Origin of the sequence: Hydrogenophaga sp. T2, assembly GCF_049843535.1 — a bacterium.
In the GTDB taxonomy this organism is placed as follows: Bacteria; Pseudomonadota; Gammaproteobacteria; order Burkholderiales; family Burkholderiaceae_C; genus Hydrogenophaga; species Hydrogenophaga crocea.
In genome coordinates this window covers 274887-331168 of the sequence record NZ_JBBHZJ010000004.1, presented here as the reverse complement: position 1 = coordinate 331168, position 56282 = coordinate 274887, and the positions used below count along the sequence as shown (strand labels likewise).

48 protein-coding genes and 1 tRNA gene (2 of these 49 cut by a window edge) are annotated in these 56282 nt (G+C 70.0%); 30 read left to right on the top strand and 19 right to left on the bottom strand.

Annotated elements, in window-relative coordinates:
- The 6 genes from WDZ95_RS11780 to WDZ95_RS11755 all read left to right on the top strand — a co-directional run.
- Nucleotides 1-487, top strand: the 3' portion of a protein-coding gene (locus WDZ95_RS11780) for a citryl-CoA lyase (RefSeq protein WP_425778601.1). It extends 332 nt beyond the left edge of the window; only the last 487 of its 819 coding nucleotides appear in the window; its start codon lies beyond the left edge, outside the window; the stop codon is at nt 485-487.
- Between the two features lie 13 nt (nt 488-500).
- Nucleotides 501-1643, top strand: a complete 1143-nt coding sequence (locus tag WDZ95_RS11775) for a CaiB/BaiF CoA transferase family protein (RefSeq protein WP_425778600.1) — start codon at nt 501-503, stop codon at nt 1641-1643.
- 26 nt (nt 1644-1669) lie between these two features.
- On the top strand, nt 1670-2653 hold the full coding sequence (locus WDZ95_RS11770) for a Bug family tripartite tricarboxylate transporter substrate binding protein (RefSeq protein WP_425778598.1): 984 nt from the start codon (nt 1670-1672) through the stop codon (nt 2651-2653).
- Between the two features lie 85 nt (nt 2654-2738).
- Nucleotides 2739-3824: a C4-dicarboxylate TRAP transporter substrate-binding protein gene (locus WDZ95_RS11765; protein ID WP_287468172.1), complete on the top strand. Its 1086-nt coding sequence runs from the start codon at nt 2739-2741 to the stop codon at nt 3822-3824.
- A 145-nt stretch (nt 3825-3969) separates the two neighbouring features.
- Complete coding sequence (locus tag WDZ95_RS11760) at nt 3970-4449, top strand: CesT family type III secretion system chaperone (RefSeq protein ID WP_425778596.1); 480 nt, start codon at nt 3970-3972, stop codon at nt 4447-4449.
- A gap of 12 nt (nt 4450-4461) precedes the next feature.
- Nucleotides 4462-6603: a hypothetical protein gene (locus tag WDZ95_RS11755; protein ID WP_425778594.1), complete on the top strand. Its 2142-nt coding sequence runs from the start codon at nt 4462-4464 to the stop codon at nt 6601-6603.
- 1 nt (nt 6604) lies between these two features.
- Here WDZ95_RS11755 and WDZ95_RS11750 read toward each other — a convergent pair whose 3' ends face one another.
- Nucleotides 6605-7243: a hypothetical protein gene (locus WDZ95_RS11750; RefSeq protein ID WP_425778592.1), complete on the bottom strand. Its 639-nt coding sequence runs from the start codon at nt 7241-7243 to the stop codon at nt 6605-6607.
- 173 nt (nt 7244-7416) lie between these two features.
- Between WDZ95_RS11750 and WDZ95_RS11745 the strand changes: the two genes are divergently transcribed.
- Nucleotides 7417-9402, top strand: coding sequence for a hypothetical protein (locus WDZ95_RS11745; RefSeq protein ID WP_425778590.1), 1986 nt, complete (start codon nt 7417-7419; stop codon nt 9400-9402).
- Between the two features lie 9 nt (nt 9403-9411).
- Here the strand turns inward: WDZ95_RS11745 and WDZ95_RS11740 are convergent, their stop codons facing one another.
- Both WDZ95_RS11740 and WDZ95_RS11735 read right to left on the bottom strand, forming a co-directional pair.
- Nucleotides 9412-9987: a c-type cytochrome gene (locus WDZ95_RS11740; RefSeq protein WP_425778588.1), complete on the bottom strand. Its 576-nt coding sequence runs from the start codon at nt 9985-9987 to the stop codon at nt 9412-9414.
- Nucleotides 9987-11240 (bottom strand): PQQ-dependent sugar dehydrogenase, encoded by a 1254-nt coding sequence (locus WDZ95_RS11735; RefSeq protein ID WP_425778586.1) that lies wholly within the window; start codon nt 11238-11240, stop codon nt 9987-9989. The genes WDZ95_RS11740 and WDZ95_RS11735 overlap by 1 nt, the downstream gene beginning before the upstream one ends.
- 151 nt (nt 11241-11391) lie before the next feature.
- On the opposite strand from WDZ95_RS11735, the gene WDZ95_RS11730 reads away from it, so the two are divergent.
- Complete coding sequence (locus WDZ95_RS11730) at nt 11392-12006, top strand: LysE family translocator (protein ID WP_166225418.1); 615 nt, start codon at nt 11392-11394, stop codon at nt 12004-12006.
- A gap of 7 nt (nt 12007-12013) precedes the next feature.
- Here WDZ95_RS11730 and WDZ95_RS11725 read toward each other — a convergent pair whose 3' ends face one another.
- Nucleotides 12014-13186, bottom strand: coding sequence for a HupE/UreJ family protein (locus WDZ95_RS11725; RefSeq protein ID WP_425778584.1), 1173 nt, complete (start codon nt 13184-13186; stop codon nt 12014-12016).
- Between the two features lie 23 nt (nt 13187-13209).
- Nucleotides 13210-14376: a hypothetical protein gene (locus tag WDZ95_RS11720; RefSeq protein WP_425778582.1), complete on the bottom strand. Its 1167-nt coding sequence runs from the start codon at nt 14374-14376 to the stop codon at nt 13210-13212.
- Between the two features lie 157 nt (nt 14377-14533).
- Between WDZ95_RS11720 and WDZ95_RS11715 the strand changes: the two genes are divergently transcribed.
- Both WDZ95_RS11715 and WDZ95_RS11710 read left to right on the top strand, forming a co-directional pair.
- Nucleotides 14534-14683: a hypothetical protein gene (locus tag WDZ95_RS11715; RefSeq protein ID WP_166225426.1), complete on the top strand. Its 150-nt coding sequence runs from the start codon at nt 14534-14536 to the stop codon at nt 14681-14683.
- A gap of 82 nt (nt 14684-14765) precedes the next feature.
- Nucleotides 14766-15758, top strand: a complete 993-nt coding sequence (locus WDZ95_RS11710) for an SdiA-regulated domain-containing protein (RefSeq protein WP_425778580.1) — start codon at nt 14766-14768, stop codon at nt 15756-15758.
- A 12-nt stretch (nt 15759-15770) separates the two neighbouring features.
- On the opposite strand, the gene WDZ95_RS11705 is transcribed toward WDZ95_RS11710, so the two are convergent.
- From WDZ95_RS11705 to WDZ95_RS11695, 3 genes are all read right to left on the bottom strand, one after another.
- Nucleotides 15771-16208, bottom strand: a complete 438-nt coding sequence (locus WDZ95_RS11705) for a YciI family protein (RefSeq protein WP_425778578.1) — start codon at nt 16206-16208, stop codon at nt 15771-15773.
- Nucleotides 16209-16279: 71 nt separating this feature from the next.
- Nucleotides 16280-17476: a hypothetical protein gene (locus WDZ95_RS11700; protein ID WP_425778576.1), complete on the bottom strand. Its 1197-nt coding sequence runs from the start codon at nt 17474-17476 to the stop codon at nt 16280-16282.
- 108 nt (nt 17477-17584) lie between these two features.
- On the bottom strand, nt 17585-18766 hold the full coding sequence (locus WDZ95_RS11695) for a hypothetical protein (RefSeq protein ID WP_425778574.1): 1182 nt from the start codon (nt 18764-18766) through the stop codon (nt 17585-17587).
- Between the two features lie 160 nt (nt 18767-18926).
- Here WDZ95_RS11695 and WDZ95_RS11690 point away from each other — a divergent pair, with 160 nt between their 5' ends.
- The 6 genes from WDZ95_RS11690 to WDZ95_RS11665 are packed head-to-tail and all read left to right on the top strand — an operon-like array spanning nt 18927 to nt 24822.
- On the top strand, nt 18927-20567 hold the full coding sequence (locus tag WDZ95_RS11690; RefSeq protein ID WP_166225441.1) for an acyl-CoA synthetase: 1641 nt from the start codon (nt 18927-18929) through the stop codon (nt 20565-20567).
- Between the two features lie 20 nt (nt 20568-20587).
- The gene (locus tag WDZ95_RS11685; protein ID WP_425778572.1) at nt 20588-21394 is read left to right on the top strand and encodes an enoyl-CoA hydratase; all 807 of its coding nucleotides are present in this window, start codon (nt 20588-20590) and stop codon (nt 21392-21394) included.
- 7 nt (nt 21395-21401) lie between these two features.
- Nucleotides 21402-22397 carry an NADPH:quinone reductase gene (locus WDZ95_RS11680; RefSeq protein ID WP_425778570.1) on the top strand — a complete coding sequence of 332 codons (996 nt, stop codon included), beginning with the start codon at nt 21402-21404 and terminating at the stop codon, nt 22395-22397.
- Nucleotides 22398-22410: 13 nt separating this feature from the next.
- The gene (locus WDZ95_RS11675; RefSeq protein ID WP_425778568.1) at nt 22411-22872 is read left to right on the top strand and encodes a CoA-binding protein; all 462 of its coding nucleotides are present in this window, start codon (nt 22411-22413) and stop codon (nt 22870-22872) included.
- 18 nt (nt 22873-22890) lie between these two features.
- Nucleotides 22891-24168 carry an O-acetylhomoserine aminocarboxypropyltransferase/cysteine synthase family protein gene (locus tag WDZ95_RS11670; RefSeq protein ID WP_425778566.1) on the top strand — a complete coding sequence of 426 codons (1278 nt, stop codon included), beginning with the start codon at nt 22891-22893 and terminating at the stop codon, nt 24166-24168.
- A 15-nt stretch (nt 24169-24183) separates the two neighbouring features.
- The gene (locus WDZ95_RS11665) at nt 24184-24822 is read left to right on the top strand and encodes a YdeI/OmpD-associated family protein (RefSeq protein ID WP_425778564.1); all 639 of its coding nucleotides are present in this window, start codon (nt 24184-24186) and stop codon (nt 24820-24822) included.
- A 466-nt stretch (nt 24823-25288) separates the two neighbouring features.
- Here WDZ95_RS11665 and WDZ95_RS11660 read toward each other — a convergent pair whose 3' ends face one another.
- From WDZ95_RS11660 to WDZ95_RS11640, 5 genes are all read right to left on the bottom strand, one after another.
- Nucleotides 25289-26242 carry a hypothetical protein gene (locus WDZ95_RS11660; RefSeq protein ID WP_425778562.1) on the bottom strand — a complete coding sequence of 318 codons (954 nt, stop codon included), beginning with the start codon at nt 26240-26242 and terminating at the stop codon, nt 25289-25291.
- A 95-nt stretch (nt 26243-26337) separates the two neighbouring features.
- Complete coding sequence (locus WDZ95_RS11655) at nt 26338-28053, bottom strand: AIPR family protein (RefSeq protein ID WP_425778560.1); 1716 nt, start codon at nt 28051-28053, stop codon at nt 26338-26340.
- Nucleotides 28054-28165: 112 nt separating this feature from the next.
- A complete protein-coding gene (locus WDZ95_RS11650; RefSeq protein WP_425778558.1) occupies nt 28166-28450 on the bottom strand; it encodes a PIN domain-containing protein in 285 nt (94 codons plus the stop codon).
- Nucleotides 28451-28552: 102 nt separating this feature from the next.
- The gene (locus tag WDZ95_RS11645; protein WP_425778556.1) at nt 28553-28969 is read right to left on the bottom strand and encodes an ACT domain-containing protein; all 417 of its coding nucleotides are present in this window, start codon (nt 28967-28969) and stop codon (nt 28553-28555) included.
- Nucleotides 28970-29018: 49 nt separating this feature from the next.
- On the bottom strand, nt 29019-30236 hold the full coding sequence (locus WDZ95_RS11640) for a hypothetical protein (RefSeq protein WP_425778554.1): 1218 nt from the start codon (nt 30234-30236) through the stop codon (nt 29019-29021).
- Nucleotides 30237-30344: 108 nt separating this feature from the next.
- Between WDZ95_RS11640 and WDZ95_RS11635 the strand changes: the two genes are divergently transcribed.
- On the top strand, nt 30345-31553 hold the full coding sequence (locus tag WDZ95_RS11635; RefSeq protein WP_425778552.1) for a multidrug effflux MFS transporter: 1209 nt from the start codon (nt 30345-30347) through the stop codon (nt 31551-31553).
- On the opposite strand, the gene WDZ95_RS11630 is transcribed toward WDZ95_RS11635, so the two are convergent.
- Nucleotides 31507-32199, bottom strand: coding sequence for an SOS response-associated peptidase (locus WDZ95_RS11630; RefSeq protein WP_425778550.1), 693 nt, complete (start codon nt 32197-32199; stop codon nt 31507-31509). The two genes, WDZ95_RS11635 and WDZ95_RS11630, sit on opposite strands and share 47 nt — an antisense overlap.
- 174 nt (nt 32200-32373) lie before the next feature.
- Between WDZ95_RS11630 and WDZ95_RS11625 the strand changes: the two genes are divergently transcribed.
- Nucleotides 32374-32745, top strand: a complete 372-nt coding sequence (locus WDZ95_RS11625) for a hypothetical protein (RefSeq protein ID WP_425778548.1) — start codon at nt 32374-32376, stop codon at nt 32743-32745.
- Between the two features lie 19 nt (nt 32746-32764).
- Here the strand turns inward: WDZ95_RS11625 and WDZ95_RS11620 are convergent, their stop codons facing one another.
- The 3 genes from WDZ95_RS11620 to hpnC all read right to left on the bottom strand — a co-directional run bounded on the left by WDZ95_RS11620 (nt 32765) and on the right by hpnC (nt 35534).
- Nucleotides 32765-33640, bottom strand: a complete 876-nt coding sequence (locus tag WDZ95_RS11620; protein ID WP_425778546.1) for a pirin family protein — start codon at nt 33638-33640, stop codon at nt 32765-32767.
- 87 nt (nt 33641-33727) lie between these two features.
- Nucleotides 33728-34483: an SDR family oxidoreductase gene (locus WDZ95_RS11615; protein WP_425778544.1), complete on the bottom strand. Its 756-nt coding sequence runs from the start codon at nt 34481-34483 to the stop codon at nt 33728-33730.
- A gap of 124 nt (nt 34484-34607) precedes the next feature.
- Nucleotides 34608-35534, bottom strand: coding sequence for a squalene synthase HpnC (gene hpnC, locus WDZ95_RS11610; RefSeq protein ID WP_425778542.1), 927 nt, complete (start codon nt 35532-35534; stop codon nt 34608-34610).
- Between the two features lie 54 nt (nt 35535-35588).
- Between hpnC and WDZ95_RS11605 the strand changes: the two genes are divergently transcribed.
- The 5 genes from WDZ95_RS11605 (at nt 35589) to WDZ95_RS11585 (ending at nt 45741) form a co-directional block, all read left to right on the top strand.
- Nucleotides 35589-36698: an efflux RND transporter periplasmic adaptor subunit gene (locus WDZ95_RS11605; protein WP_425778540.1), complete on the top strand. Its 1110-nt coding sequence runs from the start codon at nt 35589-35591 to the stop codon at nt 36696-36698.
- An 8-nt stretch (nt 36699-36706) separates the two neighbouring features.
- Nucleotides 36707-39874 carry an efflux RND transporter permease subunit gene (locus WDZ95_RS11600; RefSeq protein WP_425778538.1) on the top strand — a complete coding sequence of 1056 codons (3168 nt, stop codon included), beginning with the start codon at nt 36707-36709 and terminating at the stop codon, nt 39872-39874.
- Between the two features lie 97 nt (nt 39875-39971).
- Nucleotides 39972-41429 (top strand): efflux transporter outer membrane subunit, encoded by a 1458-nt coding sequence (locus WDZ95_RS11595; protein WP_425778536.1) that lies wholly within the window; start codon nt 39972-39974, stop codon nt 41427-41429.
- Nucleotides 41426-42553, top strand: a complete 1128-nt coding sequence (locus tag WDZ95_RS11590; protein WP_425778534.1) for an efflux RND transporter periplasmic adaptor subunit — start codon at nt 41426-41428, stop codon at nt 42551-42553. Before WDZ95_RS11595 ends, WDZ95_RS11590 begins: the two co-directional genes overlap by 4 nt.
- A 2-nt stretch (nt 42554-42555) precedes the next feature.
- Nucleotides 42556-45741: an efflux RND transporter permease subunit gene (locus tag WDZ95_RS11585; protein ID WP_425778532.1), complete on the top strand. Its 3186-nt coding sequence runs from the start codon at nt 42556-42558 to the stop codon at nt 45739-45741.
- Here the strand turns inward: WDZ95_RS11585 and WDZ95_RS11580 are convergent.
- The gene (locus tag WDZ95_RS11580; protein WP_425778530.1) at nt 45659-46831 is read right to left on the bottom strand and encodes a hypothetical protein; all 1173 of its coding nucleotides are present in this window, start codon (nt 46829-46831) and stop codon (nt 45659-45661) included. The two genes, WDZ95_RS11585 and WDZ95_RS11580, sit on opposite strands and share 83 nt — an antisense overlap.
- 129 nt (nt 46832-46960) lie before the next feature.
- Between WDZ95_RS11580 and WDZ95_RS11575 the strand changes: the two genes are divergently transcribed.
- A complete protein-coding gene (locus tag WDZ95_RS11575; protein WP_166225509.1) occupies nt 46961-47860 on the top strand; it encodes a LysR family transcriptional regulator in 900 nt (299 codons plus the stop codon).
- Here WDZ95_RS11575 and WDZ95_RS11570 read toward each other — a convergent pair.
- On the bottom strand, nt 47829-49148 hold the full coding sequence (locus tag WDZ95_RS11570) for a D-amino acid dehydrogenase (RefSeq protein WP_425778528.1): 1320 nt from the start codon (nt 49146-49148) through the stop codon (nt 47829-47831). The genes WDZ95_RS11575 and WDZ95_RS11570 overlap by 32 nt on opposite strands.
- 163 nt (nt 49149-49311) lie before the next feature.
- Between WDZ95_RS11570 and WDZ95_RS11565 the strand changes: the two genes are divergently transcribed.
- From WDZ95_RS11565 to tig, 6 genes are all read left to right on the top strand, one after another.
- Nucleotides 49312-50661, top strand: coding sequence for an aspartate aminotransferase family protein (locus tag WDZ95_RS11565; protein WP_425778526.1), 1350 nt, complete (start codon nt 49312-49314; stop codon nt 50659-50661).
- Between the two features lie 89 nt (nt 50662-50750).
- Nucleotides 50751-51728, top strand: a complete 978-nt coding sequence (locus WDZ95_RS11560; RefSeq protein ID WP_166225518.1) for a TAXI family TRAP transporter solute-binding subunit — start codon at nt 50751-50753, stop codon at nt 51726-51728.
- Nucleotides 51729-51830: 102 nt separating this feature from the next.
- Nucleotides 51831-54413, top strand: a complete 2583-nt coding sequence (locus WDZ95_RS11555) for a TRAP transporter permease (protein ID WP_425778523.1) — start codon at nt 51831-51833, stop codon at nt 54411-54413.
- Entirely contained in the window at nt 54410-55066 is a 657-nt protein-coding gene (locus WDZ95_RS11550; RefSeq protein WP_425778521.1) for an aspartate/glutamate racemase family protein, read from the top strand. Before WDZ95_RS11555 ends, WDZ95_RS11550 begins: the two co-directional genes overlap by 4 nt.
- 135 nt (nt 55067-55201) lie before the next feature.
- A tRNA-Leu gene (locus WDZ95_RS11545) sits at nt 55202-55288 on the top strand.
- Nucleotides 55289-55352: 64 nt separating this feature from the next.
- A protein-coding gene (gene tig, locus WDZ95_RS11540) for a trigger factor (protein ID WP_166225527.1) crosses the window boundary here: on the top strand, nt 55353-56282 show its 5' portion. 381 nt of this gene lie beyond the right edge of the window; only the first 930 of its 1311 coding nucleotides appear in the window; its start codon is at nt 55353-55355; its stop codon lies beyond the right edge, outside the window.

Sequence of the window (56282 nt, the reverse complement as noted above, 5' to 3'; positions counted from 1 at the left end):
GGGCCGGCTGTTCGACGAGATCGATCGCGCCGCGCCGCAGCACGGCGGTGACCTGCGGGCCGCGGCGCGCGCCGTGGTGGCCGAGTGGCGTTCGCGCGGTCAGGCCGTGCCGGGCTATGGCCACCCCGTGCACAAGGACCGCGACCCGCGCGTGGCCGCGCTGTTCCGCGAATCGCAGCGCGCCGGCGGCGGCCAGCGCTTCGTGCAGATCGCCGAAGCCGTCGAGGCGGTGCTGCCCGAGGTGATCGGCAAGCCGCTCAAGCTCAACGTGTCGGCTGCGATCCCCGCGGTGCTGCTGGGCGTGGGCTTTCCGCTGCGCGCGCTCAAGGGCGTGCCCATGCTCGCGCGCTGCGCGGGCCTGATCGCCCACATGGCCGAAGAGCTCGAACAACCCATCGGCTTCGCGCTGTCCTACCAGGCCACGCGCGAAGAGCGCTACATCGGCGTGGTGCCCGAGGGCTTCGTGCCGGTGCAGAAGATCGACTGAGGAGGACACCGCCATGACCTCCGTACTCAAAGGCCTGCGCGTGGTCGAACACGGCACCTTCATCACCGGCCCCGCGGCCGCCATGGTGCTGGCCGACATGGGCGCCGAGGTGGTGAAGGTGGAACTCCCCGGCACGGGCGATCCGTTCCGCGCCTTCAAGGGCGGGCTCTACAGCCCGCACTACCAGACCTACAACCGCAACAAGCACAGCGTGGCGCTGGACACGCGCAAGCCCGAAGACCGCGCCACCTTCGACCGCCTCATCGAGGGCGCGGACGTCTACATCCAGAACTTCCGCCCGGGCTTTGCCGAGCAGATCCACGCCGGCGAGGCGCGGCTGCGCGGGATGAACCCGCGCCTGATCTACTGCGCCATCAGCGGCTTCGGGCCCGACGGCCCGTCGGCCAGCCGCCCGAGCTACGACACCGTGGCCCAGGCCGCCAGCGGCTTTCTGCGCCTGCTCGTGAACCCCGAGAACCCGCGCGTGGTGGGCCCGGCCATCGCCGACGCCATGACCGGCTACTACGCGGCCTTCGGCATCCTGGGCGCGCTGCACGCGCGCCACGCCAGCGGCGAGGGCCGGCGCGTGGACGTGTCCATGTTCGAGGCCATGACCCACTTCAACCTCGACGCCTTCACCCACCTGTTCTCGGTGGGCGAGGTGATGGGCCCCTACAGCCGGCCCAGCGTGTCGCAGAGCTACGTGCTCGAATGCGCCTGCGGCGGGTGGATCGCGCTGCACATGTCCTCGCCCGAGAAGTTCTGGCAGGGCCTGGCGCTGGCCATGGACAAGCCCGACATCTTCGAGGACGAGCGCTTCTGCGACCGCTTCGCGCGCATCACCCACCAGGACGCGCTGATCGGCGTGCTGCGCGACATCTTCAAGCGCCGCCCGCGCAGCGAGTGGTGCGAACGCCTGCTCGCGCAGGACGTGCCGCACGCGCCCATGTACCGCACCGACGAGGTGCCCGACGACCCGCAGGCCCGGCACCTGCAGCTGTTCGTGGACATGCAGCACCCCACCATGGGCCCCTCGCGCACGGTGCGCTCGCCCATCAGCTTCGACGGCCAGCGCAACCTGCAGGTGACGCCGCCGCCCACGCTGGGCGAGCACAACGCGCTGTACGCGCAAGGCTGGCCCCAAGCCGCACGCTGACCCCCCAAAAAACCGGAGACCACCGCATGACCCGTTCCCTGCCCAACCGCCGAGAAGCCCTGATCACGCTGGGCGCCGCGGCCGGCGCCTTCGCGCTGCCCGCGGCCGCCCAGAGCTACCCCGACCGCCCGGTGCGCGTGGTGGTGCCCTTCGGCCCCGGCACCACCACCGACATCATTGCGCGCATCGTGGGCGAAGGCCTGGGCCGCGAGCTCGGGCAATCGATCGTGGTGGACAACCGCGCGGGCGCGGGCGGCACCGTGGGCTCGGCCCAGGTGGCGCGCGGCGCGGCCGACGGCTACCAGCTCGTGATGGGCACGGTGGGCACGCACGCCATCAACGCCACGCTGTTCAAGAACCTCAGCTACGACCCGCTCAAGGACTTCGCGCCCGTGGCGCTGGTGGGCTACACGCCCACCTTCCTCGTGGTGGCCGGCGACGGGCCGCTCAAGACCCTGGCCGACCTGAAAGCCAAGGCCGCGCAGGGGCAGGGCGCCACCTTCGCCTCGGCGGGCAACGGCACCTCGGGCCACCTCGCGGGCGAACTGCTCAAGAACCGCCTGGGCGGCCAGATGCTGCACGTGCCCTACAAGGAAGGCGGCATGGCCATGAACGACGTGATGACCGGCCGCGCCGACTTCATGTTCTACCACCCGGCCGCGGTGCTGCCGCACATGCAGGCCGGCAAGCTGCGCGCGCTCGGCGTGTCCAGCGCGCAGCGCAGCGCCGCCGCGCGCGACGTGCCCACCATCGCCGAGCAGACCGGCAGCGACTTCGACCTGGTCGCCTGGTTCATGCTGTACGCGCCCGCGGCCACGCCCGCGCCGGTGCTGGCGCGGCTGCGCCAGGCCACCGCCGCCGCGCTCACCAAGGGCGACACCGCGGGCAAGCTGGCCGCGCAGGGCGTGGAACAGCGCCCGCTCGGCCCCGAGGCCATGGACGCCTTCGGCCGCAGCGAAGTGGCCAAGTGGGCCGCGCTGGTGCGGCAGTCGGGCGCCCAGGTGGACTGAGCGCGGCGCCGGCGCGATTTGACAGAGCGATTTGACAGAGCGATTTGACAGAGCGATCGATCCCCAACCACAAACGGAGACAAGCATGCAACGTTCGACTTTCGTCCGCCTCACGGCCATCGCGCTGGCGGCCGCGGCCCTGTCCGGGGCCGCCTCGGCCCAGCAGGTGATCAACCTCACCGTGGCGTCCAGCCATCCCACCACCATCCCGTGGGTCGGCTTCATCAAGGACGTGTTCATGCCCGAGGTGGACAAGCGCCTCGCCGCGGGCGGCAAGTACAAGATCCAGTGGAAAGAGGCCTTTGGCGGGCAGCTCTACAAGGCCAATGCCACGCTCACCAGCGTGGAGCAGGGCATCACCGACATCGGCTGGGTGTTCAGCTACCTCGAGCCCGCCAAGATGCCGCTGTCGCAGCTGAGCGCGCACACGCCGTTCACCACCAGCGACCCGCGCATCGTGCTCGGCGCCATGACCGAGATGATCGAGAAGAACCCGGCCTTCAAGGCCGAGTGGGACAAGTACAACATCGTGTTCCTCGGCGCCACCGGCTCCGACACCTACGACATCTGGACCAAGAACCCGGTGAAGTCGGTGGACGACCTCAAGGGCCGCAAGCTGTCGGCGCCGGGCATCCTGGGCGTGTGGCTGCGCGGCGTGGGCGCCACGCCGGTCGACGGCGCGCTCACCACCTACTACACCGACATCCAGACCGGCGTGAGCGAGGGCGTGGTCTCGCTGGCCACCGGCATCCTGCCGGCCAAGGTCTACGAGGTTGCGCCCTACATCACCAAGGTGAACATGGGCGTGGTGTTCTCGGGCGGTGTGGCCATCAACAAGGACAGCTGGGCCAAGCTGCCGCCCGAGGTGCAGCAGGCCATGCGCGAGGCCGGCGCCGAGTACACCCGCCGCCACGGCGAAGACCTGCTGCAGCGCCACCAGACCGCCATGAACCGCATGGTCGAACTCGGCAAGACGCAGAACCCGCCCGTGACCGTGACGCCCATGTCCGAGGCCGACCGCCGCAAGTGGATCGACAACATGCCCAACCTCGCGGGCGAGTGGGTGAAGAACAACGAGGCCCGCGGCGTGCAGGCCCGCGCGCTGCTCACCCAGTACATGGCCGCGGTCAAGGCGCGTGGCGCCAAGCCCGAGCGCGACTGGGAGAAGTGAGGCCGCGCGGGCGCGGCGATCACCAATCGAACACCTCTGGCACAGGGGTGGGGAAATACCGGAACCGGGTATGCACCCGGATCACTCAAGGGCGGGCCTCTCAGGGCCCGCTTTTTTTTCCCATACCAATTCAGAGGAGCGAACGATGAACGCCTTACCCGACATGGCGCGGCTGTGCCGCGAGGCCAGCCAGGCCCTGGGCCTGGACGATGTGAACGCGCTGGCGCAGGGCCACACGGTCGAGATCGACGGTGTGCTGGTGGCGCTGCACCACGGCGAGGGCCTGAGCTGGCCGGTGGTGGTGGCCGAGATCGGTGCGGTCGCGCCCGACCAGGCGCTCGACGTGTACCGCCGCCTGCTGCAGGTGCAGCTCATGAGCGCCGATCAGGCCGACCTGCGCTTCGGCCTCAACCCGTTCCGCGACACGGTGGTGCTGTCGCAAACGGTGCGTTGGGGGCCGGCCGGGGCGCAGGCGGCGGCGCTCGCGGCCATCGTGAAGGCCACGGCGGCGCAGGCCGGCGAGTGGCGCGACAGCCTGCTCGTGGGCGACGCGCACGAGACGTTCGACGACGCACCCGACGCCGCCCACGGCCCCGACCCGCTGCGCCACGCCCTGCGCGCCTGAGGGGATCGCCCCATGCAACGCACCGGCATTCCGCGCAGCTTCACCCTGCCCATGCGCCCGCGCGAACCCGTGGCCGCGCATGGGCGCAGCCCCTCGCAGCCGAACCGCGCCAGCGTGCTGGCGCAGCACGAACCCGCGGCGATCGATCGCCAGGGCACGGACGATGGCTCGGCCAGCAACGACGACACACTGCCCGTCACGCTGTCGCTCACGCCACCGGAAACACCGCCCGAGACACCCCCCGAGACGCCGCCCCTGAGCCCTCGCGACTCGCGCCGCCGCCCGCCGCGCCAGCGCGCCGGCCCGCCGCCGCCGGGCTATGTGCCGCGTTCGCCGCGCCAGCCCCTGCTGCGCGAACTGGGCCGCCAGATCGAGCCCGTGTACGGGCACTCGGCCCTCGTGCTGCACACCACGCGCGCCCAGGCGACGGCCCCGCCCGACATCGAAGCCGCGCCGCGCCTGTGGCAGCTGGCCTACAACTACTGCACCGGCGCGGGCGTGTACGCGAGCTCGTTCGCCATCGGCTCGCTGGCATCGGCCGCGGTGAGCCCGCTGAACCCGCTGGCGGCGGGTGTGCTGTTCGACCTCGTCGCCCCCTTGCTGCACGGCTCCATGGGCGAGGCCGTGGGCATGATGATCCGCAAGAACCGCGGCGCGGCCTACAGCTCGCCCGACACCGACGCCTGGCGCGCCTGCAGCGACGCGCTGGCCGACTGGCTGCAGGCGCGCTGCGCGGGCGATCGCGCGGGCCTGGAAGACGCCTGCGAACGCTTCAACACCGAGGTGATCCAGCTCTGGCGGCGCTGGGGCCGGCCCGCACACACCGACGCGCTGGGCGACGCGCACACGATCGACCTGCGCGCACAGCTGATCGACCTGCGCACGCCGCTCAAGGCCATGGGCATGGGCTTTCTGGTCGACGAGGTGGCCTTTGCCTGGTTCGCCATTGCCTACGCGGGCGCGGGCCGGGTCGCGGTGGAGTTGCTGCGGCAGGTGGCGCAGGGCGCGCGCGAGTGGGGCCTGCGCGAGGCCTACCGCTTTTCGTTCTACAACTTCCTCAACCACCTCGCCTGGGGCGCGGGCATGGGCGGCTCGTTCACCACGGTCCAGCAGAACGCCATGCGCAGCCTCGTCTACCCCGACGCGGTGCAGCCCGATGGCGGCGTGCACAGCACGCAGGCCCGCGAGCGCAAGGTGGCGGCGCTGCGTGCTCGCATCCAGGTGCTGCGCGACCACCACACCGGGCTCAACCAGGCGGCGACGCGGCGCGCCAACGAACTGGCGCCGCTCTCGCCCGTTCACGACGAAGAACACACGGCCCTGTGCGAGGCCATGAAGCTGATCGAGGCCGCGGTGGCGCGGCGCGAGGCGGAGATTGCGCACCTGCAGCGGCAGGGCGAGCTCAGCCGCCTGAAGCGCGACGACCAGACCTTTCGCGCCAACATGCGCACCCTGTTCTCGCCCCCGCTGCGGCGCAACCAGATGGCGCGCCTGGCGGGCAACGTCGCCTGCCTGATGCCTTATGTGGCGAGCATGGCGGGCCTGGCGGCCACCAATGCGGCCCATGCACACCAGTTGGTGGCCGCGCAGCACGGGGGCCCGGCGGTGACGGCCGAACAGGCGCAGCAGGTCGCGCTGGCCAACACCTTCATGGGCTCGCGGCTGATCGGCTTCTGGTACGGCCGCACGTTTCTGCAGACCGGGTTCAAGTTCGGCCATGGCATCGGTGCGGGTCTGTACCAGCGCTGGCGCGGCACGCCGGCCGACGAGGTGATGCGCATGCCCGCGGTGGCCGAGCCGCCGACCGAGGCCCACACCGGGGCCGACACCGAGGCCGACACCGAGGCCCATCGCTCCGCACAGGCGGTGCAGAGTTCCGTGGTCGAGACCGAGGTGGGGCCGTTCTTCATGCCCGACAGCGAAGGCGACGGGGGCGAAGCCAGCGGTGCGCCCGTGCGCATCAGGACCACGCTCGAGGAGGGGCAGGAAGAACTCGAGCGCAACCTCGCCGACCTGCACCGGCGCCGCGGCCCTCAGCGCACGATCGAGCTGCTCACCGCGCTGAACGCGGTGATCAAGGCCGAGATCGAGGACTCGCGCCGCGGTCGCGACAGCGAGGACAGCGCAAGCGGCGGCGGCGAGGCGCCCGCTTGAGTCAGCGCGCCGCGGCCTGGGCCCCGATCAGGGCGGCGCCCGGCGGCGCGTCGGCCGCGTCGTGCACCAGGCACAGCAGGCGCACGGGCTGCGGGTAGGCCGCGCTGCGCGCCTGCAGCAGGGCCGCGGTCTCGCGCAGGCGATCGGGGGCCAGGCCCACGGCCAGCAGCAGCGTGGGCCGGCGCGGCACGAAACGGCGCAGGGCTTCGGGCGCGTCCCGCAGTTCGCCGCAGTCCCAGGGCTGGCGCGGGTGGCGCGCGCGCCACCACCACAGCTCGTGCCACTTCACCGCGAGCTTCAGGCGCAGGCCGGCCCAGCGCGAGCGCGCGGCGAGGGCGGCGAGCTCGTCGTTGCGGTCGAGGTCGCGCGCGAAGCGCTGGCAGGCGTGCAGCGCGGGCCCGGGCCCGGGCGCCACCAGCGCCGCGCAGCCGAAGCGCAGCGCCACCTCGGGCAGGGCATGGGGCCGCCACCAGGGCGCGCGCCCGCTGCCCAGGCCCGCGTGGCTCCAGCGCTGCAAGGCCTCGCGCAGGCCGGCGGGCTCGGCGCCGGTCGCCGCGGGCGCGGCCGCGATGTCGCGCAGGGCCTGCGTGTCGAAGCGCGCGAACAGCCGTTGGCGCCAGGGCAGGGTGGGGGTGTTCATCGGCGCGATGGTAAGGGCGGGCCTTGATGCCGAAGTGACGGAACCGCGGCCTCGCATCGCCGCACTCAGGCGGTCTTGCTCCCCGACCGAGGAAACGCGCCTTGATTCCCAAATCCCCCCGCAGCGCACCCGCCTCCTTCCAGGGGTCCCCCACCAAGCCACGCCTGCAGCCGGTGAGCAAGACCGACCCGCAGGTGAAGCCGCTTTCGCCCGGGCGGCAAAGCCACGGCCACAGCCGCAGCCACAGCGACAGCGGCCCCACCGGTGCGGGCGAGCCGCCCGGCGAGCAGGCCAGCCTGCTCGGGGCCGAGGCGTCCGACAGCGAGGTGCCCGTCCCCCCTTACCGCCCGGTTCCGTACCGGCCCGGGCTCTCCAAGCTGCTGGTGCTTTCGCGCATCGGCCAGGACGAGGACCTGCCCGACGACGTCCTTCACACGGCGCGGCAGCGCGTGCCGCTGTCCGTGCGCGAGGCGGTCGCGCAGCCGGCCGAGGTCGAGGTGCCCTCGTGGGCGTCGCAGTTCGGCTTCAACTACCTCGCGGGCGCGGGGGTGTTCTCGGCCTCGTTCGCCATCGGCTCGCTGTTGTCGGCACTGATCGCCCCGCACAGCATGGCCGCGGCCTCGGCGGTGTACGGCCTGGTGGCGCCCACGCTGCACGGCACGCTCGGCGAGGCGGTGGGCGGTATGGTGCGCGCCAACTGGGGCGCGGCCTACGGTTCACCCGACAGCGCGGCCTGGCAGACCTACACCGACGCCCTGTCCGACTGGATCGCCGCCGGCATCGGCGGCACCCCCGCCGAGCGCGAAGACGCCTGCGAGCGCATGAACGCCGTGGTGCTGGCCACCTGGGAGCGCCTGGGCCGGCCCGCGCGCATGGACCACCTCGCGGGCGCGGTGCCGGGCGATCTGCGCGATCGCCCCATCGACGCGCTGACCGTGGCCGGCATCGCGGGCCGCAGCTTTCTCGTCGACGACGCGGCCTTTCTCTGGTTCGCCATCGCCTACATGGGCGCGGGCCGCGTGGCGATCGAGATCCTCGAGGCCGTGGCCGCGGGCAGCACGGCCTGGGGCCTGCAACAGGCCTACGCGTTTTCGATGGCCAACTTCGCGAACCACCTGCTCTTCGGCGCCACCGTGGGGGGCTCGCTCACGGCGGTGCAGCAGAACGTCTCGCGCACCCTGTTGCCGGGCGCCACGCGGCCCGACGGCGGCGTGCAGACCCGCCGCGCGCGCGAGGCCAAGATCGCGGCCCGCCAGGCCCGCATCGACGCGCTCGACGACTTCCGGGCCGAGCACCTGCGCCGCCACATCCAGATCCTGGACGCGCTGCCCGTGCTCAGCGAGGCCCAGCACACCCTGCTGATCGCCCTGCAGGAAGGCGACGCCACGATCACGGCCGCGATCGCCGCGCACCGCAAGGCCATCGCCCAGCTCGAGCGCCTGGGCGAAAGCGGCTGGCTCGCGCGCGACCGCAAGACCGTGCGCGACAACCTCGTGGCCATGGCCTCGCCCGGGCGGCGCCTGCACCAGGGCACGCGCGTGGCGGCCAACGTGCTGAGCCTGCTGCCCTACGTCACGCAGATGAAGACGCTGGCCGCGACCAACCTCGCCTATGCGACGGGTGTGCTGTCGCAGGCGCAGGGCGGGCCCGGGGTGTCCGACACCCTCGCGCGGCAGGCGCTGTACGGCAACCTCTTCGCAGGCAGCTGGCTCATCGGCAGCTGGTCGCTGCGCATGCCGCTGCAGTTCGGCCTCAAGCTCGCGGCCGGCGCCACCACGGGCGTGGCGCGGTGGGCGCAGGGGCGCGGCGCGCCGGCCGCCGGTGGTGCGGGCGAGGCCGACGCAGCGGCCGGGCACCCGGACAGGCCGCCGGCCGACATCGGGCTGCCGCCGCTGCCCGAGATCGGCTCGGCGGTCGAGTTCGACGCCGAGGCCGAGCGCAGCACCACCACCCGGCTCGAGTCCGGCTCGGACAGCCGCTCCGCGGAGGACGCCGCCGTCGAGCGCTCGGAGCGCGCGGTGCGCGGCGCGCTCCAGCACCTGGACGAGGCCGTGCGCGGCCTGGGTCAGCGGGCGGCCGAAGACGCCGGCTACGGGGACATGCAGCGTTCGCTGCTGCGCATCAACGATCCCCTGCCGCCGCTGTCCGAAACCGAGTGAGCGCGGCGCTCAGGGCGGCAGTTGCGCGAAGTGGTGCGCCATGGCCTGGAGGTCGGCGTCGCTCAGGCCGCGCAGCGACGCGGCCATGATGGTGTCGCGCCCCGTGGCCTGGCCGTTCAGGAACTGCCGCATCGAGTGCAGCAGGTAGTCCTCGCGCTGGCCGGCCAGGCGCGGCATCTGCTCGCGGCCCGCGTAGTTGGGCAGGTGGCAGCTGGCGCAGCGGTTGCCGTTGGCCACCTGCTCGCCGCGCGCGAACCGCGCGGCGTCGCGCGGGCCCGGCTGCGGCTTGAGCGGCTGGCCCGCGAAGTGTTTCGCCATCGCGGCCAGGTCGGTGTCGCTCACGCCGTCGAGCAGGCCTTTCATGGCGGGCACGTCGCGCAGGCCCTCGCGGATCATCACGAGCTGGTTCTCGATGAACAGCGCGGGCTGGCCCGCGAGCGTGGGCGAGTTGGGCAGCGGCGCGGGCGCGCCGCCGGCGCCGTGGCAGGCCGCGCACGCGGCCAGGCGCTCGCCGAGCGCCTGGGCCGATGCGGGGGTCGACCACGCCGCCAGCAGCGCGGCGCACAGCAGCAGCGCGCGGCGCATCAGCGGGCGTAGCTCACGCGGTAGATCGCGCCGAGCTGTTCGTCCGAGACCAGCAGCGAGCCGTCCTTCATCTGCAGCAGGTAGGCCGGGCGGCCCCAGAAGCTCTGGTCGGCCTCGTTCATGAAGCCGGTCATGAAGGGCACCACCTGGGCGTTCTTGCCGTCGGCCGTGGCCTTCACCATCACCACGTCATAGCCGATCTTCTTCGTGCGGTTCCACGAGCCCTTGCGCGCGTTGAACAGCACGTTGCGGTACTCGGGCGGGAACATGGTGCCGGTGTAGAAGGTCACGCCCATGCTGGCCGCGTGCGGGCCCATCAGCGCCACGGGCGGCTCCACGCCCGCGCAGGCGTTGGCCTTCTTCACGTCGGGGTCGGCCAGCTTGCCTTCGTGGCAGTAGGGGAAGCCGTGGTTGAGGCCGGTGGCGCGCATGCGGTGCAGGGTGTCGTTGGGCGTGTCGTCGCCCAGCCAGTCGCGGCCGTGGTTGCTGAACCAGAGCTCCTTGGTCTGCGGGTGCCAGTCGAAGCCCACGCTGTTGCGCACGCCCGTGGCCACCACCTCCATGCCCGAGCCGTCGGGGTTGTAGCGGCGGATCTGCGCGTACTCGTTGCTCGGCAGTTCGCAGATGTTGCAGGGCGCGCCGAAGGGCACGTAGAGCTTGCCGTCGGGGCCGAAGGCGATGTACTTCCAGTTGTGGTGCTGTTCCTTGGGCAGCTTGAAGGCGGCCGTCATGTCCACCGGCTGGGCGTTGGGGTTGGTGGCGATGCCGTCGAAGCGCAGCACCTTGTCGATCGCCATCACGTAGAGCGAGCCGTTGCGGTAGGCCACGCCCGCGGGCTGGTTGAGCTTGTCGACCACGGTGCGCACGCTGCGCGCGCTGCCGTTGTCGCTGACCTCGTAGACGCGGCCGATGCCGCGCGTGCCCACGTAGTACTTGCCGTTGTCGCCGGCCGCGATGGCGCGTCCGCCGGGCAGGCCGGTGGCCCAGATCTCCACCTTGAAGCCCGGCGGCAGCTTGATCCGGTCGATCGGGATCTGCTCGGCCGGGGTCACGGTCATCTTGCCGGCCAGCGGCGCGAGGTTGGAGTTGGCCATGCTCGCGGGCATGCCTTGCTGCCAGGCCGGTGCGGCAGCGGCGGGGGCCGCGGGGGCGGCCGGGGCCGCGGCGGTGGGGGCCTTTTGCTGGGCGCAGCCCACGAGCGCGAGCGCCACGGCGGCGGCCAGCACGCCCGGGCGGGCGAGGGTCTTGATCATGCGGGGTCTCCTGAAGATTCGAGTTGTTCGCAGGCAGGCCAATGGTTGGCATGCCTACGAAATGCTGGCGACAATCGGGGCCACCCGCATCGCGGCAAACCCTCATCGGGCCCGGGCTTTCCCCTATCGGTGCGATAGCGAGCAACCCCCCATGGACTTCCACACCTGGCTCATCTACCTCGTCGCCGCGCTCGGCCTGTCGCTGTCGCCCGGCCCCAATGGCCTGCTGGCGCTCACGCACGGCGCGCTGCACGGTCAGCGGCTCACGCGCTTCACCATCGCGGGCGGGGCGCTGGGCTTCGTGGTGCTGATCGCGCTGTCCATGTTCGGCATCGGCGCGCTGCTGCAGGCCTCGCTGGGCTGGCTGGCGGTGCTCAAGTGGGTGGGCGGCGCCTACCTGGTGTGGCTGGGCATCCAGGTGTGGCGCTCGCCGCCGCTGGGCGACACGCTCGCGGCCTCGGCGGGCGGGCCGGTGCGCGCCGGCGTGCTGTTCCGCCAGGGCTTTCTGTCGGCCGTGACCAACCCCAAGGGCATCCTGTTCTTCGCGGCCTTCCTGCCGCAGTTCATCGACCCCGCGCGCGCCCTGTGGCCGCAGTTCGTGGTGATGGCGGGCACCTTCGCGCTGGTCGAGGTGGCCACCGAATGCTTCATCGCAGGCGCGGCCCACCGCATCCGCCCCTGGCTGCAGCGCGTGGGCAAGACCTTCAACCGCGCCTGCGGCGGCGTGTTCATGGCCATCGGCCTCGCGCTGCCGCTGCGCGGCTGACGCCGCCTCAGCCGATCAGGCCCAGCCGCTCGGCGATCCACCAGCTGCCCACCAGGGCGATGCCGATCGAGCCGCCCACCACCACGCCGCGCTGGTAGAAGCGGGTGTGGCGCAGCGCCCAGGCGATCGGGAAGAACACCGCCACGATCGCGAGCTGGCCCAGCTCCACGCCGAGGTTGAAGCCGCCCAGGGCGACCGCGAGCTGGGTGGCCGGCAGTTCGAGGTCGAGCAGCACGTTGGCGAAGCCGAAGCCGTGGATCAGGCCGAACACGAAGGCCAGGCGCCAGCGCTTGAGCGAGAAGCCGCCCAGCAGGTTGTTGAGCGCGGCCAGCACCACCGAGGCCGCGATCACGGTTTCGATCAGCACCGCGGGCAGCGACACCACGCCGAAGATCGCCAGGCCCAGGGTGATCGAGTGCGCCACGGTGAACGAGGTGACCACCGCGAGCACGTCGAACAGGGCCGGGCGCAGCGCGGGCTGGGGCCGCCAGTCGACCGCGCGCGAGGCGGCCGTGCGCCGCTGCGCCGTGAGCGGCGCGAGCACCAGCAGGCTGAGCAGGAACAGGATGTGGTCGAAGCCGATCCAGATGTGCCACACGCCTTCCACCGCGTAGTGGCCGAAGACCTGCAACGCGGTCTTGGGCTGCTCGGGCAGCAGCACGGTCTGCGGCCGGTCGGGCGCGAGCACGGCGCTGCCCTCGGCGCCCGGCACCTCGATCTTCACGAGCGCGCGGTGCAGCGCGTCGCGCTCGAACAGCAGGCTGTAGGTGAGCGCGAGCCCGGTGGGCCGCGGCGTGGCGCAGGCCACGGTCCATTCGGCGCTCAGGTAGTGGCCATCGCTGCGCTCGCTGGCGAGCAGGTCGATGGGCTGCAGCTCGCAGGCCCGGTCGCCGGCCTGCAGCGCCAGGCCGCTGCGCAGCCAGGCCAGCAGTTCGGCCGAGCGGGGCGACACCTCGGCCCAGCGCACCTGGCCGTCGCGGTCGGTGTCGAGGTCGAGCGCGAGGTCGGCGTCGCGCAGGTGGACGTCGGCGCGCAGCACCAGCGCGTCGCCGCGCGGCTGCAGGCTCAGGTAGGCGTTGCTGCTGCTGTGGGCGTGGGCCGCCGGCAGGGGCAGCAGGCAGGCCAGCGCGGTGGTGGCGGCCGCGAGGGTGCGGGTGATCAAGGGGCGAAGCAGGCCCATGGGTGTGGTCTCCACGAAGGGGCTCAGCGGCCCAGGCGCTGGCGCAGCCGTTGCGCGAGCGGGTTCAGGGCGGGGTCGGTGTAGCCGGTGGTGGCCAGCCAGTCGAGCACGGGCGCGGCGCGCTGCGGCTGGTTCAGCGCCAGCGCGGCCTCGGCCAGCAGCACCGCGTCGGCGGGCTCCTGCTGCTCGGCCCAGTTGCGCGCGGCCAGGTCCAGGCCGCGCGCCACGTCGCGGCCGGTGCGGATCCAGTACTGCATCTGCGGCCGCTCGATCAAGGCCTCGCCGCGCGCGTCCTGCGCCTGAAGGCGCTGCAGGGCCTGCTCGTCGAGGCGCTCGGCGCGCGGGTCCTTGAGCGCACGTGCCGCGAGCACGGCCTGCACCAGCAGTGCGTCGCTCGGCGCGGGCTCGAACAGGCTCAGGCGCAGCGCGTCGGCGTGGCGGCCCTGCTGGTTGAGCAGGTCGGCCAGCGCGCTGCGCACCAGGTGGGCGCGCGGGCGCGCCTGCAGGTGGGCCTGCCACACGGCGATGGCGGCCTCGGGCCGGCCCGCCACGCGCAGCGCCTCGCCCTGGTGGTAGCGCAGCCAGTCCTGCGCCTGCGGACCCTGGTAGTCGGGCAGGGCCACCAGGCGCTCGAACACCGGCAGGGCCAGGGCCGCGCGGCCCGTGCGCACGCGCAGGATGGCGTCGCAGGCCGCGCCTTCGTCGGGGCCCACGCGCTGCGCGATGGCGGCGCAGTCGGCGCGCGCGGCCTCGAGCTGGGTGGTGAGCAGCAGCAGCGAGAAGCGCCACGAGCGGTACTCGGCGCGCGCCGGGTCTTGCGCGATGGCGGTGTTCAGGTCGGCGATGCCGCCCTTGAAATCGTGGAAGCCCTGGCGCACCAGGGCGCGCATGAAGGCCATGGGGGCGTCGGGCGCGGGCGCGGTCCACCAGGGTTCGAGCGCGGTGCGCGCCGCGCCGTACCAGCGCAGGTCGCCTTCGGCCAGGCCGAGCACGAAGGCTTCGCGCGCATAGGCCAGCGCGGCGGCCTCGTTGCGCGGGTCGCGCCGCCAGGCGGCCGCGGTCTCGCGCAGCGCCTGCGCCCCGCCGCCGGCCTGGGCCGAGCGCGGCAGCACCACGGTGTCGGGCGCGGGCTGTACCCGGGGTTGGGCCAGGGCGGCGGTGCCCACGAGCAACAGGGCGAATAACCCCACTGCGGGTTTTCCCTTGAATCCATCACCGTGTTTTGTGCGTTTCATGTGTTGCGTTCCGTCGCTATCCATACTGCCCAACAGTACGCGACGATTCGCCTCGCGGATGCAGTTCCCTGCACCGCGTGCCATCAACGTCATCAAACCCTTGGGTACAACCATGCAAAAACTGTTCGCTGCCATCGTCTCCGCCGTGATGCTCCTGTCCGCTCCCGCCTTCGCCGCCAGCCACGCCGGCGGCAAGATGGACGACAAGGTCGACTGCACGAAGAAGGAAAACGCCGACAAGGAAGCCTGCAAGAAGAAGTAAGCCGGGGCTTTGCCCTGCACGCCTCGGGCCTTTGGCGCCCGGGGCCCCTAGGGGAGCTGCAATTGCGGGCACCATCGCGGCCATGAGCCGCCATGCGAACGCTTCTTGCAGCGCCCCCGCCACCTCCTCCCCACCCCCCCCAGCCACCCCCTCCCGCCGGGCGCGACGCCGCCTGCTGTGGGCGTTCGCGCTGCTCGCGCTGGGCCTCGGCTGGTACTTCAAGCTGCCTGCGCTCGCCTATTACGCGGCGCGCACCCACCTGGCGAGCGCCGAGTGGGAAGGGCGCTCGGTGGGCCTGTCGTCGTACCGCGTGGCGATCGAAGGCCTGCCCGTCGACGGGCTCACGCGCAACACGTCGGGCCTCACGTTCAACGCCGACACCGGCACCCTGTTCACCGTGATCAACCGGCCGCCGCAGGTGGCCGAGCTGTCCACCGACGGCCGGCTGCTGCGGCTCATCCCGCTCGAGGGGGTGAACGACCCCGAGGGCATCACGCACGTGCAGGGCGACACCTACGTGATCTCGGACGAAGACAGCCACAGCCTCACCTGGGTGCGCCTCGGGCCCGGCACGCAGCGCCTGTCGCTCGCGGGCCAGCCCCGCCTGCAGCTCGGCATCGACGTGGTGCGCAATGCGAGCTTCGAGGGCGTGTCGTGGGACTCGGCCAATGGCCGCCTCTTCGTGGTGAAAGAAAAGCTGCCGCTGCGCGTGCTCGTGATGACCGGCCTGCAGCCGGCCATCGGCGGCTCGGGCTTCGATGTCGGCATCACCGAGTGGAAGTCGTCCTCGGCGGCCACGCTGTTCATGAGCGACCTGTCCTCGCTCACCTTCCACGAGCCCACGGGCCACCTGCTGCTGCTCAGCGACGAGTCGGCCATGGTGGTGGAGTACGCGCCCGATGGCACACCCGTGAGCCTGCTGCCGCTGTGGCGCGGCATGAACGGCCTGCAGCGCAAGGTGCCGCAGCCCGAAGGGCTGGCGGTGGGCAACGACGGCGCGGTCTATGTGCTGTCGGAGCCCAACCTGTTCTACCGTTTCGAGCCGCCGCGGGCGCCGGCCTGGGCCTTGCGCTGACGGGCACTCGGGTCAGCGCGGCTCGCGCCCACCCTCGATCTGCCCGCGCAGCCGCTCTTCCTGCTCGCGCAGTTCGGGCGTGAGGGCCTCGCCGAAGTCCTCGGCCTCGTACACGCGGCGGATCTCGAGCACCGACTGCGCGCCCCGCGTGGGCTTGGGGCAGCGCCGGGCCCAGGCCACGGCCTCGTCGAGCGAGGCGCATTCCCAGAGCCAGAAGCCCGCGATGAGCTCCTTGCTCTCGGTGAACGGCCCGTCGACCACACGCGTGCCGCGGCCGTCGAACACCACGCGCGCGCCGCGCGCACTCGGGTGCAGGCCTTCGCCCGCGCGCATCACGCCGGCCTTCACCAGTTCTTCGTTGAACGCGCCCATCGCGGCGAACTCGGCTTCGGTGGGCATTTCGCCCGCTTCGGTGCCGGCGTCGGCGTGCACCATGACCATGAACTTCATGCGTTTCTCCTGGAGGTGGCGGCCAGCCATTCTGGCGCCTTCAGGGGGTACGACGGTCGAGCGGGGCCGGATCAGACAAGGGCCTCTTCCGGGCCGAAGCGCGCGCGCTCGCCGGGCGTCAGGCGCGCGAGCGCCTTGTCGCGGACTTCGGGCAACAGCAGCGCCAGCACCGCCTCGGCGTGGGCGGGCTCGCCTTCGGGCACCAGCGAGGCCCCATGCTGCAGCAGCCGCACCGCTGCGTCTTCCACGCGCTGGGCCTGTTCGTGCGACAGCAGCAAGCCCTGGGCGGCGGCGGTGAAGGCGAATCGGTTCAGCTTCTGGAAGTGCCGCTCCTGGCCCGCGGTCCTGTGCAGGCTGTCCTCGTCGTCGCCGGGCACCACCAGGTGGCTCAGGTGCAGCAGGAGCAGGGTGTCCGATGCGTGCCATGGCGTGTCCTCGGCGAGCAGGTGGTCGATCAGCGGATCGACCGCCTCGGCCGATGCCGCATCGGCGTTGAGGAAGCGCAGCGCCATGTCCAGGTGCGCGAGCAGCGGCGCGAAATCGGCGTTCGTGAGCACGAGCGCCTCAAGTTCGCTGCGCACCGCCGCGGCCTTCGCGGGCGTGTGCATGTACCGGTCCAGCACGGCGCGTTCGACGAGCAGCAGGGCGCGCTGCCGCGCCGGTGCCACGCCCTGGCCCAGTTGGATGGCCTGCAACGCGAGCGACAGGCCGCTGGTGCCGCACTGGCGCCGCCACGCCACCGACCAGGCCACGGCCGCGAGCGCCTGAACATCGACCAGGCGGTGCACCGCGGCCCCGTTGCTGCGCACGCCGCAGGGCACCAGGCAGGCCTTGAGCGCGGCCCTGACGGCCTGGGTGTCGGGGTGGTCGAACAGGCGCATGGTGAGCACCTCGGCCCGCCAATGCCGGGTGCGCGCGGTGTCCAGCCGGCTGGCCACGGACGATGGGCGCAGCACGAGTTCTTCGAAGGCCTGGCTCAGCACATCGGCCGCGCACACCCCGCTGTCCGCGAGGGGCGCCCATCGGCCGCCGCGCGTCAGCCGCTGCGCGTCGTGTGTCCAGTGCAGCGCCTCGAGGTAGGGCGCAGCGGCCGTGTGGCCGCTGCGGCTGGTGAGCGCCAGCGATTGGTAGTGGCGGGCGCGGGTCTTCAGGGCGTCTTCGGTATCAACGGCCAGCGCAATGGGCGGGGAATGCAGGTGGGCGGCCACGGCGCTGGCCACGTCGGTGTTCCAGCAATGGTGGAAGTGGGTGATGGATTGGGGTTTCATAGCCAGTCAGACGGAGGCTGGGTCTGTGGGCGGCAAGCCGACGCGGTTCCTGCCCGGTCCCGGTCGCCACCCCTTGTGCAGGGCCTAGGCCCCGTTCGTGCGGCCGGATCAGACGCCGGCGTCGCAAGGGTCATGCGGCAAGAAGCGCTTGCGCTCGTGCTCGCTCAGGCGCGCCAGCGCCGCCTGGCGCAGCCTGTGCGGCAGCAGCCCCACCAGCAGTGGCGCCCCCGCGGGCTGACCCTCGGGCACCAGCGAGGCCAGGTGCCGCAGCAGCGCCACCACGGCGGTTTGCACGCGCGCGGCCTGGTCGGTGCGCAGCTGCAGGCCCTGGTCCGCGAAGCCCAGTGCGAAGAGATGGAGCGATTGAAAGTGCATCGCCAGGCCGTCCTCGCCCCCGAGCGTGGCGCAGTCGGCCGGTACCAGCGGCGTGGTCAGGTGCGCCAGGTGCAGCAGCAGCAGGGTGTCGGCCGCGGTCCACAGCCGCTCTTCGTGCAGCAGGTGGTCGAGCAGCGCGTCCGCGTGCGCGACAGCGCCGTTGTCGCCCTGCAGAAACGCCAGCGCGGCCTGGGTGTGGTGCAACAGCGGCCGCAGCGCGGGCTGGCGCTCGGCATGGTCGGCGAGCCGGGCCAGGGCGATGCGCTGGCGCTCGTGCAGGTGCAGCGTGCACACCAGCACGCACTCTTCGGACAGCATGCGGGTGCGCTCGGCGCAGGGCAGCGAGGCCGCATGGGTCTGCACCTGCAGCAGCACGTCGTACAGCGGCGAACTGCCCAGCAGACGGCGCCAGGCGATGGTCCAGGCGCAGAGGGCCACCGCAGGGATGTCGGCGAGCGTGGGGCGGCCGGGCTCGGGTTGCGCCAGTGCCTCGTGGTTCAGCAGCTCGTGCAGCACGCGCTTGGCCTGGCGCGGGGCCATGCTTTCAAACAGGCGCATGCACAGCGCCAGCGTGCGCAGCCGCCGCGTGTGGTCGTTGCCCAGGGGCGGCTCGCTGGCCGCCTCGCGGCCCAGCAGCGCCACGAAGCGGCGCGCCAGCGCCTCGAGCACCGGGGCCCCGGCGCGCAAGGGCAGCCGTTGCGAGTCGAACGACCAGCGCAGCGCGTCGAGGTAGGGCGCGGCGGCCCGTTGGCCGCGCTTGTCGACCAGCGCGATGGGCAGGTACCCGTTGCGCGCCATGGCCTGGAGCTGTTTTTCCTTGTGGGGCGCCAGCACCTCGCTCAAGGGGTACTGGCTGGCGGCCGCGACGTCGGCCAGGTTGTTCTGCCAGATGTGGCTGAGGCTGGGGGCTCGCATGGCGTTGCAGGGTGGACGTAAGGGGTAGGGGGTATCGTTGCCGAGGGCCCTGGGTTGGGCCGGCGGCCGCGCCGGTTCCCGCGCCGCGCCCGTCTTCATGCCTTGTTCATCGGGAAAGCCCCGCTGCCGCGCCCCTTGAACGCTCACTTACGATGCCCTCATGAACATCTACGACCAGCACCTGGACCCCACCCCGGCCAACCACGTGGCCCTGTCGCCCGTGAGCTTCGTGGAGCGCACCGCCGAGGTCTTCGGCGACATGCCCGCCACCGTGCACGGCGCGCGCCGCTACACCTGGGCGCAGGTGCGCGAGCGCTCGGCGCGGCTGGCCGCGGCGCTGCGCGCGCTCGGCATCGGCCACGGCGACACGGTGAGCACCCTGCTGCCGAACACGCCCGAAATGGTCGAGGCCCATTACGCCGTTCCCGCGCTGGGCGCGGTCATCAACACGCTCAACACCCGGCTCGACGCGCCGCTGCTGGCCTGGCAGATGAACCACTGCGAGGCCAAGGTGCTGATCGCCGACCGCGAGTTCGCACCCGTGGTGGCCAAGGCGCTGGCGGCCCTGGGCCGCGACATCGTGGTGATCGACGTGTGCGACAGCGAATACACCGGCCCCGGCGAGCGCCTGGGCGCGCACGAGTACGAGGCCCTGCTGGCCGCGCACGAACCGCTGCCGCGCCTGGACGGCCCCGCCAACGAGTGGGACGCGATCGCCGTGAGCTACACCAGCGGCACCACGGGCGACCCCAAGGGCGTGGTCACCCACCACCGCGGCGCCTACCTGAACGCGGTGAGCAACGTGGTCACCTGGACCATGCCGCAGTTTCCGCGCTACCTGTGGACGCTGCCCATGTTCCATTGCAACGGCTGGTGCTTTCCCTGGACGGTGGCGCTGCAGGCCGGCGTGCACGTGTGCCTGCGCCGCGTGGAGCCGCAGGCCATCCTCGCGGCCATGCGCGATCACGGCGTGAACCACTACTGCGCCGCGCCCATCGTGCACAACGGCATCATCTCGGCGGTGGCCGAGAACCCGGCGCTCAAGGACGGCATCGGCGCGGTGCGCGGCATGGTGGCCGGCGCGGCGCCGCCCGCGGCCATGATCGAAGGCATGGCGCGCATGGGCTTTCAGATCACCCACGTGTACGGCCTTACCGAGGTCTACGGCCCCGCGTCGGTGGCGGTGGCGCGGCCGAGCTGGGCCGAGGCCGAGCTGGGCGAGCAGGTGCGCCTGAACGGCCGCCAGGGCGTGCGCTATCCGCTGCAGGAGGGCATGACCGTGATGGACCCCGAGACCATGACCGAGGTGCCCGCCGACGGCCAGACCATGGGCGAGATCATGTTCCGCGGCAACATCGTGATGAAGGGCTACCTCAAGAACCCGGCGTCCACCGCCAAGGCCTTCGAGGGCGGCTGGTTCCACACCGGCGACCTGGCCGTGCTCGAACCCGACCGCTACGTGAAGATCAAGGACCGCAGCAAGGACATCATCATCAGCGGCGGCGAAAACATCAGCTCCATCGAGGTGGAAGACGCGCTTTACCGCCACCCCGCGGTGCTGGCCTGCGCCGTGGTGGCGCGGCCCGACCCGAAGTGGGGCGAGAGCCCGCTGGCCTATGTGGAGCTGCGCCCTGGCGCACAGACCACCGAGGCCGAGCTCATAGCCCATTGCCGCACGCTGCTGGCCGGCTACAAGGTGCCCAAGGCCGTGCGCTTCGAGCCCATTCCCAAGACCAGCACCGGCAAGATCCAGAAGTTCGAGCTGCGCGAACGCGCCAAGAGCTCGAGCGCCATCGAATGACGCCACCCGAGGCCCCCGCCATGAACGATCGACTCGACCCCGCGCTCGCGCAGGATCCGAATGCCCCCGTGCGCTACGAGCGCGACGCCCGCGGCGTGGTCACGCTCACGCTCAACCGCCCGCAGGCCTTCAACGCACTGAGCGAAGCCATGCTGGCCGCGCTGCAGGCCGCGGTAGACCGCGTGGCCGCCGACGAAGGCGCGCGCGTGGTGGTGCTGGCCGCCGAAGGCAAGGCCTTCTGCGCCGGCCACGACCTCAAGGAAATGCGCGCCGAGCCCTCGCTCGACTACTACAACCGCCTGTTCGCGCAGTGCGGCCGCTTCATGATGGCGCTGCAGGCCCTGCCCGTGCCCGTGATCGCGCAGGTGCAGGGCATTGCCACCGCCGCGGGCTGCCAGCTCGTGGCCATGTGCGACCTGGCCGTGAGCGCGCGCGACGCGAAGTTTGCGGTGAGCGGCGTGAACCTGGGCCTGTTCTGCAGCACGCCCAGCGTGGCGCTGAGCCGCAACCTGGGCCGCAAGGCCGCCTTCGAGATGCTGGTGACGGGCGCCTTCATCAGCGCCGACGAGGCCCAGGCCCAGGGCCTGGTGAACCGCGTGGTGGACGCGGCCGACCTGCCGGCCGAGGTGGCGAAGCTGGTCGACAGCATCGTGGCCAAGCCGCGCGTGGCCATTGCCGCGGGCAAGGGCCTGTTCTACCGCCAGCTCGAAGTGGGCATGGCCGCGGCCTACGAAGACGCCGCGCGCACCATGGCCTGCAACATGATGGACCCGAGCGCGCTCGAAGGCGTGCAGGCCTTCATCGACAAACGCCAACCCAACTGGTGAGCCGCGCATGAAAGCCGCCTTCTACGAAAGCGTGGGCCCGGCCCGCGAGGTGCTGCGCGTGGCCGAGCTGCCCACGCCCGAACCCGCCGCGGGCGAGGTGCGGGTGCGCGTGCTGTGGTCGGGCGTGAACCCGTCCGACGTGAAAAGCCGTGCCGGCCTGCGCAGCAAGACCCTGCCGTTCCCGCGCATCGTGCCGCACAGCGACGGCAGCGGCGTGATCGACGCGGTGGGCGAGGGCGTGAGCCGCACGCGCCTGGGCGAGCGCGTGTGGCTGTGGAACGCCGCCTGGGGCCGCGCGCACGGCACCGCCTGCGAATGGCTGTGCCTGCCCGAGGCCCAGGCCGTGCGCCTGCCCGAGGGCGTGAGCGGCGAGGCCGGCGCGTGCCTGGGCATTCCCGCGCTCACCGCGCTGCACGCCGTGCTCATGGACGGCGGCGTGGCCGGCAAGACCGTGCTCGTGGCCGGCGGCGCGGGCGCGGTGGGCCACTACGCGGTGCAGATGGCGAGCCAGCTCGGCGCGGCCCGCGTGATCAGCACCGTGAGCAGCGACACCAAAGCCCGCGTGGCGCGCGAGGCCGGCGCCGACGACGTGGTGAACTACAAGACCGAAGCCCTGGTGCCGCGCGTGGCCGAGCTCACGCAAGGGCAGGGCGTGGACCGCATCATCGAGCTCGACATGGCCGCCAACGCCGCGGCCAACCTGGAGATGCTCAAGCCCAACGCCGAGTGCGTGGTGTACGGCAGCGGCGCCTCGCCCATGGCCTTGCCCTTCTACCCGCTGATCGTGAAGAACCTGCAGCTCAAGTTCTTCATGGTCTACCACCTCACCCCGGCCGACCGCGCCCGCGCCACCGCCACGCTCACGCGCCTGCTCGAACGCGGCGCGCTGCAGCACCTGATCGACCAGCGCCTGCCCCTGGACCAGATTGCCGCCGCGCACGAGCGCGTGGAAAGCGGCCAGGCCCTGGGCAACGTGGTGCTGCAGGTGGGCCCGTCCAGCTGAACCCGCACCCGACATGCAAGACGACATCCCCACCCTGCGGCGCGTGCTCAAGGACTGCCGCACCATCGCCGTGGTCGGCCTCTCGGCCGAGTGGCACCGGCCCAGCTACTTCGCGGCCAAGTACATGCAGGAACACGGCTACCGCATCGTGCCCGTGAACCCCAGGTACCCCGAGATCCTGGGCGAAACCAGCTACGCCCGGCTCGAAGACATTCCCTTCCCGGTGGACATGGTCGACGTGTTCCGCAAGGAGGCCGACATTCCCCCCATCGCGCAGAGCGCCGTGGCCATTGGCGCCAAATGCCTGTGGCAGCAACTGGGCCTGCGCAGCGAAGAGGCCGACCGCATCGCCACCGCCGCCGGGCTCGACAGTGTGTGGGACCGCTGCGTGAAGATCGAACACGCGCGCCTGTTCGGCGGCCTGCATTGGGCGGGCGTGAACACCAAGGTCATCTCGGCCAAGCGGCCTCAATAAGCCCTGAACCAGCAAGCCATGGCCGACCGTCAATTCCGCCCCGAAACCCTGGCCATCCACGCCGGGCAGATCCCCGACAGCAGCACCGGCTCGCGCGCGCTGCCCATCTACCAGACCACCAGCTTCGTGTTCGACAGCGCCGAGCACGCGGCCAGCCTGTTCAACCTGCAGACCTTCGGCAACGTGTATTCGCGCCTGAGCAACCCCACGGTGTGCGCGCTCGAAGAACGCGTGGCCGCGCTCGAAGGCGCGCGCGCCGCCGTGGCCTGCGCCAGCGGCATGGCCGCCGAAACCCTGGCCCTCACCACCTTGCTGCAGGCCGGCGACCACGTGGTGGCCGCGGGCGCGCTCTACGGCGGCAGCGTGACCATGCTGGCCGTGAACCTGCGCAAGTTCGGCATCGAAACCACCTTTGTGGACGCCACCCAGCCCGAGGCCTTTGCCGCTGCCATGCGCCCCAACACGCGCGCGGTGTACGCCGAAACCCTGGGCAACCCCAGCATGGTGGTACTCGACATCCGGGCCATTGCCGACGTGGCCCACGCCCACGGCGTGCCCCTGATCGTGGACAACACCGTGCCCAGCCCCGCGCTGTGCAACCCCGTGGCCTTCGGGGCCGACATCGTCATCCACAGCGCCACCAAGTACCTCGCGGGCCACGGCACCACGCTGGGCGGCGTGGTGGTGGAGGCCGGCACGTTCCCGTGGGACAACGGCAAGTTCCCCGGCATGACCGAGCCCAGCCCCGGCTACCACGGCGTGAAGTTCTACGAGACCTTTGGCAACTTCGGCTTCAGCATGCGCTGCCGCATGGAAGGCCTGCGCGTGTTCGGCGCATCGCTGGCGCCCACCAGCGCCTGGCAGATCCTGCAGGGCGTGGAGACACTGCCCCTGCGCATGGAGCGCCACTGCAGCAACACCCTGGCCCTGGCCCAGTTCCTGAAAGACCACCCGCGCGTGAGCTGGGTGAACTACCCCGGCCTGCAAGACCACCCGCAACACGCGCTCATGCAGCGCCAGATGCGCGGTGCCTCGGGCCTGCTGGCCTTTGGCGTGAAGGGCGGTGCCGAGGCGGGCGTGCGCTTCATTGAAAGCGCGCAGTTCATGAGCCACCTGGTGAACATCGGCGACACCAAGACCCTGATCAGCCACCCCGCGAGCACCACCCACCGCCAGCTCGACGAAGCCCAGCAACGCGCGGCCGGCGTGCTGCCCGACATGGTCCGCATCTCGGTGGGGCTGGAGCACATCGACGACATCCTGTGGGACGTGGACCAGGCGCTCACGCGCGCCTGACCCGGGAGCCAGGCCATGCCGGGCAGCGCGAAGATGATCACGAACGTGGACGACTTCTTCACCCAGGGCTGCGGCCGCTGCGAGCGCTTTGCCACCGCCGACTGTTCAGCGCGGCGCTGGGCCGAAGGCCTGCTGGCCCTGCGCCGCATCTGTCGCCACGCCGGCCTCACCGAAACCGCGAAATGGGGCCACCCCTGCTACATGCACGCGGGCCGCAACATCGCGCTCATTGGCGCGCTGCGCGGTGATTTCAGGCTGGTGTTCTTCAACGCCGCGCTCATGCAAGACCCCGAAGGCGTGCTGCAACGCCAGGGCGCCAACACCCGCCACGCCGACATGCTGCCGTTCACCGATGCCGCGCAAGTGGTCGAACGCGAGGCCGTGATCAGCGCCTACCTGCGCGAAGCCATGGGCTACGCCGAGGCGGGCCTGCTGCCGCCCAAGGAAGCGCATGCGATCGAACTGCCCCCCGAACTCGTGGACGCACTCGACGCCGACCCCGAACTGGCCGAGGCCTTCCACCGCCTCACGCCGGGCAGGCAGCGCAGCTACGTGATCCACCTGGGCTCGGCCAAGACATCGACCACGCGGGTGGCGCGGATTGAGCGGATGCGGGGGAGGGTGTTGGAGGGGAAGGGGGTGAATGAGAGGTGAGGGGCTGCTTGGATCGCAGCGGCAAGTGACGCAGTTTGGCTACAGCGCATGCTGGTCTGATCGAATTTGGTGTAACCGTTGAGGACTTGGCGCGCATGCAAGTCATCGGAAACGCACAGTTCGTGAGCCGACTCTTCAATTCAGGAGATATCGAGGTCTTGAGCGGCTGTTTCAAGCACTGCCCGTCGACCGCTTGACAATGCCAAATAATGCATATCAGGGTCATGCCTAACATAATCCGCACTTCGGTTTTAAAGAGGCGCCCCCCCACGAGCGCCTACGAAATCTTGATCAGGGATTTAATAATGGATGGGGTTGGGAGGCTAATTGCGCAGTGCGGGCAACTTGCCATATCGTCGCGAATCAACTTTTATTTCGCGCAGTCTTCGTTTGCAGGGAGGGACACTGGATCAACATGCGCCGAGGGTCTAAGTGACTTGCCTTCCTATTGGGGTGCGGATTGGCCTCATAGCGCCGATTGGCGTAAGCCGAATAATAGTTCTAATGCAAAGTCTTCGATTTCTGCATTTTTCCCGCTGGACAGAAGTCTTTCAAGATGGGGGGTCGATATTATGCGGGCAATTAGACGCCTTGCAGTGGTGTCGCATATCGAAGCGCTATCAATTAACTTATTGATTGTCGAAGTGCTAAGCGTGTCGCCGTGCACGATTTTAGATCTAATGGAGTAGGCGCGCTTGATCTCTCGAAATAAATGTAATCTTTCGGTGGCTGCATCTTCTGTGAAGAAGGCAATCCGCTCGGCTAGCTGATGTGATAATTCAGCCGCAGAGGTGCTTAGAATTGATTCAAACAATGAGCAGTAGTTCGAGATCTTTTGACCTAAATCGTCTGATGATCTAGCCTGTTGAAGAAAAAGCATTCCTCGATCCAAACGGCTTAGCTGAGCTTGGTGGGCAGTATGTTGGGGACGTACCGCCTCACGGATACCTTGAAAGCTACATTTATGATTCTGACATATTGAATGTAGTTCATCGATACTTATATGGAGAGGAAACTTCTTGCCCGAGTGGTGGCAGTAATGTAGTGCTAATGAGTTGCTGTGGCTATGCGTGTGCTGCCCATTCATTCCAAAGGCGAATGCAAGTTCGCAATTTGCGCTGTTGTCTCTTAGTAACCAGGTCGCGGTGAGGAACGCTTGTACTTCCCTTAGAAAATCAATCGTGTCTATTGGAATCTGATCAGGGTGCTTGCCATGTTCTAGACGATAGAGGCACGGAGTGTTGTTTGTAAGAAGCCGAGCTTCAAGTGAGCCAGCGGAAAGTAGATGTGCCGTGCAGATGTATGCACTCAACTGCTCCGAGTTATTCGTAAAGAATAAACCATCCTTGATTGCTATGGGTTTGGTCAGCAGTTGATTTAAGTGAATATCTAATAGTGCAGTGACCAGTACATAGTTCATTGTATTTTAGGGGTGATGTGGCCTCTTAGTTTGGTGTGATCTTGCAGAAAGGCCTCTGACCTCAGTTCGATTGGCGCTCAGTGCTTTGACTAAAGCTAAACTGCATTCAGTTTGGGTAATCGCCATTGCGCGATTTTTGTAATTCTAAGGCCTAGGGTTCTTTTTAGTTTCTCAAGGAACGGTTTGGCGCGTAGTGTATTTCTTGTCGATATGCCGCTATCGTCTGTGGTTACAATGTTCACCGCGATCTCAGAGTAAAGTTCCATCGCCTTTTTGGCATACTTGCCAAGGCCATTCTTAAATTCGGGGGTTGTCATTTTTTCTAGTGACAGTTTGCTCATGTCACTGCCACTTTGATCGATTAGTGTCATTGCAACAAAAATTCCCCAAGGTGTTCCATGTATCCCCAGGATGGCCTTCATAATCGGGTCATTCGACTGCTCGTGCGCTGTCAAAAGCGCGGCTCTTTCCGATTCGATCTCCTGTGCTAATAGCCATACTAGTAAGACACGCTCGGGCTTTAGCCCTTTGGGGAAAATGCTCTTGTACGACCGGTCAAATAGCTCCGCCTTTTTCGATACCGCCTCCAACACTGTTCCCTCGGAGGCTGCGGCTAGATATTGCGTAATTCGGTCCAGTTCGATTTTTTTCGCGTTTTTGGCCGTCTTGGCGCCCTCTTGTTTTGGCGCATACGTATAGTGAACTCGGGCGAGCGAGTTTCGAAGACCTTCTTGGATTGGATCCAGTAGACGAACCGCTGAAAGCTTCACTGGATTCTGCGTATTGTTGTATCGGACGATGTCGGTGAGCAACGTCTTTTTCGCTCCTACCACGCGAACGAGTACTTGTGCTTGAGACGCGAGGTCAGATTTTTCTATCGCCCGCGACAAGCTCACTGTCGTCTGACAACCATTTACTACTGAAAATTGCCTGATTTTAAATTTTTGAATGCTGCGATCTTGTTCGAATGAGTCGGCGACGATTGTGATTCCGTTGTTTAGTGCCCAAAAGTCCCCAGATCGATTTAAAGCAGTATCTACAATTTTTTCATTTATGCCGCCTTTTCTTTCTCCAATGAAAAGTCGAACGTTGCCTTCAAATAGTTGATTGTTGTAGCTCTTGTGCAGTCGTGCTAACTCGCTGGCTTGGACTGTGCCAATGATGGCATGCCCAAAGTCCCCCTTAACGTCAACAACGGGCCCTGAGAATGTGATGACATCCTCTGGAACGTTTCTGTCAGCGGCCCTCGCGATCAGGTACTTGTCGTACAGAGACTCTTGGTGCTCGTAAAAGAACGTTGCCTCAGGACCGAAAACTCTTGATCTTGTTGTGGTTTCTTGTTGTCTGGCGATTTGGTCAGATTTCGCTGCTAATGTAATGAGGCCAAAGACAAGGCTGAAAGCTGATGTGTCAATTTCTGATAGGAGTTCGAAGATATCATGCCTACCGCCGTGCTTGAAGGAGATGGGATCCCTTATGTTGGCGACTGCCGCTGTTAAGGCATTCCACTTTTTAATGCCGGCTGCACGATCCTGTCGATCGGAAACATAGCCCTGAAGCACATAGATCACTTCTTGGTCTTCATCGACGTAAATGAAGTCACAACCGCCGTCCTCGGGACCATCAACCGAAGCTGCGTCAATAGCCTCATCTTCATCAACCCCCAAGAGTGCGCTGGCATACCACGCGGTGATTGCTTTGTCTCTCGATATCCCGCCACGCTTTGATACCGAGTCGATTGAGTGAAGCAATTCTTTTCGTGGATCATTTGCCGTTGGTTTTGCAGCAGTAAGATGAGTGTTGTGTTGCAATTTTGATTTCATATGTGAATGGCCCGATTCATGTGTCGGTAGTTGCGCCTGACGTCCTCAAGGTGATCGCTTTGCACTGTGGTCAACTGTTATTGGTATGAGGCATTGTTGCTTAATGCCCTTGCTCACGTGCTTGCGCGAGATATCTTTGGTCGCAAGAGGGCGCACATTTCGAGGGGACTTCAAAGTCGAGCGCGTTCTTGCCGACCCCACCCGTCTTGATGACCTTGGCGTCGCTGCCCTTGGCCTGCAGCAATTCCACCAGGTCGTACTTCAGCTCGCTTTGCGTGGCGCCCACGAACACCCACACCTTGAACACCGATGGCGATAGCCGTGCAGCCAGATCGGGCTGCACGTTTTCGTAATCGATAAGGACGTGATTGGTGGGCGTGGTCACCCCGGCTCCCCCCTTGTTCGCGTTGAAACGCGTTGTTACAGCGAGGCTAGCCGATGGCGCAAAGCTTGTGGCGCGGTGTCATCCCCCATAGGTGGGATGCGTTCAGGCCGATGCCGGTCCGTCGGTGGAACTCGCAATGGCCTTCAAGGTGCGCAGCGCCAATTCAAGCCGGTCTGCGGGCACGAACAGGTGGTCGTGGTGGTAGGCCGACACCGCGTTGCACGCAATGCCTTGTGCGGCCAGCGCCGTGCAGATACGCGCGAGAAAGCCAACCGCGTCCAACGCCGAATGGATGGTGAGGGTGACCATGCGCGATTCGAACTGGTGGCCCACGCCCGCGGCCTGCGCGTCGCGCAAGGGAACAATGGCCGAAAGCCCTTCGGCTTCGCGAAAGGTGGCCACCGGCGTCCAGCCGCTGGGCAATTGAAAGTCGGGGAAGCTGCAGAACACGAACACATCGGGGTGCACCGATGGCGTCATGTGCCGCAGCAGGGTGGACAGGTCTTGTTCTCCGGGCATGGGGTTTCCTGTGAGGGGCGAGAGGCGGGTGACGTGTGTTGCGTGGGCTTCACGCCAGCAGATCCCGCAGCCTGTGCGCCTGCCAGAACGCCGGCTCGTGCAGATCGCTGTGCCCCGCCTTGTGCACCACGCCGCCCGTGCCCGTCCACGTGGGCCGGTAGAGGTTGGTGCTTTGCCGGTGGTCGCTCTGGGTTCGGCCTTCGCCACGTTGGCCGCCGTAGCTGCCGATCACTTGAATGCTGTCGTGGTCTGAATAGACGTTGTGTTGCCGCCCGGTCTGGTGCGCGCTGGGCGGGCATTCGATGCGCGCCGGGGTGCCCAGCAGCACCAGGCGGCGCAGCCGCAGGGCGGGCTGCAGGGCCAGTGCCCGCATCACCACATTGCCGCCGTGGCTGTGCGCCACCACGTCGAGCAGGGGGCGCCCCATGGCCTGCCACCAATGCAGAAAGTGTTCGGCGCCCACGCGGCGGGCGGCATCGCTGTTCTTGCCCGACCAGCTGAACTCGTTGGGGTGGCCCACCAGATCGCTCACGCCCGCGCGCTGCAGGTGGTGCCACAGGCTGTCGGCGGGCGCCACGCCACCGGGCAGGCCGGCCGGGTCGCGCCACCAGTCGGTGTCGGCGGCCCAGGTGCCGTGCACGATCACGGTGTGTTTGAGGGTTTGCGCGCCGCGCTGCGCGGCGCTGGGCGCGGTCTGGTTGGCGGCGGCGGTGGCGCTTTGCCAGTGCCGGATCAGCATGAGGCTCACCCGCTGCAGCAGGGCCTCGCGGGCCTCGCCTTCGAGCGCTTCGAACACCGGGCGTGCGATCTGCTCCATGGCTGTGATGAGCGCGCTGCCTTGCTCATCACCCCGCGCTTCCCGCCAGCGCATGCCGCTCACACTCGCATAGGCGTCGTGGCTGATGCGCGAGGCCAGCACGCGGGCGGTGGCCAGTTGCTGCAGGCGGTTGCCGCGGCAATATCGGTTGGCGTGGTCGATCAGCGAGTGCAGCGCAAACCCGCACAGAAAGCAGGGCAGGGTGTCGACGAGGCGCTCGTCGCGCAGCGCGCCCAGCGCTTGCGCGTGATCGCGCAGGCGTGCATCGCGCTCGGCCGCCTGATCGCGGATGGACGCGTCACGAGGGTCGTCGTCCTCACGCGCCATGCGCGTGTCGTCGTCGAAACGGGCGCTGTGGTGGTCGTCAAAGCCGATGAAGTCCGGGTGTCGTTCGGCCATGGCCATCACATGCGCGTAGGCCTGGTCCAAAGCGGTGGTGGCGAATCCCATGGTGTGGCCTCCCGGAGTCTGGTTGGCTCGCAGCCTAGCCGAACGCGAACGGCGTGGGTATGCCTGGGCATGGCCTGGGCCCTTGCAGCCCCCGGCGACAATCCCCCCATGCCTTCCCGTTCCTTCCTCCGCATGGCCCTGATCCTGGGCCTGATCTCGGCCATCGGCCCTTTCGCGATCGACATGTACTTGCCTGCGCTGCCCGAGATCGGGCGCGCGCTGAACGCGCCCGTGGGCGCGGTGCAGATGAGCCTCACGGCGTTCTTCATTGCCATTGGCGTGGGCCAGTTGTTGTACGGCCCGGTGTCCGACATGGTGGGTCGCAAGCCGCCGCTGTATTTCGGGCTGGGGCTGTTCGCGCTGGCCAGCGTGGGCTGCGCGCTGGCCTCGCAGATCGAGACGCTGGTGGCCCTGCGTTTTCTGCAGGGCCTGGGCGCGGCCGCGGGCATGGCCATTCCGCGGGCCGTGGTGCGCGATCTGCACACCGGCACCGACGCGGCGCGCCTCATGTCCCTGCTGATGCTGGTGTTCAGCGTGTCGCCCATCCTCGCGCCGCTCGCGGGCAGTGCGGTGATCGCGCTGAGCGGCTGGCGCGCGGTGTTCTGGGCCGTGGGCCTGGCGGCGCTCGCGGGGCTGGTGATGGTCTATGCCACGCTGGCCGAAACCCGCACGCGCGAGCAGCGGCTCGAGAGCAGCCTGCGCGGCGCGCTGCGCGCCTACGGCGTGCTGCTGCGCGATGCGCATTACCTGGGGCTGGTGGGCATTGGCAGCGCGGCGCTCGCGGGCTTCTTCGTGTTCCTCGCGGGCTCGCCCTTCGTGCTCATCAACCACTACGGGCTCACGCCCACGCAGTACAGCCTGGCCTTCTCGGTGAACGCGGTGGCCTTCATCGGCGCTTCGCAGTTCACCAGCCACCTGGGGCGGCGCTTCGGGCTGGTGCCCATGGTGAAGGTGGCGTCCACCGCGTCGGCCGCGTTCAACGCCTTGCTGCTGGGCTACTACCTGTTGGGGGGCGACCAGTTGCCGGTGTTGATTGCGCTCAATTTCATCGCGAGCGCGTTCATGGGGCTGGTGATTCCCACGGTGTCGGTGCTTGCGCTGGAAAAGCACGGGCCCATCGCGGGCACGGCGTCGGCCCTCATGGGCACGCTGCAGATGCTGGTGGGCGCGCTGGCCATGGGGGTGGTGGGCGCGTTCGCCAACGGCGCGCCGCTGCCCATGGTGGCGGGCATGGCCGCGGGCTCGCTCACGAGCTTCGCGCTCATGGGGCTCACGCTTCGGGCTCGGCGTCGAAATCGTCGGCCGGCGCCAACCTGAGCAGGGCCTGGGCCTGCGCCACGGTGCCGGCCAGCCACAGGTCCACGTCGCCGCGCTCGATGGGGATCACGCTGCGCTTGTCCTGCTGGTCGGCGGGCAGGGGCTGTTTGGTGGCCGGGTCGAGCTCGGGCTTGTGCATGCGGCCCATCAGCGGGTGGCCGTTGGCGCCCAGCGTGAGCAGGGTGTACGACTCGTGCGCCTCGCCGGTCTTGCGGTCGATCCAGCGGTGCCACAGGCCCGCCAGGCCCCAGGGCGCGCCGTCGGCGCGCTGGAAGCGCCACCACACGTTGCGGCCGGTCTCCCAGTTGGGTTCGTAGAAGAGGGTGGCGGGCACGATGCAGCGCTGCCCGCGCGCCCACGCGTCCTTGAAGCTGGCCTTGCTGCGCATCTCTTCCGAGCGCGCGTTGTAGGTCGCGAACTTCACCTCCGGCGTGGCGGAAAACGGGGGGATCAGGCCCCAGCGGCCCACCACCAGTTCGCGGCTGTAGCCGGCGTCGTCGCGCGCGCGGCGAATGAAGGGGCCGGGCTGGCGCGGGTACAGCTCGCGCCCGAACACGGGGCGGATGAAGGCCTCGCTGTTGGCGCGGCCCAGGTGCCATTCGTCTTCGATCGCGGCCTGGGTGGGGGTGAGGTAGCGGGTGCACATGGGGTGATGCCGGGCGGACGGGGATTCTGCTGACGATGCGCTGATTTGTACCGCCAGCCGATACTCCCCCACCCAACGCCCGGCCCAATCGCCCCACAGAATCCGCCCGCCTGAGTCCGGACGACCGTCCCCAAGGCAGAGGGAGGCCCACATGGCTGCTGGAAGGGGCTGTTCGTGAACGGCCTGCTGCTTTTGTCTCTGGTTGCGTCATGCACCCTGGGTGCCATGCTGTCGTGCTGCCTGCTGCACAACCGGCCGCCGCCTTCGGGGGCCGGCCTGGGGCCCCATGTGCTGCACGCGGGCTGCAGCGACCTGATGACCGCCATGAACTGCCCCGCCTACGCCATCACCTGCCTCGCCGGCGCGGTGGTGCTGCTCGCCCATCCCTTGTCGGTGGTGCACCTGTGCGCCCTGGCGGGCGCGCCCCACAAGAGCCTGGGCCTGCTGGCCGCGCAAGGGCTGTTGCTGGCGCTGTTCGTGTGTTCGTTGGTGGTGCAGTTGTCGCCGCCGCGGGTGATGCGGGTGGACGAGGTGTTGCCGGGCTGAGCGCGCCGCGCCCCGCCGCTCAGGCGCTGGCCGCCATCTGCCCGAAGCGCCCGTTCTGGAAGTCGTGGAAGGCCTGGATGATTTCCTCGCGGGTGTTCATCACGAAGGGGCCGTGGCCCACCACAGGTTCGTCGATGGGCTCGCCGCCCAGGAACAGCAGCACGGCGTCGGTGCTGGCCTCGATGTCGAGCGCCTCGCCTTTGCGGCCCAGCTGCACCAGTTGCGCGTCGCTGGCCTCGGCCTCGCCGTTCACCCGCACGCGGCCGCGCAGCACCACCAGCGCGGCGGTGTGGCCGTTCACCAGGGGCAGGCGGGTGCGCTGGCCCGCGTTCAGGCGCAGGTCCCACACGTCCATGGGCGTGTGGGTGCGCGCGGGGCCGGCGTGGCCCTGGTAGTCGCCGGCGATCACGCGCACGCGGCCCGCGCCGTCGGGCAGGGGCACCGAGGGGATGTCGGCGTCGAGGATGTTCTGGTAGCCGGGCGGCTGCATCTTGCTGCGCGCGGGCAGGTTCACCCAGAGCTGCACCATTTCCAGCGGGCCGCCGCGGCGCGTGAATTCGGGCGAGTGGAATTCCTCGTGCAGGATGCCCGAGGCCGCGGTCATCCACTGCACGTCGCCGGGGCCGATGGTGCCGCCCGCGCCGGTGGAGTCGCGGTGCGCCACCTCGCCCTCGTACACGATGCTCACCGTCTCGAAGCCGCGGTGCGGGTGCACGCCCACGCCGCGCGGTTGCTGCGCGGGCGCAAACTGCGCGGGGCCGGCGTAGTCGAGCAGCAGGAAGGGGCTCAGCGCGGCACCGTGGTCGCCGTAGCTGAACAGCGAGCGCACGGGAAAACCGTCGCCCACCCAATGGGGGCGCGGTGCGTGGTGAACGGCCTGGATCGGCTTGAGCATGGGGCTTTCTCTCCGGTGAGCAGCCCCGGTGGCCAGGGCGAACACCGGAGCATATGGGGATGAAAACGCCCCTTCCAAGCCAGGGGTTCAGGCCGGCTGTGTGCGGCGCGTGAGCCAGGCCTGCCAGGGGGTGGGTGCGATCCACGCACCCTCGCGGGTCTGCAGCGTGCTGGCCCGCACCGGCGCGCCGAAGTAGCCGGCGCTGTCGTCGGTGCGCACAGTGCGCGGGTCGCCCACGGCGGCGAGGTAGTCGCGCAGCAGCGCGTCGATGCCCATGCGCTGCGGGCCGCCGATCTCGCGCCAGCCGTTCAGCGGCGCGCCGAGGGCGGTGTCGGCGAGCGCGCTGGCCACGTCGGCCGAGGCAATGGTCTGTATGCCCGCGCTGGGCGCGTGCACCACGCCGTCGCGCGTGTAGCTGTCGGCGATGGTGCCGATGAACTCGTGGAACTGCGTGGCGCGCACGATGGTGTAGGGCAGGCCGCTCTCGCGGAGCAGGCGTTCCTGCGCGAGCTTGGCGTGGAAGTACGCATTGCCCGGCGGCTGGTCCACGCCCACGATGGACAGGGCCACGCCATGCCTCACGCCCGCGGCGGCCGCGGCCCGCGTGATGTTGCGCGTGGAGGTGTCGAAGAAGTGCATCACGGCCTCGGCCTCGAAGCTCGGCGAGTTGCTCGCGTCCACCACCACCTGCGCGCCCTGCATCGCCGCGTCCAGGCCCTGGCCGGTGAGGGTGTTCACGCCGGTGGACGGGGCGGCGGCCACCACGGTGTGGCCGCGCTGCTGCAGCAGCGCGCCGAGCTGGGTGCCGATGAGGCCGGTGCCTCCGATGATCACGATCTTCATGTGCGGTCCTTCGTTGGTGGTGCGAGGACCCGCGGGGTGCGGCTGGGCCGGTGGGCGTCCTCTGCCCCTCAAGACGGCGCACCCGGGCGGTTTGTGACGTGGCGTCGGATGGGCGGTGCCGCGCTCACATCCACAGCGCGCGCCACAGCAGCAGCGGCAGGTCGCGCCGGTCCACGGTCACGCGCTGGGCCCAGCTGCGGTGCTCGATGGCGGCGATGTGGTCGAGTACGCGCAGGCCGCCTTGCACCACCAGGCGCAGTTCCCAGCCCGCGCGGCCCGGCACCTCGTGCACCAGCGGCGCGCCCATCTGCATGAGGCCGCGCGCGTGCGCGCAGAGCTCGGCCACCACGGCGTGGCGCTCGCGCCCGCGCGCGTCGCTGTCGGGCATGAAGTCGCGCACGGTGGTGCCGTGGCGGCGCAGCACGTTGGCGGGCAGGTAGACGCGGCCGGTGGGCAGGTCGCGGCTCAGGTCCTGCCAGAAGTTGATGAGTTGCAGCGCGCTGCAGATGCGGTCGCTGCGCTGCAGGGCTTCGTCGTGGCGCACGTTCCACAACTGCAGCAGCAGCCGGCCCACGGGGTTGGCCGAGCGGCTGCAGTAGTCGAGCAGCTCGGGCAGGTCGGCGTAGCGGTGGCCGCTGGCGGTGTGGCGCACGTCTTGCTCGAAGGCGCTGAGCAGGGCGCGCAGCAGGTCCGGGTCGAGCGCGTGGCGCCGCACCGCGAGCACCAGCGGGCCGAACACCTGGGGCCAGCGCGTGGCCGGCTGGCCTTGCAGCGCGGCGTCGAGTTCGGCGCGGTAGTCGGCCAGCAGGGCCAGGCGCGCCGGGGCGGGCAGGTCGCCCTCGTCGGCAAAGTCGTCGGCCAGGCGCGCGAAGCGGTAGATGGCCGCGATGGCCGGGCGCAGGGCCGCGGGGCACAGCCACGAGGCCACGGGAAAGTTCTCGTAGTGCTGCACCGACGCGCCGAAGGCCACGGGCGCCGGTGGGACCGGATGGCTGGCGCTGGAAGGGGTGGGGGTATGCACTAGAATTTCTGTTACTAACCGGTCAGTCATTAATTCTGCTGACCGCTTTGGCCGTCAAAACAAGCACCACAAGGGGTTGAGCGCATGAAAGCGACGCATTTTGTCCGCATTGTGACGAGCACGGGCGTCTTGGCCCTGGTGGCCGCGCTGGCGGCCTGTTCCCGGCCGGCGCCCGCCCCCGAGCCGGTGCGTGCGGTGAAGCTGGTCACCGTGTCGGCCGGTGCGCTCGATGCCAGCGCCGAGTACGCGGGCGAGGTGCGCGCCCAGGTCGAATCGCGGCTGGGCTTCCGGGTGGGCGGCAAGCTGCTGGAGCGCCCGGCCGAGCTCGGCCAGCGCGTGAAGCCGGGCCAGCTGCTCGCGCGCATCGACGCGCAGGACCTGGCGCTCTCGAGCCAGGCCGCACAGGCCGCGGTGGCCGCGGCGCGCACCCAGCGCGATCTCGCGCGCGCCGACCTCGACCGCTTCAAGAACCTGCAGGCCCAGGGCTTCGTGAGCGGCGCCGAGATCGACCGCCGCCAGGCCACGCTCGACGCCGCCGAGGCTTCGCTGAAACAGGCGCAGGCGCAGAGCTCGGTGCAGGGGAACCAGGCCGCGTATGCCCGGCTGCTGGCCGACAGCGCGGGCGTGGTCACCGCGGTGCAGGCCGAGGTGGGGCAGGTGGTGTCGGCGGGCACGCCGGTGGTGGTGGTGGCCCAGGACGGCCCGCGCGACGTGGTGTTCGCGGTGCCCGAAGACCGGCTCGCGCTGGTGCGACCAGGCACGCCCGCCACGGTGCGGCCCTGGGCCGGCACGCCCGACGCCCAGGCGCTCAAGGGCACGGTGCGCGAAGTGGCGGCCAGCGCCGACGCGGCCACGCGCACCTTCCTCGTGAAGCTCGCGCTGCCGGGCAACGCGCCGCTGCCGCTGGGCTCCACCGCCTACGTCACGCTGCAGACGCCGCTGAGCGGCGCGCAGGCCATCACCCTGCCCACGAGCGCGGTGCAGCGCTCCAGCGAGGGCGACCGCAAGGGCAGCGTGGTGTGGGTGTTCGACGCCGCCAGCAGCACGGTGCAGGCCCGCCCCGTGGTGGTGGCCGGCGCCGACGGCAACCGCGTGGTGATCGCCGACGGCCTCAAGCCCGGTGACGAGGTGGTGGCCGCGGGCGGCCATGTGCTCAGCGCCGGCCAGAAGGTCACGCGCTTCGTCGCGCAGTGAGGCCGGCCATGCAGGAACCGCACAACGAAGGCGCGGGCTGGGCCTCGCGCTTCAACCTCTCGCGCTGGGCGCTCGAACACCCGGCCTTCACGCGCTACCTCATGGTGGTGCTGATGCTGTTCGGCATCGCCTCGTATTTCCAGCTCGGGCAGGACGAAGACCCGCCGTTCACCTTCCGCGCGATGGTGGTGCGCGTGTTCTGGCCCGGCGCCACCGCCGAGCAGGTGGCCGACCAGGTGGCCGACCGCATCGAGCGCACGCTGCAGGAGGTGCCCTACGCCGACAAGATCCGCACCTACACCAAGCCCGGCGAGGCGCTGATCCTGTTCCAGGTGGCCGATTCCTCGCCGCCGGCCGAGGTGGGCCAGCTCTGGTACACGGTGCGCAAGAAGGTGGGCGACATGCGCGCGCAGTTGCCCGCGGGCGTGGTGGGCCCGTTCTTCAACGACGACTTCGGCGACGTGTACGGCGTGATCTACGCGCTGCAGGGCGCGGGCTTCAGCCACGCCGAACGCAAGGACGTGGCCGAGGACGTGCGCCAGCAACTGCTCAACGTGCCCGACGTGGCCAAGGTGGAGCTGTTCGGCGTGCAGGCGCAGAAGATTTACGTGGAGGCCTCGCAGAAGCGCCTGGCCACGCTGGGGCTGGACCTGAACCAGGTGCTCGACCAGCTCGGCCAGCAGAACGCCATGGCCTCGGCCGGCGCGGTGCAGACGCCGCTCGACGTGGTGCAGGTGCGCGTGGACGGCAGCTTCAATTCGGTGGACGAGCTGCGCGCCATGCCGATCCGCGCGGCCAACGGCCGCACCATCCGCCTGGGCGACATCGCCGAGGTGCACCGCGCCACCATCGACCCGCCCGAGGTGCTGGTGCGCCACGACGGCCAGGACGCGGTGGCCCTGGGCATTTCCATGGCCAAGGGCGGCGACATCATCCGCCTGGGCAAGGCGCTCAAGGGCGTGGTGGCCAACATCGAGCGCACGCTGCCCGCGGGCATGGCGCTGGTGCAGGTGCAGGACCAGCCGGCCGCGGTGACGCTGTCGGTCAACGAGTTCGTGAAGGTGCTGATCGAGGCCGTGGTGATCGTGCTGGTGGTGAGCTTCCTGGCGCTCGGCCTGCACCGGCGCCCCGGCGGCACCGGCCTGCGCCGCTACGTGCTCGACGCCCGGCCCGGCCTGGTGGTGTTCATCACCATCCCGCTGGTGCTGGCCATCACCTTCCTGGTGATGAACCACTACAACATCGGCCTGCACAAGATCTCGCTGGGCTCGCTGATCATCGCGCTGGGCCTGCTGGTGGACGACGCGATCATTGCGGTGGAGATGATGGTGCGCAAGCTCGAAGAGGGCTACGACATGTTCCGCGCCGCCACCTTCACCTGGGACGCGACCGCCATGCCCATGCTCACGGGCACGCTGATCACGGCCGCGGGCTTCCTGCCCATCGGCCTGGCCAACTCCACCACGGGCGAATACACCTTCGCGATCTTCGCGGTCACGGTGATCGCGCTGATGATTTCGTGGGTGGTGGCGGTGGTGTTCGTGCCCTACCTGGGCGTGAAGCTGCTCAAGGTGAAGGCCAAGGCCGAGGGCGCTGCATCCCATGAGGTGCACGAAGCCTTCGACGGCCCCATGTACCAGCGCTTCCGGCGCCTGGTGGACTGGTGCGTGCAGCACCGCTGGCTCACCATCGGCGCCACCATCCTCACCTTCGTGCTGGGCCTGGCGGGCATGGGCCAGGTGCAGCAGCAGTTCTTTCCCGATTCGAGCCGGCCCGAAATTCTGGTGGACATCTGGCTGCCCGAGGGGAGCAGCATCCAGGCCATGGACGAGGTGTCGCGCCGCGTGGAGCAGCGCTTCATGCAGGAGCCCGGCGTGAAGGCCGTGAGCACCTGGGTGGGCTCGGGCGTGCCGCGCTTTTATTTGCCGCTCGACCAGATCTTTCCGCAGAGCAACGTGGCGCAGTTCATCGTGCTGCCCGAGAGCCTGGCCGAGCGCGAGCGCATCCGCAAGCAGGTGCCCGCGCTGCTGGCCACGCAGTTTCCCGAGGTGCGCGGCCGCGTGAAGCTGCTGCCCAACGGGCCGCCGGTGCCGTATCCGGTGCAGTTCCGCGTGGTCGGCAGCGACCCCGCGGTGCTGCGCGGCCTGGCCGACGAGGTGCGCGCCGCGATGGCCAAGAACCCCAACACGCGCGGCGTGAACGACAACTGGAACGAGTCGGTCAAGCAGATCCGCCTCGAGGTGGACCAGGCCAAGGCGCGCGCGCTCGGCGTCACCACGGCCAGCATCGCGCAGGCCTCGCGCACCACGCTGGTGGGCTCCACCGTGGGCCAGTACCGCGAGGGCGACGAGCTGATCGACATCGTGCTGCGCCAGCCGCTCGACGAGCGCGACGCGCTCACCGATCTGGCCAACAGCTACCTGCCCACGGCCAGCGGCCAGGCCATTCCGCTGCAGCAGGTGGTGAAGGTGGGCTTCGGCTGGGAGCCGGGCGTGATGTGGCGCGAGAACCGCGAGTACGCCATCACCGTGCAGAGCGACGTGGTCGAGGGCCTGCAGGGCGCCACCGTGACGGCGCAGCTCAAGCCGGTGCTCGATGAGATCCAGGCGCGCTGGCTCACCGAAGGCCGCACGGGCTACCGCATCGAGGTGGCGGGCGCGGTGGAGGAGAGCAGCAAGGGCTCGGCCTCGATCGCCGCGGGCGTGCCGCTGATGCTGTTCATCGTGTTCACGCTGCTCATGGTGCAACTGCAAAGCTTCAGCCGCGCCATGCTGGTGTTCCTCACCGGTCCCATGGGCATGGCGGGGGTGGCGGGTGCGCTGCTGCTGCTCAACCGGCCCTTCGGCTTCGTGGCGCTGCTGGGCGTGATCGCGCTCATGGGCATGATCCAGCGCAACTCGGTGATCCTGATCGACCAGATCGAGCAGGACCGCGCGCGCGGCGTGCCCGCCTGGGACGCGATCGTGGAAGCCGCGGTGCGCCGCATGCGGCCCATCGTGCTCACGGCCGCGGCCGCGGTGCTGGCCATGATCCCGCTGTCGCGCAGCGTGTTCTGGGGCCCGATGGCGGTGGCCATCATGGGCGGGCTGGTGGTGGCCACGGTGCTCACGCTGCTCGCGCTGCCGGCCATGTACGCGGCCTGGTTCCGCGTGAAGCGGCCCGCCGCCCCGGCCTGAACGGCTTCGATACCGGCCTGACATGTTTCGACATGTTCAGGCCTCAAGTTCGTCTAGAGTTCCGGCTCCAAGAACTCAGGGAACCCCCTTCTTCACCATGAAGCGACTGCTTGTGGCGCTGTCGGCCAGCGCCCTGCTGGCCGCGTGCAGCGTGAGCCGGCCTCCACCCAGCGTGGGGGTGAACGTCCCCGACCGCTGGATCGCGCCGGTGCTGCCGCACCAGGGCAGCGCCGAGGCCCTGGCCGACTGGTGGGACCGGCTCGGCGACCCGGTGCTGCGCGACTGGATCGAGCGCGCCCAGCGCAACAGCCCCGACATCGCGAGCGCGCGCGCCCAGGTGTTCGCCGCGCGCGCCACCCTGGCCGGCGCGCAGAACCAGGGCCAGCCGCAGCTCGACGCCGTGGCCACCGCCAACCGCGGCGTGACCGACCCGAGCGCGCCGCTGACCACCACCCTCGGCGCGGGCCTGCAGGCCTCGTGGGCGGTCGACCTCTGGGGCGGCAGCGCCGCGCGCGTGGACAGCGCGCGCGCCCAGGAACAGATCTCGGGCGTGCGCTGGCACGAGGCGCGCGTGCTCGTGGCCTCGCAGGTGGCGCAGCTGTATTTCGGGCAGCGCCTGTGCCGGCTGCAGCTCGACGTGACCGAGCGCGACCGCGATTCGCGCCGCGTGACGGCCCAGAGCAACGACGTGACCGAACGCGCCGGCCTCACCGCGCCCGCGGTGGCCGCGCTGGCGCGCGCGAGCGCGGCCGAAGGCCAGGCGCGCTGGCGCAGCCAGCAGACGCAGTGCGAGCGCCAGGTGAAGGTGATCGCGGCCATCACGGCCCAGCCCGAGGCCGATGTGCGCCGCCAGATGGCCGCCGCGCCCGACCTCGCCGCCTGGCTGGTGCCGGGCCGCGTGGACGCGCTGCTGCAGGTGAAGGCCGTGCCCGCCGAGGTGCTGCGCCAGCGCCCCGACGTGTACCGCGCCCAGCGCGAGCTGGTGGCCGCGAGCGCCGACGTGGGCGTGGCACGCGCCGCGCTGCTGCCCAGCCTGTCGCTGCAGGGCAGCGTGCTGCGCAACCGCATCACCGCCGGCCCCACGCAGGGCAGCGTGAACACCTGGTCGATCGGGCCCATCACGCTGAGCCTGCCGCTGCTGGGCCGCGGCGCGCTCAACGCCAACGTGGACAGCGCCCAGGCCCGCTACGAGGCCGCGGCCCAGGCCTACGCGGGCGTGTTGCGCCAGGCCGTGAGCGAGGTGGAGCAGGCGCTGGTCACGCTCTCGGGCCTCAACGAACGCCTGGCCGCCACCGAGACCGCGGTGGCCGGCTACAACCGCTCGTTCGAGGCCACCGAGGCGCGCTACCGCGTGGGCTTTGCCAACCTCAACGAGCTCGAAGAGGCGCGCCGCCTCAAGCTCAACGCCGACAGCAGCGCCGTGTCGCTGCAGCAGGACCGCATCAACGCCTGGCTCGAGCTCTACGTGGCGCTCGGCGGCGGCTTCGACCCCGCGGCGGTGGACGCCACCGTGCGCGACGCCCTTCAACCCAACGCCCCGAACGACGCCCGATGAACACGCCATCCACCCCCCGGCGCCGCTGGTTCTGGCCGCTGGCCGCGCTGGCCCTGGTCCTGATCGCCCTCGCGGCCTGGCTGCTGCTGCGCCCCTCGGGCGAGGCCGGCCCCGCGGCCGACGCCAAGGCCGCGGCCGACGCGCCGCGCCCCGCGCTCACCGTCACCGTGGCCCGGCCGCAGCGCGAATCGCTGCCGATCCGCCTGCAGGCCAACGGCAACATCAGCGCCTGGCAGGAGGCCAGCGTGGGCGCCGAGGTGAACGGCCTGCGGCTGTCCAGCGTGAACGTGAACGTGGGCGACACCGTGCGCAAGGGCCAGGTGCTGGCCGAGTTCGTGCGCGAGACCACGCAGGCCGACACGCTGCAGGCGCGCGCCAGCCTGATGCAGGCCGAGGCCAGCCACCAGAACGCCAAGGCCGACGCCGACCGCGCGCGCGCCATCGAGAACACCGGCGCGCTCTCGCAGTCGCAGGTGGCGCAGTACCTCACGCAGGAAAAGGTGGCGCTGGCCCAGTGGGAAGCCGCCAAGGCCGCGCTCGCCGCCACCGAGGTGCGCCTGGGCAACACCCGCGTGCTCGCGCCCGACGACGGCGTGATTTCGGCACGCAGCGCCACCGTGGGCGCGGTGGTGGGCGCGGGCCAGGAGCTGTTCCGCCTGGTGCGCCAGGGCCGGCTCGAATGGCGCGCCGAGGTCACGCCCAGCGAGGTCGACCGCGTGAAGATCGGCCAGGCCGTGGCCGTGACGGCCGCCACCGGCCGCGAGGTGCAGGGCAAGGTGCGCGCCATCGCGCCCAGCGCCGACCCGCAGACGCGCAACATCCTGATCTTCGTGGACCTGCCGCGCCACGGCGAGCTCAAGGCCGGCACCTTCGCGCGCGGCAGCTTCGACCTCGGCCAGAGCGAAGCGCTCACCGTGGCCAGCGCCTCGGTGGTGGTGCGCGACGGCCACACCTACGTGTTCGCCATCGACGATCAGGGCCGCGCGAGCCAGCTCAAGGTGCGCACCGGCCGCCGCGTGGGTGAGCGCGTCGAGGTGCTCGAAGGCCTCAAGCCCGAGGCGGCGGTGGCGCTGCAGGGCGCGGGCTTCCTCAACGAGGGCGACCTCGTGAAAGTGGTGCAGTGACCATGAACGTTTCCGCCTGGTCCATCCGCAACCCGATCCCGGCGGCGATGCTGTTCGTCATGCTCACGCTGGCGGGCCTGTTCTCCTTCCAGCAGATGAAGGTGCAGAACTTCCCCGACCTGGACCTGCCCACCGTTACGGTGGTCGCGTCGCTGCCCGGGGCCTCGCCCAACCAGCTCGAGAACGACGTCGCGCGCATCATCGAGAACAGCCTGGCCTCGCTGCAGGGGCTCAAGCACATCACCACCAAGGTGCAGGACGGCACGGTCTCGCTCACGGTGGAGTTCCGCCTCGAGAAGAACACGCAGGAAGCGCTCGACGACGTGCGCTCGGCCGTGGCCAAGGTGCGCAGCGAGCTGCCCAGCGACCTGCGCGACCCGATCGTGAACAAGGTGGAGCTGGCCGGCGGCGCGGTGCTGGCCTACACCGTGGCCTCGGACAAGATGGACGCCGAGGCGCTCTCGTGGTTCGTGGACAACGACGTGTCCAAGCTGCTGCTGTCGGTGCCCGGCGTGGGCGCGGTCAACCGCGTGGGCGGCGTGGACCGCGAGGTGCAGGTGCTGCTCGACGCGCTCAAACTGCAGGCGCTCGGCGCCACCGCCACCGACGTGTCGCGCCAGCTCGCGCGGGTGCAGATCGAGAGCGCGGGCGGCCGGGTCGACCTCGGCGGCAGCCAGCAGCCGCTGCGCACGCTGTCGCAGCTCGCCTCGGCGGAGGCGCTCGCGGGCATGGAAATCCCGCTCGGCGACGGCCGCCGCATCCGGCTCGACCAGGTCGCCGAGGTGCGCGACACCGTGGCCGATCCCACGGCCGCGGCCTTCCTCGACGGCAAGCCCGTGGTGGGCTTCGAGGTGGCGCGCAGCCGCGGCGCGAGCGAGATCGAGGTGGGCGACGGCGTGCGCGCCAAGCTCAAGGCGCTGCAGGCGGCGCGGCCCGACCTGCAGATCACCGAATCGTTCGACTTCGTGACGCCGGTGAAGGAGGAATTCGACGCCTCCATGACCCTGCTCTACGAGGGCGCGATCCTCGCGGTGCTGGTGGTCTGGCTGTTCCTGCGCGACTTCCGCGCCACCGTGGTCTCGGCCGTGGCGCTGCCGCTGTCGGCCATTCCGGCCTTCATCGGCATGCACTACCTGGGCTTCACCATCAACGTGGTCACGCTGCTGGCCATGTCGCTGGTGATCGGCATCCTGGTGGACGACGCGATCGTGGAGGTGGAGAACATCGTGCGCCACATGCGCATGGGCAAGACGCCGTACCAGGCCGCGATGGAAGCGGCCGACGAGATCGGCCTGGCGGTGATCGCCACCACCTTCACGCTGATCGCGGTGTTCCTGCCCACGGCCTTCATGGCGGGCATTCCGGGCAAGTTCTTCAAGCAGTTCGGCTGGACGGCCGCGCTCGCGGTGTTCGCCTCGCTGGTGGTGGCGCGCGCGCTCACGCCCATGATGGCGGCCTACCTGCTCAAGCCCTTCGTGGCGAAGGAGATGCCGCGCTGGGCCGACTCGAACCCGCTCACGCGCGGCCTGTGGCGCTGGGCGAACGACCACGCCGAGCCGGCCTGGCTCGACCGCTACCAGGGCTGGGCGCGCTGGTGCATCCAGCACCGCTGGATCACCGCGCTCGGTGCGGGCCTGTTCTTTGTGGGCTCGCTGATGCTGATCCCGCTGCTGCCGCAGGGCTTCATTCCGCCCGACGACAACTCGCAGACCCAGGTGTTCCTGGAGCTGCCGCCCGGCGCCACGCTGGAGCAGACCGTGGCCACGGCCGAACGAGCGCGCCAGCTGGTGGCGGCGGTGCCGCACGTGCGCTCGGTCTACACCACCATCGGCTCGGGCACCGCGGGCACCGACCCGTTCGCGCCGCAGGGCGCGGCCGAATCGCGCAAGGCCGCGCTCACCATCCAGCTCGACCCGCGCCACGAGCGCCCGCGCAAGCAGGGCATCGAAAACCAGATCCGTCAGGCCATGTCCAACCTGCCGGGCGTGCGCAGCAAGGTGGGCCTGGGCGGCTCGGGTGAGAAATACATCCTCACGCTCACCGGCAGCGACTCGAATGCGCTGGCCACCGCGGCGCGTGCGATCGAGCGCGACCTGCGCACCGTGCGCGGCGTGGGCAGCGTGCAGTCCACCGCGGCCCTGGTGCGCACCGAGATCATCGTCACGCCCGACCTGGCGCGCGCGGCCGAGCTCGGCGTGACCAGCGCGGCCATCGCCGAGACGCTGCGCATCGCCACCGTGGGCGACTACGACAACGCGCTGCCCAAGATGAACCTGCCGCAGCGGCAGGTGCCCATCGTGGTCAAGCTCGACGTCGGCGCGCGCCACGACCTCGACGTGCTGCGCCGCCTCACCGTGCCGGGCGCGCGCGGGCCGGTGCTGCTCGAACAGGTGGCCTCGCTCGAATTCGGCGGCGGCCCCGCGGTGATCGACCGCTACGACCGCTCGCGCAACATCAACTTCGAGGTCGAGCTCGCGGGCATTGCGCTGGGCGACATGAAGGCCGCGGTCGAGAAGCTGCCCAGCCTGCGCAACCTGCCGCCGGGGGTGTCGGTGCTCGAGATCGGCGACGCCGAGGTGCAGGGCGAGCTGTTCGCGAGCTTCGGCCTGGCCATGCTCACGGGCGTGCTGTGCATCTACATCGTGCTGGTGCTGCTGTTCAAGGCCTTCCTGCACCCCTTCACCATCCTGGCCGCGCTGCCGCTGTCGCTGGGCGGGGCCTTCGTGGCGCTGCTGCTGGCCAACAAGAGCTTCTCCATGCCTTCGCTGATCGGGCTCATCATGCTCATGGGCGTGGCCACGAAGAACTCGATCCTGCTCGTGGAGTACGCGATCGAGGCCCGGCGCGAGCACGGCATGAGCAGGCTCGACGCCATCCTGGACGCCTGCCACAAGCGCGCCCGGCCCATCGTGATGACCACCATCGCCATGGGCGCGGGCATGCTGCCGATCGCGGTGGGCTGGGGCGCGGCCGATTCGAGCTTTCGCTCGCCGATGGCGGTGGCGGTGATCGGCGGCCTGATCACCTCGACCTTCCTGAGCCTGCTCGTGATCCCCGCGGTGTTCACCATCGTGGACGACGTGGCGCTGTGGTTCGGCCGCCGCTTCAGTGGGGGGCGTGGCCCGGCGGGGGCGGCAGGACAAACCAGTTCGCCGGCCCATCCGCTGCCGAGCGAACCGCCTCGTTGAGCATGCAGGCCGTCTCGCGCAGCGCGAGCGGCAGCAGCGCTTCGAGCGCGCCGGCCTCCTCGGCGGCGCCCGCGCCCGTGAGGGCCACGGAACAGGCCTGCACGGCCACCCCCCGCTGCCCGCAGTAGCCGCGGAAGATCTGCGTGGCGCGCGGGCAGAACAGGCTGTCGCTGCAGACCCAGACCGTGTCCTCGCCGGGCCGCAGCGCCATCTGCGCATCGGCCAGGCGCAGCAACAGCAGGGCGTTGCCGTGCGTGTTGTCGCGCTGGCGGCCCGGGTGGTCGCCCGGCTGGGCCTCGATGAAGTGCGCGCGCTCGCCGATGGCCTCGCGCAGTTCCTGCAGCGCAGGCGCGTGATGCCAGAGGTGCCGCGCCGAATCGCTTTCGCCCAGAACGGCGGGCGCGTCCGCCGGCAGTTGCAGGCCCGCGGGATCGCCCAGGCCCTGCCGCAGCGCGGCCTCGTAGCCATCGAGCAGGGCCTCGCGCTCGTGGTCCGTGAGCCGGCCCCAGCCCGCGCTGCCGTAGCCGGCCAGGCCCTCGGCCATCACCGCGCGCACGGGCTGGCGTTCGGCGGGCAGCAGCGCGCGGCCGCCGACGCAGACCACCTGCAGCTGCGCGAGCGCGGCGGGCCCGAAGCGATCGGCCAGCGCCTGCAGCGCGGTCTTGAGGGCCAGCAGGCGCACCGCGTTCACCGCGTGCAGGCCCAGCGGCACCACGAGCACGCGGGGCGGCGCGGCGAGGCCGTGGGTGTCGGGCGGCCGCGCCACGAAGACCCGGTCCATGCCGGCTTCGATCAGGGCGCGCGCGGGCAGGTCGCTGTGGGCGATGGCCTGGTTCACGCAGCGCGCGTCGCTGGCGGTGGGGCCCCAGGCGAAGAGCCGGTGTTCCTGCGCACGCGCGTTGACCGTGGCCGGGTCGGTTTCGTCGAGGCGCAGGAAACACCGCAAGGGTTCGACGAGGTGCGGCTCGAAGGGCTGGGCGGCGGTCGTGTCGCGTTCGGCGGCCGGGGGCAGGGCGATGGGCACGGCGATGGGCAGCATGCCCTGCGTGGGGACGTGGGGCGGTGTGCGGAGCACGGAGGCGTGGTGCATGGCGGGGGCGCGCGGGGCGCAAAACGGAGGAGCCCGCTGCGTCACCGTCCGGGTGCGCCGGTTCGTGCGCGGCCCGGTGTGTGCGCGCGTGTTGAGGTCTTCGTCACAACGCCGCCACAATAGGCGGCCATGCGCCTGCGCCACATCGAAGTCTTCAACGCCGTGATGCTCACCGGCAGCGTGAGCGCTGCGGCGCGCATGATCAACGTGACCCAGCCGGCCGTGAGCCGCACCTTGAAGCACGCCGAGCTGCAGCTGGGCTTTCCGCTGTTCCAGCGCGCGGGCGGGCGGCTGGTGCCCACGGCCGAGGCGCAGACGCTGTACCCGCACATCGAGCGCCTGTTCGCCCAGCTCGACGAGGTGCAGCGCCTGGCCGGCAGCCTCAAGGCGGGGCGCACGCGTGGCGAACTGCGCGTGCTGACCGTGCTCGGCCTGAGCTATGAGGTGGTGCCGCGCGCCATGCGGCTGTTCCGCGAGAAGCACCCGCACGTGCTGGTGCACCACCAGGCGCTGCATTCGGTGCAGATCGTCTCGGCCCTGGCGCTGCAGGAGGCCGATGTGGGCTACGTGTTCAACCCCGGCTCACACCCCGCGCTGGTGCAGGAAAAACTGGGCGAGCGCCGCGTGATGGCGGTGGTGCCCAAGGGCCTGCTCACGCCGCGCCAGCTCAAGGCCGGCAGCATCGGCTGGGCGCAGCTGGCCAAGCTGCCCCTGATCGCGCTCGACGCGCAGGACCCGCTGGGCATGCGGCTGGCGCACACGCTGCGCGAGCACGAGGCCGAGATCCGCCCCGTGATGACGGTGCAGACCTATCACGTGGCGCTGGCGCTCGCGCACCACGGCGTGGGCGCGGCGCTGGTGGAGGGCTGCACCGCCACCTCGGCCGATCCGGCCAAGGTCGACGTGCTGCCCTTCGAGCCGCTGGTGCCCACCACGGTGCACCTGTTGCGGCCCGCGGCGCGGCCCCACTCGGTGGTGGCCCGCGCCTTCACGCGCTTCATGCAGCAGGCACTGCAACAGATCGGCTGACGGCCACGCCGCGCGCGCGCCCCACGGCGCCCTGCAGCAGGTGCGACACGCGCTGGGCGCTGCCCGCGGCCAGCGTGAAGCCCAGCGCGCCCTGGCCCGCGTTGAACAGCAGGTTGCGCGGCGCGCCCGCGACCTGGCCCAGGATGGGCACGGCCGTGGGCGTGGCCGGGCGCAGACCGGCCCAGGCCTGCACGTCGTTGCCGCTGCAGGCGAGCGGAAACACCTCGCGCGCCGAGCGGCGCAGCTGGGCCACGCGGCGCGGATCGAGCGTGGTGTCGTGGCCCGCGAGCTCGGCCAGGCCGGCCACGCGCAGGCGCTGGCCCAGGCGCGCGAACACCACCTTGCGCTGCGCGTCGGTGATGCTGACCTGCGGCGCCAGGCCGGGCGCGTCGGGCACGCCCAGGGTCAGGCTGTAGCCCTTGAGCGGGTACACCGGCACCGACGCGCCGAGCTGGCGCGCGAAGGCCGCCACGCCCGTGCCGAGCGCGGCCACGAAGGCGTCGGCCTCGACCCAGCGCTCGCCGGCCTGCACCGCCACCAGGCGATCGCCCTCGCGGCGCAGGGCGCCCGCCGAGCCGCCCACGCGGTCGCCGATCACGAAGCGCACGCCGCGCGCCTGCAGCACGCCGTGCAGCGCGTCGCACAGGCGCGCGCAATCGGCCGCGCATTCGCCCGGGGTGTAAATGCCGCCCACGTGCTGCGCGCCGCTGCCCGCGAGCGCCGGCTCCACCTGCAGGCATTCGGCCAGGCTGAGGGCGTGCTGCTCGGCACCGCCGAGGCGGCGCTGCAGGTCCATCTGCCGGCGCGCGGCGGCGAACGAGGCTTCGCTGCCGAACATCACGAGCTTGCCGCTGGCCTGAAAGTCGCAGTCGGCCTGGGTGTCGGCGAGCAGGCGCTGAAGCGCCTCGCGGCTTTCTTCGGCCAGGCGCAGCAGCTCGGCGGTGCTGCGCGCCGAGACGTCGGCGCGGCAGGCGGCGAGAAAGCGCAGGCCCCAGGCCCATTGCTGCGGGTCGAGCCGCAGGCGCAGCGAGAAGGCCGAGTCGCGCGAGAACAGCAGCTTGGGCAGCTGGGCCCAGATCGACGGGTCGGCCAGCGGCTGCACATAGGCGTAGCTGAGCTGCGCGCCGTTGCCGAAACTCGCGCCCTGGCCGGGCCGTGCGCGGTCGATCACGGTGACCTCGAAACCGTCGCGCTGCAGTTGCCACGCGGTGCTCAGGCCGACGATGCCCGCGCCGAGCACGGCGACGCGGCGCGGGGCGGTGGAGGACAGGGAAGGGGCGGCTTGCATGCCCGGCACTCTACGGGTTAACCCGGGGCGCGCGGAAATGCAGACAGGCCCATGGCCCATAACCGGAATGCATGGCCTGGCCCCACAAAAGCATGAGCCCGCCGCGCCGCGGTGCCTAGACTGGCGGCTTCCCCCCATTGCCGGTTCCCACCGCTGCACCGCCATGCAAGCCTCGCACGTTTTCCACCGCCAGCTCACCCACGACCTGCCCGTTGCCGTGAGCGGCCAGGGCATCACGATCACCGACAGCCAGGGCAAGACCTATCTCGACGCCTCCGGCGGCGCGGCCGTGTCCTGCCTGGGCCACGGCCACCCCGACGTGATCGCCGCCATGCACGCGCAGATCGACCAGCTCGCCTACGCGCACACCAGCTTCTTCACCACCGCCGTGGCCGAGGAGCTCGCGAGCACGCTGATCGACACCGCGCCCAAGGGCATGAGCCACGTGTACTTCGTGAGCGGCGGCTCCGAGGCCGTGGAGGCCGCGCTCAAGATGGCGCGCCAGTACTTCGTGGAGATCGGCCAGCCGCAGCGCAAGCACTTCATCGCGCGCCGCCAGAGCTACCACGGCAACACCCTGGGTGCGCTCGCCGTGGGCGGCAATGCCTGGCGGCGTGAGCAGTTCAAGCCGCTGCTGATCGACGTGACCCACGTGTCGCCGTGCTACGAATACCGCGACCAGCGCGCCGACGAAACGCCCGAGCAATACGGCCAGCGCCTGGTGGCCGAGCTCGAAGCCACCATCGAACGCCTGGGCGGCGAGAACGTGATCGCCTTCGTGGCCGAGACCGTGGGCGGCGCCACCGCGGGCGTGCTCACGCCCGTGCCCGGTTATTTCAAGGGCGTGCGCGAGGTCTGCGACCGCCACGGCATCCTGCTGATCCTCGACGAGGTGATGTGCGGCATGGGCCGCACCGGCACGCTGCACGCCTGCGAGCAGGAGGGCGTGGTGCCCGACCTGCTCACCATCGCCAAGGGCCTGGGCGGGGGTTACCAGCCCATCGGCGCGGTGCTCGCGCAGGGCCGCATGGTGGACGCATTCCGCCGCGGCAGCGGCCTGTTCCAGCACGGCCACACCTACCTGGGCCATGCGGTGGCCTGCGCCGCGGCGCTCGCGGTGCAGCGCGTGATCCAGCGCGACGGGCTGCTCGCGCAGGTGCGCGAACGCGGTGCGCAGCTGCAGCAGATCTTCGCGCACGAATTCGGTGACCACCCGCACGTGGGCGACGTGCGCGGCCGTGGCCTGTTCTGGGGCATCGAGCTCGTGGCCGACCGCGCGAGCAAGCAATGGTTCGACCCCGCGCTCAAGCTGCACGCGCGCATCAAGCGCGCGGCGATGGAAGAGGGCGTGATGGTCTACCCCGCGGGCGGTTCGGTGGACGGCCGCTGCGGCGACCACGTGCTGCTCGCGCCGCCCTTCATCAGCACGCCCGACGAGCTGGCCCAGATCGTGCAACGCCTCAAGCGCGCGATCGACAAGACCCTCGCGTCTGTCCCGATGGTCAGCGCCTGAAACTTGCCGTTAGCATCGCCACTCCCGAATCGGGGGCCTCAAGAGGGTCCCCACCGTTTCCCCAACCCAGCGATCCGCAGGAGAACACCATGAAAAAACTCACCGCCTGCCTCAGCGCCGTGGCCGCATCGGCCGCCCTGATGGCACCCGCCGCGCCCGCACACGCGCAACAGAAGTTCATGACCATCGGCACCGGTGGCGTGACCGGCGTGTACTACGCGGCCGGCGGCGCCATCTGCCGCCTGGTGAACAAGGACCGCGCCAAGCACGGCATCCGCTGCTCGGTGGAATCCACCGGCGGCTCGGTGTTCAACGTGAACACCATCAAGGCCGGCGAGCTCGACCTGGGCTTCACCCAGTCCGACGTGCAGTTCAACGCCGTCAAGGGCGTGGGCCAGTTCAAGGACAGCGGCGCCGTGAGCGACCTGCGTGCGGTGTTCGCCGTGCACCCCGAGCCCTTCACCGTGGTGGCCCGCAAAGAGGCCAACATCACCAAGTTCGAAGACTTCAAGGGCAAGCGCTTCAACGTGGGCAACCCGGGCTCGGGCACGCGCGCCTCGATGGAAGAGCTGCTGGCCGGCATGGGCTGGAAGCTGTCCGACTTCTCGCTCGCCTCCGAGCTCAAGGCCGACGAACACGGCCCCGCGCTGTGCGACGGCAAGATCGACGGCTTCTTCTACGGCGTGGGCCACCCCAGCGCCAACATCCAGGACCCGACCACCTCGTGCGGCGCCAAGCTGGTCTCGCTGACCGGTCCGGTGGTCGACAAGCTGGTGGCCGACAAGCCCTACTACGCCAAGGTCACCATCCCCGCGGGCCTGTACCCGAACAACCCGCAGCCCACCAACACCTACGGCGTGGTGGCCACGGTGGTCGCCTCGGCCAAGACCTCGCCCGACACGGTGTACGCCGTGGTCAAGGCGGTGTTCGACAACTTCGACGAGTTCAAGAAGCTGCACCCCGCGCTGGCCAACCTGAACCCCGAGAACATGGTCAAGGACGGCCTGAGCGCGCCGCTGCACGAAGGCGCGGCCCGCTTCTACAAGGAAAAGGGCTGGATCAAGTAAGGCGAGGGGCCTGGCCACGGGCCCCCCACCCTGCACATGGCGAAGTGAGCTTCGCCATTTTTTTTTGACCCATCCCCTTTGCCTTTCCCGGAGCGCACAACCATGAGCACCGACATCGAAAAAGCGCCGGAAGCCCTGCAGCAACTGGTGGCCGACAGCGACACGGGCGGCCGCAAACCCACCGGCCTCACGGCCGGCATCATCTTCGCCGTGGCCCTGCTGTGGGCCCTGTTCCAGTTCTGGTACGCCTCGCCGCTGCCCTTCACACTGGGCTTCGGCATCCTCAACGACACCGAAGCGCGCGCCATCCACCTGGCGTTCGCGCTGTTCCTCGCCTTCCTGGCCTGGCCCGCCTTCAAGCGCTCGCCGCGCCAGCACGTGCCCGTGGTCGACTGGCTGTTCGCGATCGCGGCCGCCTTCTCGGCCGCCTACCTGATGCTGTTCTATGCCGAGCTGGCCACGCGCCCCGGCCAGCCGAACACGCAGGACATCGTGGTGGCCACCATCGGCCTGGTGCTGCTGCTCGAGGCCACGCGCCGCGCCGTGGGCTGGCCCATGGCGGCGCTGGCGGCCTTCTTCATCGCCTACGCCATGCTCGGTCCCTGGCTGCCCGAGGTGCTCGCGCACAAGGGCGCCTCGCTCAACCGACTGCTCTCGCACATGTGGCTCACCACCGAGGGCGTGTTCGGCATCGCGCTCGGCGTGTCGGCCGGCACCATCTTCGTGTACGTGCTGTTCGGCGCGCTGCTCGACCGCGCCGGCGGCGGCAACTACATGATGCAGGTGAGCTTCGCGGCGCTGGGCCACCTGCGCGGCGGCCCCGCCAAGGTGGCGGTGGTGTCCTCGGCCCTCAACGGCATGATCTCGGGCAGCTCGGTGTCCAACGTGGTCTCGGGCGGCATCTTCACCATCCCGCTCATGAAGAAGGCGGGCTATGGCGGCGTGAAGGCCGGCGCGATCGAGACCATGAGCTCGGTGAACGGCCAGATCATGCCGCCCGTGATGGGCGCGGCCGCGTTCCTGATGGTGGAGTACGTGGGCATTCCCTACGCCGACATCGTCAAGCACGCCTTCCTGCCGGCCACGCTGTCCTACATCGGGCTGCTCTACATCGTGCACCTCGAGGCGCTCAAGCTCGGCATGAACCCGATCGTGAACGCCGAGCCCAAGCCCTGGCGCGTGCGCCTCATGCGCAACCTCATCGGCATCAGCGGCAGCATCGCCGTGGTGTGCGCGATCTACTACCTGATCGCGGCCATCCAGGCCACCCTGGGCGCGGCCGCGGGCTACGCGGTGGGCGCGGTGGTGCTGGCGCTGTACCTGTTTTCGCTGCACCAGGCGGCGCGCAGCCCCGACCTGCCCGAAGACATCGACATCGAGAACCCCAAGCCGCTGCAGACCTGGCCCACGGTGCGCGCCGGCCTGCACTACATCATGCCGATCGCGGTGCTGATCTGGTGCCTGATGGTCGAGGTGATGTCGCCCGCGCTCTCGGCCTTCTGGGCCGTGGTGACGCTGGTGGTGCTGATGCTCACGCAAAAGCCCCTGATCGCGATGTTCCGCGGCGTGCCCGCGCCCGGCGCCTGGAAAGACGGCTGGGATTCGGTGGTGCAGGGCTTCGGCGACGGCTCGCGCAACATGATCGGCATCGGCGTGGCCACGGCCACGGCCGGCATCATCGTGGGCGCGATCACGCTCACCGGCCTGGGCCTGCGCATGACCGAGTTTGTCGAATTCGTGGCGCAGGGCAACGTGATGGCCATGCTGCTCTTCATTGCCTTCGTCTGCCTGGTGCTGGGCCTGGGCGTGCCGACCACGGCCAACTACGTGCTGGTGGCCACGCTGATGGCGCCGGTGGTGGTGGAGCTGGGCGCGCAGAGCGGGCTCATCATTCCGCTGATCGCGGTGCACCTGTTCGTCTTCTACTACGGGATCATGGGCGACATCACGCCGCCCGTGGGCCTGGCCACCTTCGCGGCCGCGGCCATCTCGGGCGAAGACTCGATCAAGACCGGCGTGCAGGGCGCGATCTATGCACTGCGCACGGTGATCCTGCCCTTCATCTGGATCTTCAACCCGCAGCTGCTGCTGATCGACGTGCACGGCTGGGGCGAGTTGATCCGCGTGGTGCTGGCCTGCACGCTGGCCACGCTGGTCTTTGCCTCGGTGACCATGCTCTGGTTCCGCGTGAAGAACCGCTGGTGGGAGACCGTGCTGCTGGCCATCGCCGTGGTGCTGCTGTTCCGCCCCGACGCCTTCATGGACCGCCTCTACGCACCCACCCAGAGCGTGGCCCCGTCGCAGGTCTACGAGGTGGCGCGCAACGTGCCCGCCGGCGACCGTGTGGTGATGGTGATCCAGGGCCTCACGCTCGAGGGCGACGAGGTGACCAAGACCGTGGCGGTGCAGCTCGGCGACGCCGGCGACGACGGCCGCAAGCGCCTGTCCGACGCGGGCCTGCAGCTCATGCCGCTGGGCGATCAGATGCAGATCGGCGCCATCAAGTTCGGCTCGCGCGCGGCCAAGTCGGGCTTCGAGCAGGGCTGGGACGTGAAAGAGGTGCTGGTGCCCTCCGACGCGCCCACGCCGCACTGGTTCTACCTGCCCGCGCTGCTGCTGGTGGGCTTGGTGTGGTGGAACCAGGGCCGGCGCATGAAGCCGGGCCTGAAGGCCGCCGCGGCATGACCCGCGTCGCGCTGATCCACGCGCTGGCCCATTCGGTCGCGCCCATCAACGAAGCGATGGCGCGCGACTGGCCCGAGGCCGTGCGCATGAACCTGCTCGACGACAGCCTGTCGGCCGACCTGGCCAGTGGCGGCCGCGGGCTCGATGCCGCGATGCACGCGCGCTTCGAGGCCCTCACCGCCTACGCCGAGTCCACCGGGGTGCAGGGCATCCTGTTCACCTGCTCGGCCTTCGGGCCCTGCATCGAGGCCGCGGCCGCGCGCCGGCCGGGCCTGCCGGTGCTCAAGCCCAACGAGGCCATGATCGACGAGGCCGCGGCGCTGATCGCGCAGCAGGGCGGGGCGGTGGGCCTGATCGCGACCTTCCCGGCCACGCTGCGGTCCATGCCGCCCGAGTTCCCGGCGGCGGTGCCGCTGCGCACCGCGCTGGCCGAGGGCGCGCTCGATGCGCTCAACGCCGGCGACACCGCGCGCCACGACGCCCTGGCCGCCGAGGCCGCGCGAGGCCTGCAGGCCCAAGGCTGCACGGTGATCGCGCTGGCGCAGTTCAGCCTGGCGCGCGCCGCCGATGCGGTGCAGGCCGCCACCGGCCTGCCCGTGCTCACCACCCCGGGCAGTGCGATCCGCGCACTGCGCCGCCGGCTGGGCGCCTGAACGGGGTCCCGACATCGCCCGGGCGCGGGCTTTCCCTGAGCGGCCAACGGCTACAATGCCGGGTTTCCGTGAGTGGGCTGCCCGCCCCGCCGGGCCGGCGTCTCGCCGGCTTGTCGGCGCCAGACACTCCGCGGCGCGCGGGTGGCGAAATTGGTAGACGCACCAGGTTTAGGTCCTGACGCCAGCAATGGTGTGGGGGTTCGAGTCCCCCCCCGCGCACCACCCCCACGGAACCACCGATACCCGGCGCCGGCCCGACCGGCCGGCCCTTCCCTTGGAGAACACCATGACCGTGACCGTTGAAACCCTGGAGAAGCTCGAGCGCAAGATCACGCTCACGCTGCCCGCCGACGTGATCCAGAACGAAGTCGCCGCGCGCCTCAAGCGCATCGCGCGCGACGTCAAGATGGACGGCTTCCGCCCCGGCAAGGTGCCGATGAACGTCGTGGCCCAGCGCTACGGCTACTCGGTGCACTACGAGGTCATGAACGACAAGGTGGGCGAGGCCTTCGCCACCGCCGCCAACGAAGCGCAGCTGCGCGTGGCCGGCCAGCCGCGCATCACCGAGAAGGAAGGCGCGCCCGAAGGCCAGCTGACCTTCGACGCCGTGTTCGAGGTCTACCCCGAAGTGAAGATCGGTGACCTGGCCAGCGCCACCGTCGAAAAGCTCGACGCCGCCGTGGACGACGCCGCCATCGACCGCACCGTGGACATCCTGCGCAAGCAGCGCCGCACCTTCGCGCAGCGCGCCCAGGACCAGGCCGCCCAGGACGGCGACCGCGTCACCATCGACTTCGAAGGCAAGATCGACGGCGAGCCCTTCGAGGGCGGCAAGGCCGAAGGCTTCCAGTTCATCGTCGGCGACGGCCAGATGCTCAAGGAGTTCGAAGACGCCGTGCGCGGCATGAAGTCGGGCGAGAGCAAGACCTTCCCGCTGGCCTTCCCGGCCGACTACCACGGCAAGGACGTGGCCGGCAAGACGGCCGACTTCCTGGTCACCGTGAACAAGATCGAAGCCGCCAACCTGCCTGCGGTCGACGACGCCCTGGCCAAGTCGCTGGGCATTGCCGACGGCAGCGTGGAAGGCCTGCGCGCCGACATCCGCAAGAACCTCGAGCGCGAAGTGAAGTTCCGCCTGCAGGCCCGCAACAAGGCCGCCGTGATGGACGCCCTGGTGGCCGTGGCCGAACTCGACCTGCCCAAGTCCGTGGTGCAG

Excerpts from the sequence above, each read along its gene's own strand:
- WDZ95_RS11775 (WP_425778600.1), top strand. The coding sequence starts at position 501 with ATGACCTCCGTACTCAAAGGCCTGCGCGTGGTCGAACACGGCACCTTC.
- WDZ95_RS11770 (WP_425778598.1), top strand. The coding sequence starts at position 1,670 with ATGACCCGTTCCCTGCCCAACCGCCGAGAAGCCCTGATCACGCTGGGC.
- WDZ95_RS11765 (WP_287468172.1), top strand. The coding sequence starts at position 2,739 with ATGCAACGTTCGACTTTCGTCCGCCTCACGGCCATCGCGCTGGCGGCC.
- WDZ95_RS11760 (WP_425778596.1), top strand. The coding sequence starts at position 3,970 with ATGAACGCCTTACCCGACATGGCGCGGCTGTGCCGCGAGGCCAGCCAG.
- WDZ95_RS11755 (WP_425778594.1), top strand. The coding sequence starts at position 4,462 with ATGCAACGCACCGGCATTCCGCGCAGCTTCACCCTGCCCATGCGCCCG.
- WDZ95_RS11750 (WP_425778592.1), bottom strand. The coding sequence starts at position 7,243 with ATGAACACCCCCACCCTGCCCTGGCGCCAACGGCTGTTCGCGCGCTTC.
- WDZ95_RS11740 (WP_425778588.1), bottom strand. The coding sequence starts at position 9,987 with ATGCGCCGCGCGCTGCTGCTGTGCGCCGCGCTGCTGGCGGCGTGGTCG.
- WDZ95_RS11735 (WP_425778586.1), bottom strand. The coding sequence starts at position 11,240 with ATGATCAAGACCCTCGCCCGCCCGGGCGTGCTGGCCGCCGCCGTGGCG.
- WDZ95_RS11730 (WP_166225418.1), top strand. The coding sequence starts at position 11,392 with ATGGACTTCCACACCTGGCTCATCTACCTCGTCGCCGCGCTCGGCCTG.
- WDZ95_RS11725 (WP_425778584.1), bottom strand. The coding sequence starts at position 13,186 with ATGGGCCTGCTTCGCCCCTTGATCACCCGCACCCTCGCGGCCGCCACC.
- WDZ95_RS11715 (WP_166225426.1), top strand. The coding sequence starts at position 14,534 with ATGCAAAAACTGTTCGCTGCCATCGTCTCCGCCGTGATGCTCCTGTCC.
- WDZ95_RS11710 (WP_425778580.1), top strand. The coding sequence starts at position 14,766 with ATGAGCCGCCATGCGAACGCTTCTTGCAGCGCCCCCGCCACCTCCTCC.
- WDZ95_RS11705 (WP_425778578.1), bottom strand. The coding sequence starts at position 16,208 with ATGAAGTTCATGGTCATGGTGCACGCCGACGCCGGCACCGAAGCGGGC.
- WDZ95_RS11700 (WP_425778576.1), bottom strand. The coding sequence starts at position 17,476 with ATGAAACCCCAATCCATCACCCACTTCCACCATTGCTGGAACACCGAC.
- WDZ95_RS11695 (WP_425778574.1), bottom strand. The coding sequence starts at position 18,766 with ATGCGAGCCCCCAGCCTCAGCCACATCTGGCAGAACAACCTGGCCGAC.
- WDZ95_RS11690 (WP_166225441.1), top strand. The coding sequence starts at position 18,927 with ATGAACATCTACGACCAGCACCTGGACCCCACCCCGGCCAACCACGTG.
- WDZ95_RS11685 (WP_425778572.1), top strand. The coding sequence starts at position 20,588 with ATGAACGATCGACTCGACCCCGCGCTCGCGCAGGATCCGAATGCCCCC.
- WDZ95_RS11680 (WP_425778570.1), top strand. The coding sequence starts at position 21,402 with ATGAAAGCCGCCTTCTACGAAAGCGTGGGCCCGGCCCGCGAGGTGCTG.
- WDZ95_RS11675 (WP_425778568.1), top strand. The coding sequence starts at position 22,411 with ATGCAAGACGACATCCCCACCCTGCGGCGCGTGCTCAAGGACTGCCGC.
- WDZ95_RS11670 (WP_425778566.1), top strand. The coding sequence starts at position 22,891 with ATGGCCGACCGTCAATTCCGCCCCGAAACCCTGGCCATCCACGCCGGG.
- WDZ95_RS11665 (WP_425778564.1), top strand. The coding sequence starts at position 24,184 with ATGCCGGGCAGCGCGAAGATGATCACGAACGTGGACGACTTCTTCACC.
- WDZ95_RS11660 (WP_425778562.1), bottom strand. The coding sequence starts at position 26,242 with ATGAACTATGTACTGGTCACTGCACTATTAGATATTCACTTAAATCAA.
- WDZ95_RS11645 (WP_425778556.1), bottom strand. The coding sequence starts at position 28,969 with ATGCCCGGAGAACAAGACCTGTCCACCCTGCTGCGGCACATGACGCCA.
- WDZ95_RS11640 (WP_425778554.1), bottom strand. The coding sequence starts at position 30,236 with ATGGGATTCGCCACCACCGCTTTGGACCAGGCCTACGCGCATGTGATG.
- WDZ95_RS11635 (WP_425778552.1), top strand. The coding sequence starts at position 30,345 with ATGCCTTCCCGTTCCTTCCTCCGCATGGCCCTGATCCTGGGCCTGATC.
- WDZ95_RS11630 (WP_425778550.1), bottom strand. The coding sequence starts at position 32,199 with ATGTGCACCCGCTACCTCACCCCCACCCAGGCCGCGATCGAAGACGAA.
- WDZ95_RS11620 (WP_425778546.1), bottom strand. The coding sequence starts at position 33,640 with ATGCTCAAGCCGATCCAGGCCGTTCACCACGCACCGCGCCCCCATTGG.
- WDZ95_RS11615 (WP_425778544.1), bottom strand. The coding sequence starts at position 34,483 with ATGAAGATCGTGATCATCGGAGGCACCGGCCTCATCGGCACCCAGCTC.
- hpnC (WP_425778542.1), bottom strand. The coding sequence starts at position 35,534 with ATGACTGACCGGTTAGTAACAGAAATTCTAGTGCATACCCCCACCCCT.
- WDZ95_RS11605 (WP_425778540.1), top strand. The coding sequence starts at position 35,589 with ATGAAAGCGACGCATTTTGTCCGCATTGTGACGAGCACGGGCGTCTTG.
- WDZ95_RS11600 (WP_425778538.1), top strand. The coding sequence starts at position 36,707 with ATGCAGGAACCGCACAACGAAGGCGCGGGCTGGGCCTCGCGCTTCAAC.
- WDZ95_RS11595 (WP_425778536.1), top strand. The coding sequence starts at position 39,972 with ATGAAGCGACTGCTTGTGGCGCTGTCGGCCAGCGCCCTGCTGGCCGCG.
- WDZ95_RS11590 (WP_425778534.1), top strand. The coding sequence starts at position 41,426 with ATGAACACGCCATCCACCCCCCGGCGCCGCTGGTTCTGGCCGCTGGCC.
- WDZ95_RS11585 (WP_425778532.1), top strand. The coding sequence starts at position 42,556 with ATGAACGTTTCCGCCTGGTCCATCCGCAACCCGATCCCGGCGGCGATG.
- WDZ95_RS11580 (WP_425778530.1), bottom strand. The coding sequence starts at position 46,831 with ATGCACCACGCCTCCGTGCTCCGCACACCGCCCCACGTCCCCACGCAG.
- WDZ95_RS11575 (WP_166225509.1), top strand. The coding sequence starts at position 46,961 with ATGCGCCTGCGCCACATCGAAGTCTTCAACGCCGTGATGCTCACCGGC.
- WDZ95_RS11570 (WP_425778528.1), bottom strand. The coding sequence starts at position 49,148 with ATGCAAGCCGCCCCTTCCCTGTCCTCCACCGCCCCGCGCCGCGTCGCC.
- WDZ95_RS11565 (WP_425778526.1), top strand. The coding sequence starts at position 49,312 with ATGCAAGCCTCGCACGTTTTCCACCGCCAGCTCACCCACGACCTGCCC.
- WDZ95_RS11560 (WP_166225518.1), top strand. The coding sequence starts at position 50,751 with ATGAAAAAACTCACCGCCTGCCTCAGCGCCGTGGCCGCATCGGCCGCC.
- WDZ95_RS11555 (WP_425778523.1), top strand. The coding sequence starts at position 51,831 with ATGAGCACCGACATCGAAAAAGCGCCGGAAGCCCTGCAGCAACTGGTG.
- WDZ95_RS11550 (WP_425778521.1), top strand. The coding sequence starts at position 54,410 with ATGACCCGCGTCGCGCTGATCCACGCGCTGGCCCATTCGGTCGCGCCC.